Here is a 55,734-nt window from a genome sequence, read left to right on the forward strand (position 1 = left end):
GCCCTCTTCAAGGCGGCCTTCGACACCTACGGCAGCGTCGACGTCGCCTTCAACAACGCCGGCATCTCCCCGCCCGACGACGACTCCATCCTGGAGACCGGCCTGGAGGCCTGGAAGCGCGTCCAGGAGGTCAACCTCACCTCCGTCTACCTGTGCTGCAAGGCCGCCATCCCCTACATGCGCCGCCAGGGCAAGGGCTCCATCATCAACACGGCGTCCTTCGTGGCGAGAATGGGCGCGGCCACGTCCCAGATCTCGTACACCGCCTCCAAGGGCGGCGTGCTCGCCATGTCCCGCGAACTGGGCGTGCAGTTCGCCCGCGAGGGGATCCGGGTCAACGCCCTGTGCCCCGGCCCGGTCAACACCCCGCTCCTCCAGGAGCTGTTCGCCAAGGACCCGGAGCGGGCCGCCCGCCGCCTCGTCCACATCCCGGTCGGCCGGTTCGCGCAGGCCGAGGAGATCGCCGCCGCCGTCGCCTTCCTGGCCAGCGACGACTCCTCCTTCGTCAACGCCACCGACTTCCTGGTGGACGGCGGGATCTCGGGCGCGTACGTCACGCCCCTGTAGGGACGACGGGGTACGGCCCGCGCGGTGGTGTCCGCCCGGGCCGGCACCGTCCTCCGGCCCGGCTCAGAGGAAGGTCTGCCCCTCGCCCCGATAGGTGGGCGCGGTCGCCGTCACCGCGTCCCCCTCGATCAGGTGCAGCACGTCGAACCGCTCGCACAGCTCGCCCGCCTTGGCGTGCCGGAACCACACCTTGTCGCCGAGGAGCAGGTCGTCGGCGGGGGAGCCGAGCAGCGGGGTCTGCACCTCGCCGGGGCCCTCCTGCGGGTCGTACCTGAGTCCCTCGGGGAGGTACGGCACCGGCAGCCGGTCGGGACCGGCCGCGCCGGAGGCCGGGTAGCCGCCGCCGAGCACGGTGACGACACCCACGCCGGGCCGCCGGACCACGGGCTGGGCGAACAGGGCGGCCGGACGGCCGGTGAAGGACGTGTAGTTGTCGAACAGCCGCGGCACGTACAGGCCGGACCCCGCCGCGATCTCCGTGACCGAATCCTCGGCGGCGGTGTGCTGCACACTGCCCGTGCCGCCGCCGTTGACGAACTCCAGGTCCGGCACCACGGCCCGGACCGCCCGCACCACGGCGCCGCGCCGCTCGGCCAGCTCCCGCCGGGCGGTGGCCTGCATCAGCCGGACGGCCCGCGAGCGCAGCGGCCGACCGGCCACGTCGTCCCCGACCCCCGCGATGTGCCCCTCGTACGCCATGATTCCCACCAGCCTGAACCCCGGCCGCCGGGCCACGGCCCGGGCCAGCTCGGCGAGTTGGGCGGGCGAGTGCAGCGGCGACCGCCGCGCCCCGACCCGCACCCGGCCGCCCAGCAGCTTCAGTGAGGTGTCCAACTCCAGGCAGACGCGCACCACTTCGCTGCCCCCGTCGCGGGCCGCGTCGATGAGGTCGAGGTGGGCGATGTCGTCGATCATCACGGTGACGGCGCCGGCGAGCTTGGGATCGGCGGCCAGTTCCGCGAAACCCGACCGGTCGGCGGACGGATAGGCCAGCAGGACGTCGTCGAACCCCGAGCGCGCGAGCCACAGCGACTCGGCGAGGGTGAACGACATGATCCCCTGGAAGCCGTCCCTGGCCAGGACACGCTCCAGCAGGGCGCGGCAGCGGACGGACTTGCTGGCGACCCGGACCGGCTTTCCGGCGGCACGGCGGACCAGGTCGTCCGCGTTGGCGTCGAAGGCGTCCAGATCCACGATCGCGACGGGGGCGTCGAGATGGGCGGTGGCCCGGTCGTAACGGGCCCGATCAGCGGCAGGCGCAGTCATGACGGAAGCCTGCCAGACTGGATTACCGCAGGGTAGGGGGACGTTCCGGGCAGATGCCCCGGGCTCGTGGACTGGTTCTCTTTCTCTTCCGGACAACCCGTAGAGTGACGCGCACGTACGGCGGAACGACCCGGCCGCATCGGCTGAACCGGGATGCCGGTCCAGCCGTACGGGTATGCGTGCCCGGACGGAGTTCCGCACCGGGTGCGGCCGAGGAACACGGCGGCCCGCGTACGAGGAGACGGCCCGGGCACGAGGAAACGGGGGGTGCATGAGCACGGAAGCGCGCCGCGCCCCGATCCCTCCACGCCCGACGACACCGCCCCCGGGCCCCACCGCCGAACCGCCGTCACCGGCCACGCCCGCAGGAGCACCGCCGGCCGGACCGTCGGCACCCAGGGGTGCCGGGCGGACTCCCGCCGCCCGGTCGGCGGCGATCCCGGCCGCGCCGCAGGACGCGGACCTCGACGACGAGCCCTCCGTCTTCGCACCCCGCGCCGCGCGCAACACGACCACGCAGACGCCGCCCGAGCGCGCGCGGGAAGCGTCGGGCGCAGGACCGTCCCGCTTCGCCGCCTTCCAGCCCTCCGCCGTACCCGAGGCCGCCGACCCGGTGAGCCCACCGCCGCCCCCCGCCTCGGCCCGCTTCCCCGACACCCCGCCGAGCGCGGACCGCTTTGCCGATGCCTTGCCGAGCGCGAGCCGTTTCCCCGGCACCCCGCCGAGTGCGGCTCGCCTCCCTGACGCCTCGCCGAGTGCGGGCCGTTTCGCTGATGCCGCGCCGACTGCAGCCCGTTTCCCCGGCACCCCGCCGAGCGCGGGCCGCGAGGTGCGCGCCGAAGGCGCTGACACCGCCGCGCCGCCGCGCCCGGTCCACCGTCCGGGAGTGCCCGCGGAGTCGCTGACGGAGACGACGGCCCGGCTCCGTCCGATCGGGTCGGCGCCCGAGCCGCAGCGCCCGGGTCCCGCGTCCATGCCCGCGCCCGGCCGCCCGGGGGAGTCCGCTCCCGGACCTGCGGATTCCTCGCCTGCGCCCGTTCGCGAGGGCTCCTCGCCGACGCCGTACGCGGGCTCGGAGCCCCGCCGCCCGGGAGCGCCCGCGGAGTCCCTGACGGAGACGACGGCCCGGCTCCGTCCGATCAGGTCGGCGCCCGAGCCGCAGCGCCCGGGTCCCGCGTCCACGGCCGCCGCCGGGCCTCCAGGGGAGTCCGCTCCCGGATATCCGGGTTCCTCGCCCGCGCCCGCCCGCGAGGGTTCCTCGGCGCTGCCCGCCTCCGGCGGCCCGTCCCCTGCGTCCTCGCGTCCGTCGGCTTCCTCACCGCTGCCATCGCCCAGGCCCCCCGCGCGTGATCGCCGGACCGCCTGGAGCCCGAGCGACCCCGCCCACCCCGTGAGCCCTCCGCCGGCCTCCCCGGACCCGACGCTCTCCTGGAGCGCCGGTGCGGCCGCGCGGCCCGTCGTGTCGTTCGGGGAGCCCGAAGGGTACGACGAGCGGATGCGGGCGCGGCCGCTGGGGTTGCGGGTGGCCCCCCGGACCGCCGCGGCCGCCGCCTGCCTGGTCCTGGGACTCGGCCTCATCGGCGGTGCCGTGACCGGATCCTGGCTCACCGGGGACGACGGTGACGGCCCGGCCGGGCACGGGTTCAGCGCGGCCGGCACGCTCTGGCACAGCGTGCCCGTCGACCAGCTGTTCCCGTCCACCCTCCAGGGCACCGGAGCCGGACCCGGCGGTGCCGACCGCACCTGGACGCGGATCGCCGTCGCCCCGGACAGCGGCTGCGCCGACGCCCTCGACCCGCTGCTGCACAAGGTCCTCGCCCCCGTCGGCTGCCAGCGGCTCCTGCGTGCCACCTACACCGACGCCACCCAGAGCTACGTCACCACCGTCGGACTGCTGTTCACCAAGGCCGACTCCGCCGCCACGTCCTCGCTCGCCGCCCGTTTCCGCGACGAGCACCTGGACCGCCGCAGCGACCTGATGCCCCGGCCGTACGCGGCCAAGGGCACCGCCGCGGCCGGCTTCGGCGTCGGACAGCGCGCCACCTGGACCATCGCCGTCCTCACCGACGCCCCCGTCGTCGCCTACGCCGTCTCCGGCTGGGCCGACGGCCGCACCGTCGACTCGCCCCAGCCCGCCGCGGACGCCATCCGCTCCGGCGCCACCACGGCACAGGCCCAGGCCGGCCTCGGCAACGAGGCCCAGGGCCTGACCGACCGCATCGAACGGCGGCTGCGTCAGACCGTCAGCTCGGCCACGGAGAGACCCACATGAGGCGATCGATGCGCGGCACCCGCCGCGTGCGCGCGGTCGGACCGGCGCTGAGCCTCCTGCTCACCGGCTCCCTCGTCCTGGTGCCGGTCGGCGGCGCCCACGCCGACAGCATCCGGGGCCAGCAGTGGGGCCTGTCCGCCCTCCACCTCGACGAGGCCTGGCGCACCACCAAGGGCCAGGGTGTCACCGTCGCCGTCCTCGACACCGGAGTCGAGGCCGACCACCCGGACCTGACCGGAAACGTGCTGCCCGCCAAGGACCTGATCGGCTTCGGCGCCGAGCCGGGCGACCGCACCTGGGCCCGGCACGGCACCGCCATGGCCGGCATCATCGCCGGGCACGGCCACGGACCCGGCGACAGCGACGGCGCCATGGGCGTCGCGCCCGAGGCGAAGATCCTGCCCGTCCGGGTCATCCTCGAGGACGGCGACTCCGCCCGCACCAAGGCCCGTACCACCCGGGGCAACGCCCTCGCCGACGGCATCCGCTGGGCCGCCGACCACGGCGCCGACGTCATCAACCTCTCCCTCGGCGACGACTCCGACTCCGCGCACCCGGAGCCCGGCGAGGACGAGGCCGTCCAGTACGCCCTGAAGAAGGGCGTGGTCGTCGTGGCCTCCGCGGGCAACGGTGGCGACAAGGGCGACCACGTCTCCTACCCGGCCGCCTACCCGGGCGTCATCGCTGTCACCGCCGTGGACAAGTACGGCACCCGTGCCTCCTTCTCCACGCGCCGCTGGTACGCCGCGATCAGCGCACCCGGCGTGGGCGTCGTGATCGCCGACCCCGACCACAAGTACTACGAGGGCTGGGGCACCTCGGCCGCCTCCGCGTTCGTCTCCGGCGCCGCGGCCCTGATCAAGGCGGCATACCCCACGCTGACCCCGGCCCAGATCAAGAAGCTCCTGGAGGACACGGCCAGGGACACCCCGGTGGGCGGCCGCGACGACTCCCGGGGCTTCGGCATGATCGACCCGGCGGCGGCCCTCAAGGCCGCGGCCCGCCTCAAGCCGAAGGCCCTGCGCCCGGCGTCGTACGACGACACGTACTTCGGCCCCGGCCCGGACACCCCCAAGGCCAACGGCACCACCTCCGACTGGGCGGGCCCCCTGGCAGCCAGCACCGGCGGAGTGCTGCTGGTAGCCGGGCTGGTGCTGTGGAGAAGCCGAAGGACGACCCGCTAGGGGCGCGGGGCTTTGTCGATGTGCGGCTCCGCCGCGTGGGCGCGACCAGCCACACACGTCCCGCTCCCGCCCATGTCCCGCACCCCTACGACGCAGCGGCGAACCCACTCACCGCGGCCTTCGCAGCCGCCTCCACCAGCGAAATCCCCTTCGCCTGACTGACGGTGCCCTCGGACAGGACAGCCACCAGGTAGTCGCTCCCGTCCACCGTCACCCGTCCGATGCTGTTCACATCCCACAGCCCGGTCGTACTACGCGCCAGCCACCCGTTCTTCAACGCCCACGAGGAACCGACGGCCGCCGCCGACACCCCCCACTGCTGGTCGGCCTCGACACCCTTCATCAGCCCCTGGACGTACGTCCGCGAAGCCGTACTCAGCACCGAGTCCTCCCCGAACACCTGCTGAAGCAAAGCGAGTTGATCCGCAGCCGTGGTCTGCGTCAGCCCCCACAGCTCACCGTCACCACCCGAGGTCGCCGCAAGGCCGAAGCGCCTGTTCGCCGTGTCCAGCCCCGACGCCCGCCCGATCGCATGCCACAGCGCCGTGGCGGAGGCGTTGTCGCTGTTCTCGATCATCTTCGTGGCGTACGCCTTCTCCGCCGCCGTCAGCCGCCGCCCCGCGTCCTGGGCCTGGAGCAGCAGCGCGGCCAGGATGTCGACCTTGACGATGCTCGCCGTGTCGAAGGCGGCCTCGCCGTACGTCGCGCTCTCGCCGGAGTCCAGTTCGAGCACCGCCGCCGACACCCGCGCGCCCGACGGCACGCTCACCGACGCCATGGCCTTGGACAGCAGCGCCTTGCGGTCCACCGCCGCCGGCTCCGTCGCGGGTTCCACCGATGCCTCCTCGCCCGCCGCGGCCGAGGAGGAGACCGACGGCGACGCCGCCGACGATACGGCTGCGGAGCCGTCGTGCGCCCGCGCCTTCACATAGACCGTGCCGCCCGCCGTGACCCCGACGACGGCGACGACGGCGAGGACGGAGAAGAGAAGCGGGCGGCGCCGGGACCTGCGGGCGCGGCGGCGACGGCCGGCTCTGGAGGACTCCATGCCCGCGATGCTCGGGGCGGGGACTGTGCGCTCCGTCAGGCGGACGTGAGATCTGGGTCAGGGAATGCTGAGAATCCTGTGAGTCCGGTGACGACCCGGTTTCCGGCCCCGCACAAGCCCAGCAGCTTCCCCCCTATAGGGTCGGTGACCGTGGCGAACAAGAACATTCCCGACTCCGGCTTCTCCGACGACGACGGCTCCGCCGACCCCCGGCTGAGCGCCGCGCTCGCCGCCTGGGCCGAGGACCGCTCGGCTGTCGGCCCCGTCCTGGAGGCGCTGAAGGGCGCCCGGCTGCTGGTGCCCGTGGTGGCCGTGCTCGGCGAGGTCGAGGAGGACCGTCAAGGGGGCCGCGAAGCGTCGTACAAGGGCGGTGGTGGGAGACGGGCGGGCGGATTGCGCCGCGAGAAGACGAGCGACATGGCCGTACCCACGCTGAAGGCCAACCACCGCACCGCCCTGCCGGCCTTCACCTCCACCGATTCCCTGGCCCGCTGGGACCCGGCGGCCCGCCCCGTCGCCGTACCCGTGCACCAGGCGCTGGAGGCCGCCGCGCACGAGAAGGCGGACACGGTCGTCCTGGACCTGGCCGGCCCGGTGCCCTTCGAGCTGACCGGCTCCGCGCTGCTCGCCCTCGCCGAGGGCCGTACGAGCGCCGACCCGCTGGCCGACCCGGCCGTCGTCCGGGCCGTCCGCGCCGCCGTGGCCGCCGAGCCCGCCGTGCTGCGTGCCCACCTCGGCCCCGGACAGGCCGACGGCACCCTCGCCCTCGTCCTCGACCCGGCCGTCCCGCCCGCCGAGGCCGCCCGCGCGGTCGCCGAGCGGCTGGCCGCCGACGACACACTGAGGGCCCGCCTGGTGCGCGGCCTCGACCTGGCACTGCTGCCGGCCGGGACCACGCCTCCGGGCGAGCCCTTTTACGTACGGGGATGATCCGGTCGCGGACGGTCTAGCCGTAGATCGGACCGGTGTACTTCTCGCCCGGTCCCTGGCCCGGCTCGTCCGGGACGATCGAGGCCTCGCGGAACGCCAGCTGCAGCGACTTCAGGCCGTCGCGGAGCGGGGCCGCGTGGAAGGAGCTGATCTCGGTCGCGCTCGCGTCCAGCAGACCGGCGAGGGCGGTCACCAGCTTGCGGGCCTCGTCCAGGTCCTTGTACTTGTCGCCCTCCTCGCTCAGCCCGAGCTTCACGGCGGCGGCGCTCATCAGGTTGACGGCGACCGTCACGATCACCTCGACGGCGGGGACCTCGGCGATGTCCCGGGTCATCGCGTCGAAGTCGGTGTTCTCAGGAGGGGTCTCACTCATGCCCCACACGATAGGCGAGGCGGGGCCGGGGCTTGCGGCAGCCCCGTCCGGCCTCAATTCGCCCTGTCTCTGCTTTGCTGCTAACCTTGTGTAACGACCGGCTGGACATGACTGTGCCCAGCCCACAAGTGGAGGCTCCGATCTCCCACCTGACTGTCCTCCGGGACGGCGGGTCACCCGGTCAGGCGGCCACCATCGTTCCGTACGGACGATGGAGTCGCCCGAATTGCGCCCCGCGGTCATCGCGGCGGTGCTCCGGTAGCTATGGGAGCCCCGCCTGTGATCGTCCGGGGCATTTTTTGTGCTTCGGCGCGGTTAGGTCCACAGAACACAGACGTTACGCGGCTGTCCGCCAGACCGCCGTGTGGTGCTACCGAGGAGGATCCATCAGCGCCGAGCCCCGCATCAACGACCGGATTCGCGTTCCCGAGGTGCGACTTGTCGGTCCCAGTGGCGAGCAGGTGGGCATTGTCCCCCTGGCCAAGGCACTGGAGCTTGCGCAGGAGTACGACCTGGACCTGGTCGAGGTCGCGGCGAACGCCCGTCCGCCCGTGTGCAAGCTCATGGACTACGGGAAGTTCAAGTACGAGTCGGCCATGAAGGCCCGTGAGGCGCGCAAGAACCAGGCGCACACGGTCATCAAGGAGATGAAGCTCCGGCCGAAGATCGACCCGCACGACTATGACACCAAGAAGGGTCACGTCGTCCGGTTCCTCAAGCAGGGCGACAAGGTCAAGATCACGATCATGTTCCGTGGTCGCGAGCAGTCCCGGCCCGAGCTGGGCTACAGGCTGCTGCAGCGTCTCGCGGAGGACGTCCAGGACCTCGGTTTCGTCGAGTCGAACCCGAAGCAGGACGGCCGCAACATGATCATGGTCCTCGGTCCGCACAAGAAGAAGACCGAGGCGATGGCCGAGGCGCGTCAGGCGCAGGAGGCCCGCAAGGCCGAGGCGAAGGCGAACCCCGGTCGTTCGCAGAACGCCGCGGACGCTCAGCTTGACGAGGTCCCGGACGTTCAGTCCGAAGAGGCTCCGGCCGAGGCTTCCGCCGAGGCGTGATCCCGAGGGACGCGAGTCCCTGAGGATGTAACCGATACAAGAGCGACGCTCCACCGTGCCCGGTTTCGCGACCGGGCACCGGAGCGCCACCGACGAGGAGAGAACGGCGCTATGCCGAAGAACAAGTCGCACAGCGGTGCCAGCAAGCGCTTCAAGATCACCGGCTCCGGCAAGGTGCTCCGTGAGCGCGCCGGCAAGCGCCACCTGCTCGAGCACAAGTCGTCCCGCGTGACGCGTCGCCTCACCGGCAACGCCGAGATGGCCCCGGGCGACGCCGCGAAGATCAAGAAGCTTCTCGGCAAGTGACGTCGCGGCGCCGCTTGAGCGCCGTACGTCTGGACCGGGACCCAATCGTTTCCGGGTCGTGTGAGTACCCCCACGACCCCGCTACAAGGAGTTAACAAGTGGCACGCGTCAAGCGGGCAGTCAACGCCCACAAGAAGCGCCGGGCGATCCTCGAGGCGGCCTCCGGCTACCGCGGTCAGCGTTCGCGCCTGTACCGCAAGGCCAAGGAGCAGGTCACCCACTCGCTGGTCTACAACTACAACGACCGCAAGAAGCGCAAGGGCGACTTCCGTCAGCTGTGGATCCAGCGCATCAACGCCGCTGCCCGCGCCAACGGCATCACGTACAACCGCTTCATCCAGGGTCTGAAGGCCGCGAACGTCGAGGTCGACCGCAAGATCCTGGCCGAGCTGGCCGTCAACGACGCCGGCGCGTTCGCCGCGCTCGTCGAGGTCGCGCAGAAGGCGCTGCCGGCGGACGTCAACGCGCCCAAGGCTGCGTGACGCCGCGCCGGCCCTAGGCCGATGTGATTCCGCGGACCCGTGGGCTTCTGCCTGCGGGTCCGTTGCCTTGTGTGGTGCGGCTCGGTTCGGCACCGCCGACGTCCGCCGTCGTGGTCGATCTCCGTCGCGACGGACACAAGTGTGCAAAGGTGAAGAGGATGCCCCCCGTCGCTCCCGAACTCATTTCTCCCCGGTCCGCCCGTGTGAGTGCCGCGCGGCGGCTGGCGAAGCGGAACTTTCGGGGTAAGGACCGGCTGTTCCTCGCCGAGGGGCCGCAGGCCGTGCGGGAGGCTGCCGGGCACCGGGCCGGCGGGCACGCGACCCTCGTCGAGCTGTTCGCCACCGTGGAGGCCGCGGAGCGGTACGCCGACATCATCGGGGAGGCCCGCAGTGCCGGCGCCCGGGTCCACCTCGCCTCCGAAGAGGTCATCGCCGACATCTCCACCACCGTCACCCCGCAGGGTCTGGTCGGTGTCTGCCGGTTCCTGGACACCCCCTTCGAGGACGTCCTCGCCGCCCGGCCGAAGCTCGTCGCCGTGCTCGCCCACGTCCGTGACCCGGGCAACGCCGGGACCGTGCTGCGCTGCGCCGACGCCGCCGGCGCCGAGGCCGTCGTCCTCACCGACGCCTCCGTCGACCTGTACAACCCCAAGGCCGTGCGCGCCTCCGTCGGCTCCCTGTTCCATCTCCCGGTCGCCGTCGGCGTGCCCGTGGAGCGGGCCGTGGCGGAGCTGCAGGACGCCGGTGTGCGGATCCTCGCCGCCGACGGGGCCGGTGACCGCGACCTGGACGAGGAACTGGACAAGGGCACGATGGGCGGGCCGACGGCCTGGGTGTTCGGCAACGAGGCCTGGGGGCTCCCGGAGGAGACCCGCGCCCTCGCCGACGCCGTCGTACGCGTCCCCATCCACGGGAAGGCCGAGAGCCTGAACCTCGCCACGGCCGCCGCCGTATGCCTCTACGCCTCGGCTCGTGCACAGCGCGCCTCCGGAGGGTGCCGCTCCGTCACCGAGAGCTAGTAGGGTGACCAGCTCGGGGCCCTGCGCCGTCTGAGAGGTGGGGTACGGGGATGAGTGTCGTCGGCACGAGCACTGCGCCGGACGGGCGGGACGTACACCGCACACCCGCGCCCCGGCACGGCGACTGCGTCGAGACCGGCCTCGGCATCGATCCCGACCAGCTGCCCGACGGCCTCGTGGTCGCCGACGACGAGGGTCGCGTCATCTGCTTCAACGCCGCCGCCGAACGCGTCACGGCGATCCGCGCCGCCGACGCCCTCGGGCAGCACCTGGAGAAGGCCCTGCCCTTAGAGGACCTGGAGGGCGGACGGTGGTGGCAGCTCACCGACCCCTACGGCGGCCTCGCCATCCGGGTACGGCAGCCCGAGCGCAACCTGCTGCTGCCCGGCGGGCGGGAGGTCCTGGTCTCCGCCCGGTACATCCGGGCGGAACCCCTCGGGCCCGTCCGTCGCGTCGTCGTCTCCCTGCGCGACACCGAGGCCCGCCGCCGCACCGAGCGCAGCCACGCCGAGCTGATCGCCACCGTCGCCCACGAGCTGCGCTCGCCCCTGACGTCGGTGAAGGGCTTCACGGCCACGCTCCTCGCCAAGTGGGAACGCTTCACCGACGACCAGAAGCGGCTGATGCTGGAGACCGTCGACGCCGACGCCGACCGCGTCACCCGGCTCATCGCCGAGCTGCTGGACATCTCGCGGATCGACAGCGGGCGCCTGGAGGTGCGCCGCCAGCCCGTCGACATCGGCGCGGCCGTCGGCCGGCACATCCAGGCCTACGTCGCCGCCGGACAGCCCGCCGACCGCTTCCTGCTGCGCATCGAGCAGCCGCTGCCCGCCCTGTGGGCCGACCCCGACAAGGTCGACCAGGTGCTGAGCAACCTGCTGGAAAATGCGGTGCGGCACGGCGAGGGAACCGTCACCATTGACGTCACGCCCTCGGCATCCCCGCGCGAAGGCGAGGAAACCGGCACGTCGGTCACGGTGAGCGACGAGGGGCCCGGCATCCCGGAGGAATCCATGAACCGCGTCTTCACCCGCTTCTGGCGGGGCAGCAAGCGCGGCGGCACGGGCCTCGGGCTGTACATCGTCAAGGGCATCGTCGAGGCCCACGGCGGCACCATCACCGTCGGCCGCGCCTCCAGCGGCGGCGCCGAGTTCCGATTTACGTTGCCCGTGGCGGCCCCGGCGTATCTCGCCTAGCGGCCCACGGGCTCTTCGTATACCTCCGCCCCGTTAGACTCGGCCTTTGGCACCTTTGTGTCCTTCACGCGGCCCTCACGAGTCGGTGACGGGGACCATCCGCCAGCCAATCGGAAGCACGGGAAGAGATGTCGGCACCGAATAAGTCGTACGACCCTGTAGAGGTCGAGGCGTTGAAACCGGAAGAGATCGAGCGCATGCAGGGCGAGGCGCTCGCCGCCTTCGCCGCCGCGAGTTCCCTCGACGCGCTCCACGAGGCCAAGGTCGCCCACACCGGCCCGGCCTCCCCGCTGGCCCTCGCCAACCGCGAGATCGGCGCCCTGCCCCCGCATGCCAAGGCCGAGGCCGGCAAGCGCGTCGGCATGGCCCGCGGCGCCGTGAACAAGGCCCTCGCCGGCCGCCAGACCGAGCTGGAGGCCGAGCGTGACGCCCGCGTGCTCGTCGAGGAGGATGTCGACGTCACGCTGCCCCACGACCGGGTCCCGGCCGGCGCCCGGCACCCGCTGACCACGCTCTCGGAGCGCATCGAGGACGTCTTCGTGGCCATGGGCTACGAGGTCGCCGAGGGCCCCGAGGTCGAGGCCGAGTGGTTCAACTTCGACGCCCTCAACATCGGCCCGGACCACCCGGCCCGCGGCGAGGCCGACACCTTCTTCGTGGAGGGCCGGGGCGGCGGCACCGAGTCCGGTGTCGTCCTGCGCACCCACACCTCGCCCGTCCAGATCCGTTCGCTGCTCAATCGCGAGCTGCCGGTCTACGTGATCTGCCCGGGCCGCGTGTACCGCACCGACGAGCTGGACGCGACCCACACCCCGGTCTTCCACCAGGTCGAGCTGCTCGCCGTGGACGAGGGCCTGACCATGGCCGACCTCAAGGGCACCCTGGACCACATGGTCCAGTCGCTGTTCGGCGAGGGCATGAAGACGCGGCTCCGGCCGAACTTCTTCCCGTTCACCGAGCCGTCCGCCGAGATGGACATGGTGTGCTACGTCTGCCGCGGCGAGTCCGTCGGCAACCCCGACCGGCCCTGCCGCACCTGCTCCAGCGAGGGCTGGATCGAGCTGGGCGGCTGCGGCATGGTCAACCCGAAGGTGCTGGCCGCCTGCGGCGTCGACCCGGGGAAGTACAGCGGCTTCGCCTTCGGGTTCGGCATCGAGCGGATGCTGATGTTCCGCCACAACGTCGAGGACATGCGAGACATGGTCGAGGGTGACGTCCGGTTCACCCGGCCGTTCGGGATGGAGATCTGATGCGGGTCCCGCTTTCTTGGCTGCGGGAGTACGTCGACCTGCCGGCGACCGAAACCGGCCGTGACGTCCAGGCCAAGCTCATTTCGGCGGGCCTCGAGGTCGAGACCGTCGAGCAGCTCGGCGCCGACCTCAAGGGCCCGCTGGCCGTCGGCCAGGTGCTGACCATCGAGGAGCTGGAGGGCTTCAAGAAGCCCATCCGCTTCTGCACCGTCGACGTCGGCCAGGCCAACGGCACCGGTGAGCCCCAGGAGATCGTCTGCGGCGCCCGCAACTTCGCGGTCGGCGACAAGGTCGTCGTGGTCCTTCCGGGTGCCACGCTGCCGGGCGGTTTCTCGATCGCCGCCCGCAAGACCTACGGCAGGACGTCCCACGGCATGATCTGCTCCAGCGACGAGCTGGGCATGGGCGACGACGGCAACCACGGCATCATCGTGCTGCCGCCGGAGACCGAGGTCGGCAAGGACGCCATCGAGCTGCTGGAGCTGGTCGACGAGGTCCTGGACATCGCCGTCACCGCCAACCGCGGCGACTGCCTGTCCATCCGCGGCGTCGCCCGTGAGACCGCCATCGCCTACGGCCTGCCGCTGAGCGACCCGGCCCTGATCGACGTACCGGGCCCGAACGCCTTCGGCTACCCGGTCCAGGTCTCCGACCCGATCGGCTGCGACCGCTTCACGGCCCGCACCGTCACCGGCCTGAGCCCCGAGGCGCGCTCCCCGATCTGGCTCCGGCGCCGGCTGCAGAAGGTCGGCATGCGCCCGATCTCGCTCGCCGTCGACATCACGAACTACGTGATGATGGAGCTGGGCCAGCCGCTGCACGCCTACGACCGCGGGCTGGTCCAGGGCACCATCGGCGTGCGCCGGGCCGGGGAGGGCGAGAAGCTCGTCACCCTGGACGGCGTCGAGCGCAAGCTGCACGCCGAGGACCTCGTCATCACCGACGAGCGCGGCCCGATCGGCCTCGCCGGTGTCATGGGCGGCGCCAACACGGAGATCGCCGACCACGACGACCTGGAGAACTCCACGTCCGACGTGGTCATCGAGGCGGCCCACTTCGACGCCGTCTCGATCGCCCGTACGGCCCGCCGTCACAAGCTGTCGTCGGAGGCGTCGCGCCGCTTCGAGCGGGGCGTCGACCCGCAGGCCGCCGCGGCCGCCGCGCAGCGGACCGTGGACCTGCTCGTGCTGCTCGCGGGCGGTACGGCCGAGGCCGGCGTCACCGAGGTCGTCGCGCCCTCCGCCCCGCACACGATCACCGTCCCGGCGAACCACCCGGACCAGGTCGCGGGCGTGGACTACGGCCGTGAGACCGTCGTCCGCCGGCTCCAGGAGGTCGGCTGCGACGTCTACGGGCAGGACGAGCTGATCGTCACCGTCCCGTCCTGGCGGCCCGACCTGGCCGACTCCAACGACCTGGCCGAAGAGGTCATCCGGCTCGAGGGCTACGAGAACCTGCCCTCCACGCTGCCCAAGCTCCCTTCGGGCCGCGGTCTGACCCACCGGCAGCGGCTGCACCGCCGGGTCGGCCGGGCGCTGGCCGGCGCGGGCTACGTAGAGGCGCCGAACTACCCGTTCATCGGTGAGCAGGTCTTCGACCAGCTCGGCCTGGACTCCGACGACCCGGCCCGCCGTGTCGTGAAGCTGGTCAACCCGCTCAACGACGAGGAGCCCGCGCTCCGTACGACGCTGCTGCCCGGCCTGCTGGGTGCCCTGCGGCGCAACGACGGCCGCGGTTCGCACGACCTGGCGCTCTTCGAGACGGGGCTGGTCTTCCGGCCGCGCGAGGAGCAGCGCGCCGGCCTGCACCTGTCCGTCGACCGGCGTCCCACCGACGAGGAGATCGCCGAGCTGAACGCCGCGCTGCCCGAGCAGCCGCGGCAGGTGGCCGTCGTCCTCGCCGGTTCCCGTGAGCAGGCCGGCTGGTGGGGCGGTGGCCGTCCGGCGGGGTGGGCCGACGCGATCGAGGCGGCGCGCGCTGTCGCGCGGGAAGCCGGTGCGGAGCTGGTGGTGCGCAAGGGGCAGTACGGTCCCTGGCACCCCGGCCGCTGCGCTGAGCTGGTCGTCGTCGCCGACGGGGCGGAGCAGGTCGTGGGCCACGCGGGAGAACTGCACCCGCGTGTCCTCAAGGCCCTGGGCCTGCCCGCGCGCACCTGCGCGATGGAGTTGAACGTGGACGCCCTGGAGGCGGTGGGCGACGGTGCCCCGCAGGCGCCGAGCATCTCCTCCTTCCCGGTCGCCACGCAGGATGTCGCCCTCGTCGTCGACAGGCCGGTCCCGGCCGTGGAGGTCGAGGCGGCGCTGCGTGAGGGTGCGGGTGAGCTGCTGGAGTCCATCCGGCTGTTCGACGTGTACGAGAACGCGGAGCAGCTGGGTGAGGGCAGGAAGTCGCTGGCGTATGCGCTGCGGTTCCGTGCGGGTGATCGCACGTTGACCGTGGATGAGGCTTCTGCCGCTCGGGATGCCGCTGTTGCCCTGGCGGGCGAGCGGACGGGTGCGGTCCTGCGGGGCTGAGCGCCGTAGGAGTTCTGTTGCCGGCCGGCTGCGGGTTCGTCGTGGCCGGTCGCGCCCACGCGGCGGAGCCGCACAGGGAACACAGCCCCGCGCCCCTGGGGAGTTGACCCCGCAGCCAGCTGCATAAATGCGGGTTGGCCTGGGATTTCTCACTCGTTCGGGTGGGAATCGGGAGGGATCTGGCCCTTCCGGGCCATGCCTCTGGACAGAATCGGACCGGCCTTTCGGGGTCGGTCCGTCTGCTCTGTCGGGGCCCACATGGGGGACCAGAGGCATGATCCGCATCAAGGCAAGGGCACCCACCGCGCGGGGAGCCTTGCTGCCCACGGTCTGGGGAGCCGTGGCGATCACGTTCAAGTTCGGCTGCCCGCTCGCCCAACAGGACGGGCTCGGCGCGCGAATCCTCACCAGCGCCGTGTTCTTCGCGGTCGGCACCGGACTGATATTCCACGTCCGCCACGCCCTGCTGCGCGAACTGCGACAGGCCCGCCAGGTCGCCGGCGCCGCCCAGAGCGTCCTGCTGCGGCCCCTGCCGCCCCGCCTCGACGGGCTGAACATGGCGGCCGCCCAGCTGTCCGCCGACCGCGGCGCGGCGATCGGCGGCGACCTGTACGAGGCCGTCGCCACCGAGCACGGTGTCCGCGTGGTCATGGGCGACGTACGCGGTCATGGGCTCGCCGCCCTCGGCACCGTCGCCGCCGTCCTCGGCAGTTTCCGCGAGGCCGCGCACGACGAGGCCGAACTCGCACGCGTACTCCGGCGGTTGGAGCGGGCCCACGCCCGCCACCTGCGCGAGCGCTCCCGCAGCGACCACCCGTCCAGCGGGCAGGACCCGGGCCCGCCGGTCGCCGAGGAGTTCGTCACCGTCCTGCTCCTGGAGATCACCCGGGACGGTGAAGTACGAGCCCTCAACTGCGGTCACCCATGGCCGTACCTGCTCAGGGGCACTCGGGTGGAGCCCTTCACCGGTGGCGACCCACTCCCGCCCCTGGGCACGTTCCCGCTCCCCGCGGAGCTGGTGGCGCAGCCGTGCGGGCAGTTGCTTCCCGGAGACTCTCTGGTGCTGTTCACCGACGGAGCGGAGGACGCCAGGGACTGCCACGGCCGCTTCTTCTCTCTCCCCACAGCACTGCGCGAGGCCGTACGCGGTCACCCGGTGACGCCTCAGACGGTCCTCCGTACGGTCTTCACGGCCCTCCTGCACCACACGTCCGGCAGGCCCACGGACGACGTGGCGTTGCTGGTCCTGCGGAACGACCGAAACAGAGCGAGGTCCCACTCCGTGGGAGCGCGGGGAACCGGGCGAACGGCCCCCACGGACCCGCAGCCGACAACGCGTCGCTAGAGGCCAAGCCACCGCTTTCTGAGGGGGAGCCGGTGGCTTGGCCAGTCTCTTGCGAGGACCTCCAGTCAACCGGCAGACCACGCTCCGCAACAGAGTGCACACGGTGCGGATGCGCGCACTCCGTTCACACCCCGTGTGAAAGCGGACGCACTACGCTGACGGCACCAGGCCACCCGGGGGGCACACCCAATGCAGCCCAACACTCTGCTCGACGCGATCCTGGACGAGGCGGGTATCTCGCACGCCGGTCTCGCCGCCCATGTCAACCAGGCGGGCCGGAGACGGGGGCTCACGCTCCGGTACGAACACACGGCCGTGGCACGGTGGCTGAAGGGGCAGCGACCGCGCGGCCAAGTGCCCGATCTGATCTGCGAGGTGCTCGCCGGACGGCTGCACCGGCCGGTCACCCTGGACGACATCGGCCTCGGGGTCCCCGGCGAGCCGAGCACCCCGCACACCGGCTCGCTCTCCGGCTTCGTGGAGCGCGCCACCGCTCTGTGGCGCTCCGACGAACAGCAGCGCCCGCATGTGCTCGGCGCTCCCGCGGTCACCGGCACCCCCGCCGTCATGCCGGTGTGGGAGTGGGAGAACCCGCCCGAGGACGTGGACGTCTCCCGGGGCGGCCGGCACCGGGTCACCGTGGCCGACATCGAGATGCTGCGCGCCGCCCGCAGCCACTACGAGCAGATGTACCGCAAGGCCGGCGGCATCGCGACCCGCACCCGCATCGTCGGCTTCCTCAATGCCGAGGCGGCCCCGCTGCTGCGCGGCAGCTACACCGACGCCACGGGCCGTCAACTGCACCGTGCCACCGGTGGGTTGGTGGCGATCGCGGGCATCTGCGCGTACGACTCCGACGCGCACGGCCTCGCCCAGCGCTACTTCCACCAGGCGCTGAGGCTGGCAAAAGCCAGCGGGGACCGGGGACTCGGGGCCTATGTCATCGCGCTGCTCGTCAACCAGGCGCTGTTCATGAAGGAGTACCGCCAGGCCGTCGCCTTCGCCGAGGCCGCGCTGCGCGCCGCCGGCAAGCACATCACCCCGGCCCTCGCCTCCGACCTGTACGCGATGCAGGCCAAGGCGTACGCCCACCTCGGCGACAGCGGCAGCGCCCTGTCCTGCATCCGGCGCGCCGAGACGGCCGCCGATCGCATCCGGCGCGGGTACGAGCCCGACGAGACCGGTTACGTTCAGCCCGGCCTGGTCAACGTCCAGGTGGCCGAGGCGCTGCTCAGCCTCGGTGAACTCGCCGCCGCCGGGGAGCACGCGGCGGCCGCGGTCGACAACCCCGCCCACGACCGGGGCCGGGTGCACCGGCTCGCCATGCTCAGCACCATCGAACTGCGCCAGGGAAACGCGGACAAGGCGGTGGCCACCGCGGTGCAGATGGCCGAGCAGGCCCGCGGGATGGAGTCCCAGCGGCTGCGCGACAGACTCCGCGCGGTACGCGAGCACCTGGTGCGCTGCGGCTCGGCCGGAACCGCCGAAGCCGCCGAACTCATCGACGGCGCACTGCGCGTACCGCTGTAGACGCCCTGTAGGTACATAGTCCCTGCTGCGATATTGCCACTTACTCGTCGGAAGGTGGCAGAACCGTGCAGTGGACGAAACAGAACGAACAAACTGTGTATGAAAACCGCTGGTTCAGCGTCAACCTCGCAGATGTCGAGCTGCCGGACGGCCGGCATCTCGACCACTTCCTGATCCGGCTGCGGCCGGTCGCCGTCGCCACGGTGGTCAACGAGGCCAACGAAGTCCTGCTCCTGTGGCGCCACCGGTTCATCACCGACAGCTGGGGCTGGGAACTGGCCGCGGGTGTGGTGGAGGACGGCGAGGACATCGCGAGCGCGGCCGCCAGGGAACTGGAGGAGGAGACCGGCTGGCGGCCGGGACCCCTGCACCACCTGATGAGCGTGGAGCCGTCCAACGGCCTCACCGACGCCCGGCACCACATCTACTGGTCCGAGCGGGCCGAGTACGTCGGACATCCCGTGGACGACTTCGAGTCGGACCGCCGTGAATGGGTCCCGCTCAAAGTCGTCCCCGACCTGATCGCCCGAGGGGAGGTCCCGGCCGCCAACATGGCGGCCGCGTTACTCCTGCTGCACCACCTCAGGCTCGCCGATGCCTAGTGGGCCAGCGCCTGCCAGACCGTCACGACCAGCGCTCCCAGGGCGGTGAGCGCGGCGACCGAGGGCAGTGGCCAGCGTGCGTGTTCCAGCGAGCTCATGCGGGTGTGCAGCTCGTCCACTTCCTTGGCGGTCTCCTTGGCGCGGTGGCTGAGCAGGGCGAGTCCTCCCTCGACTCGGGCGTACGCCACGTCGAGGCGGCGCCGTAACTCTGCGAGTTCTCCATGGACCACGGGATGCTCCGGATCGGCGGTCACGAGTCCACTCCTTTCCGTAGTCGAATCTGGTTGTTCCGCATCCCTTGCATGCGCATGAAGAGTGAACTCGCCTGGTGGGCGCGTGGGGAGCGTGTGCGAAGGGCATATGCGTGCCCGGCGCGCACACGGTGTGTGAAACACGTGTGCCCGGCACCGAGATGGGTGCCGGGCACACAGGTGTCGCGGGGAGTAATCAGCCGTAGGTGTAGAAGCCCGAGCCGGACTTCCGGCCGAGCCGGCCCGCCTCGACCATGCGCTGGAGGAGCGGGGGAGCGGCGTACAGCGGCTCCTTGTATTCGGCGTACATCGAGTTGGCGATGGAGACGACGGTGTCCAGCCCGATCAGGTCGGACAGCTTCAGCGGGCCCATCGGGTGGGCGCAGCCCATCTCCATGCCGTTGTCGATGGCCTCGCGGCTCGCGATGCCCGACTCGAACATGCGGATCGCGGACAGCAGGTAGGGCACCAGCAGCGCGTTGACGACGAAGCCCGAGCGGTCCTGGGCGCGGATGGCGTGCTTGCCGAGCACCTTCTCGGCGAACAGCTGCGCACGGCCGAGCGTGCCCTCGGAGGTGGTGAGCGCCGGGATCAGCTCGACCAGTTGCTGCACCGGGGCCGGGTTGAAGAAGTGGATGCCGACGACGTGGTCGGGGCGCGAGGTGGTGACCGCCAGCTTCACCAGCGGGATGGAGGAGGTGTTGGAGGCCAGGATCGCATCCGGCCGGGTCACCACCTGGTCGAGCACCTGGAAGATCTCCGTCTTCACCTGCTCGTTCTCCACGACGGCCTCGATCACGAGATCGCGGTCGGCGAACTCCCCCAGGTCGGTGGTGAAGCTCAGCCGCGCCAGCGTGGCGTCCCGCTCCTCCTCGCTGATCTTGCCGCGCTCGGCGGCCTTGGTCAGGGAGTTGAACAGCCGGGTACGGCCGATCTCCAGGGCCTCGCCGGTGGTCTCGGCGACCCTCACGTCCAGTCCCGCGCGGGCGCACACCTCGGCGATGCCCGCGCCCATCTGGCCGCAGCCCACGACTCCGACGCGCGCAATGTCTCCCCCTGGGATGCCCGTCACATCGTCCCCTTCGCTGGTTCTCCGGCTCGGCAGGAACTCCGGGTTCGGCGCCTGCTCCGATCGTGCACGTTACCGCCAAGTATCGATGATCGATCGCCCGGGTGGGGGCATCCTGGGGCGCGGAACGATCCGTGACGACACGGATCCGAAGCGTTATGGGGGTGTGCAGATGGGGCGAATGTCACGCCGCGCGTTCGCGCTGGCGGCGCTGTCGACGCTCGCGGCGGCCGGGAGCGCCGCGGCGGACCCGGCCGCCGCGGCGGCGTCGGGCCGGCGGTACCCGGACGGACCGGGGGCGCGCGCGGCCGCCGAGATGCGGGGCATGTGGGTGGCGACCGTGTCCAACCGCGACTGGCCCTCGCGGCGCGGCCTGACCGCCGCCGCGCAGCGCGAGGAGCTGATCCGCCACCTGGACAGGGCGGTGCGCGACCGGCTCAACACGGTGGTCCTCCAGGTGCGGCCCACGGCGGACGCCCTGTGGCCCTCACCGTACGAGCCGTGGTCCGAGTACCTCACCGGCACGCAGGGCGAGAACCCGGGCTGGGACCCGCTGGGTGCCGCCGTGCAGGAGGCCCACGCCCGCGGTCTGAAGCTGCACGCCTGGTTCAACCCGTACCGCGTCGCCAACCACACCGACCCGAGCCGGCTGGCCGCCTCGCACCCGGCCCGCAAGCATCCGGACTGGGTGGTGCCGTACGGCGGGAAGCTCTACTACAACCCGGGCCTGCCCGAGGTCCGGGCCTTCGTGCAGCAGGCCATGCTCGACGCCGTCGCCAGGTACCCGGTCGACGCGGTCCACTTCGACGACTACTTCTACCCGTACCCGGTCGCCGGACAGACCTTCGACGACGACGACGCCTTCGACCGGTACGGCGGCGACTTCTCCACCCGGGCCGCCTGGCGTCGCGACAACACGGACAAGCTGGTCAAGGAGATGGCGGCGGGCGTCAAGCGGATCCGGCCCGGCACCCGCTTCGGGATCAGTCCCTTCGGGGTGTGGCGCAACGCCGCGACCGACTCCCGCGGCTCGGACACACGGGCGGGCGTCCAGACGTACGACGATCTGCACGCGGACACCCGCACGTGGGTGCGCAAGCACTGGATCGACTACATCGTCCCGCAGCTCTACTGGCACATCGGCTTCGCCGCCGCCGACTACGCGACCCTGGTCGCCTGGTGGGCGAAGGTGGCCGAGGGCACCAAGACACACCTGTACCTCGGTGAGGCGTTGTACAAGGCGGGTGCGGCGGGGCAGCCCTCGCCGTGGCAGGACCCGGTCGAGCTGTCCCGGCACCTCACGCTCGCCGCCAGGTATCCGCAGGTACGCGGGCATGTGTTCTTCGCCGCCAAGGAGGTGGCCGCGGATCCGATCGGGGCGATGGCGCGGGTGGTCGCCGACCACTACCGGCAGCCGGCGACGCCACCTCGCTGATGTAGCTGATCTAGTGGTGTTCCTCGTCCCTGTGCTTGACCTGGCAGTCGGGACCGGGGGACATGATCGCCTCGTGCCCGTCCTCGAAGCGGACGCGGTACGGAGGCTTGCCCTCGGAGCCCAGTACTTCCACGACTTCCGAGATGTGGTCGTGCTGGCCGACCACCCTGCCGTGCTGGACAAGCTGGTCGCCCACGGTTGCGCGCATCAGGCCCTCCTCACGGTCACGACCGTTGGGTGACGGCGATGCAGACGAGCACGGCGACAGCGGTCAGCGGAGCGGCCGCAGTAAGGTGCTCGCCCAGCAGCAGCGCCGACCACACCAGTGTGAGCAGCGGCTGGGCCAACTGCAACTGGCTGGCCTTCGGGATCCCGATGGCCGCCATCCCGCGGTACCAGACGACAAGACCGAGGAACTGCGAGACCACCGACACCCACACCAGACCCGCCACACCGTGCCCGGTCAGGTGCATCGGCTCGTACGACAGAGCCAGTGCGGCGGCCGGCACGCTCAGCGGCAGGCACAGCACCAGCGCCCAGCCGACGACCTGCCAGCCGGGCATGACCCGGGCCAGCCGCCCGCCCTCGGTGTATCCGGCCGCGCACACCAGCAGCGCGGCGAACAGGCAGCCGTCTGCCGCGGTGAGCGCGCCGCCGCTCTGGACGACGGTGAAGGCGAGCACGGCAGCCGCTCCCGCCAGGGCCGCCAGCCAGAACCGCCGCGAGAGCCGGTGGCCCATGCGCAGGGCCGAGCAGGCGGCGGTGGTCAGCGGCAGCAGGCCCACCACGACGGCGGCATGGGACGTGGTCGACGTCTGCAGGGCGAGCGTGGTCAGCAGCGGGAAGCCGAGCACCACGCCGGCGGCGACGACCGCGAGGCCCGGCAGGTGCCGGCGCTCGGGCATCGGCACCCGCAGAACCAGCAGACATGCGCCCGCGACGAGCGCCGCGAGCACGCTGCGCAGCGCCACCAGGGACCAGGGACCGAAGCTCTCCAGGCCCCAGGCGGTGGACGGGAAGGTGAGGGAGAAGGCGATCACACCGAGAGCGGCCTGGCCGGTGCCGAGGGACGGGTGCTCGCGCGGGGCGGGGACCGCTATCGCTGTCGCGGTAGTAGCGCTACTCTGTACTCTCATGCATGAGCGTAGCAGCGTCAGTGAACTGGCAGAACAGCTCAGACGGGAACTGGACCGCTACTCACCTGGTGGAAAGCTCCCGTCGAGTCGGGCACTGGTCGATCGGTTCCGGGTGAGCCCGGTGACCGTCTCCCGAGCCCTGGGCCAGCTGGCCGCCGAGGGACTGGTCGTCACCCGACCCGGCGCCGGCGCCTTCCGTGCGCGGCCGCGCCCGGCCGCCGCGCCGGCCGGGGACACCTCCTGGCAGGAGGTCGTACTGAGCGCCGACGGCGCCGACGACCTCGTACCGCGCACGGTGGACGCGTCCGGGGTCACGGTCTCGCTCACCACCCCGCCGCCCGGCGTGCTGGAGTTCAACGGCGGCTATCTGCATCCCTCGCTCCAGCCCGAGCGCGCCATGGCCGCGGCCCTCGCCCGGGCGGGACGGCGGCCCGGCGCCTGGGGGAGGCCACCGCTGGAGGGGCTGCCGGAGCTGCGGGAGTGGTTCGCGCGCGGCATCGGCGGTTCCGTCACCGCGGCCGAGGTGCTGATCGCCGCCGGCGGCCAGGCCGCACTGGCCACGGCCTTGCGGGCCCTGGCCCCGCCCGGTGCAACGGTCCTCGTGGAGTCGCCCACCTACCCCGGCATGCTGGCCCTGGCCCGCGCGGCCGGCCTGCGCCCGGTCCCGGTGCCGCTCGACCCCGACGGCGTGCGCCCCGACCTCCTCGCCGACGCCTTCCGCGCCACCGGCGCCCGGGTCTTCGTCTGCCAGCCCCTGTTCCAGAACCCGACCGGTGCGGTCCTGGCACCCGAGCGCCGCGCCGAGGTGCTGAGCATCGCCCGGTCGGCGGGCGCGTTCGTCGTCGAGGACGACTTCGTACGACGCCTCGTGCACGCCGACGCGGGCCCGCTGCCCCGCCCGCTGGCCGCCGACGACCCCGACGGCGTCGTCGTCCACGTCGGCTCGCTGACCAAGGCGACCTCGCCCAGTTTCCGGGTGAGCGCACTGGCCGCCCGCGGGCCGGTACTGGAACGCCTGCGCGCCATCCAGGTCGTGGACAGCTTCTTCGTCCCCCGGCCGCTCCAGGAGGCCGCCCTGGAACTCGTCGGCTCACCGGCCTGGCCGCGCCATCTGCGGGCGCTGTCGGCCGAGCTGAAGACCCGCCGCGACACCATGACGACAGAACTCGCCCGTCACCTCCCCGAACTCGCCCTGCCCCACATCCCGTCCGGCGGCTACCACCTCTGGCTCCGCCTCCCCGACGGCACCGGGGGCATCTCCCGGGCCTTCGGCTCCGGGGCAGAGGCGTCCCTGACCGCCGCCGCCCTGCGCGCGGGCGTGGCCCTCACCCCCGGCCGCCCCTACTTCAGCGCCGAACCTCCCGCGGGCCACCTGCGTCTGAGCTTCGCGGCGGTGGCGGGGACGGGAGAGATCGCGGAGGGGGTACGGCGGTTGCGGGCCGCGTGTGACGAGGTGTTCTGACGGCCTGGTGGGAAATCCGGTCGACGCCGGTCTGCCGCGCTGTGAGGATCACCGCATGAGCGAGGCACCCGATCTCCCGGACGGCTACGAGTTCTCCGCCGACACGGCACGCGTCGACGTCGACCGTGTGCACGGCTGGCTGTCGACCGACGCGTACTGGGCGATCGGCCGCTCCCGGGAGAAGCACGAGCAGGCGATGGCGTCCTCGATCAACTTCGGGGTGTACGCCACGGCCTCGGGCGAGCAGGTGGCGTACGCGCGCGTGGTGACCGACCGGGCGCTGTTCGCCTGGCTCGCCGACGTCTACGTCGACCCCTCGGTGCGCGGAAAGGGCGTCGGCACGGCCTTCGTCGGCCGCATCCGGGACCACCTGCGGCCCTTCGGACTGCGCCGCATGCTGCTCGCCACGGAGGATGCGCACGGGGTCTACGAGAAGCTGGGCTTCCGCCCGCTGGACCGCCCGGACCAGTGGATGGCACACCCCTTCGAGTAAGCGCTCGCTCACCCCGGGTAGCCGGCGGGCGGCAGCCCTTGACCTGCGCACACCCGGGGCTCACCATCACCGCATGCCACTTCGGGTGACGTTCGTCGCGGCCGCGCGCAGTTCCCCGCTGCTCGCGGAGCGCTTCGAGGACGACCGGCCGCTGGACCAGGCCGGCTGGGACGAGGTGCAGCGCGTCGCCGGTGACCTGCTGCCGTTGGCGGCGGCCGAGCTGCGCTACTGCTCCCCGACCCCGCGCAGCCGTGCCACCGGGGACGCCCTGGGGTACGCCCCGCTGGTCCAGCTCGCCCTGCGCGACTGCGACATGGGCCGCTGGCGCGGGCTGACGCTGGGCGAGGCGATGGCCCGGGAGCCGGACGCCGTGGACGCCTGGCTCGCCGATCCGCGCTCGACCCCGCACGGCGGCGAGTCGCTGCTGGCCTTCATATCCCGGGTCGGCGGCTGGCTCGACACCCGGCCGGCGGACGACGGCGGCCGGATCGTCGCCGTCGCCGAGCCCTCGGTGATCCGGGCCGCCCTGGTGTACGCCCTCAAGGCACCGCCGGCGACCTACTGGAACATCGACGTCCGCCCGCTGTCGACGACCACGGTGACGGGTCGGGCGGGTCGCTGGAACCTCCGCTTCGAGGCCGCGTCGGCTCAGCGCACGCGCGCGTAGGCCGTGGTCAGCACCAGGTCCTTGGCCGGTCCGCCCACCCGCCACACCGTGCCCCAGTGGTCGGCGTCCGTCACGGTGAACTCGCCCCGGTAGAGGTCGGCCGCGCAGGGATGGCCGACGACGTACCGCCCCGAGGTCAGGTCCAGGTCGTGGAAGGGCCGGCCGTCCGCGAACCGCACGTCCGCCGTGCCCGGCGCGGCCCCGGGCAGAAAGCGCAGGGTCCGGGTCGCGGGCCGTGCCACGCCCTGCCAGGTGAACGTTCCCGACTCCTCGTGCAGCAGCCCGCCGCCGTCGAGCGGACTGAAGACAGTGACGCCTTCGAAGCGGCCCTCGTCCCCGCTCGCCAGATCCCGCACGCTCCGCTCCACCCGCCAGCGCCCGGCCAGATGGACCAGCACGTCGGCCACGGGCCAGAACTCGCCCATCGTCACCCCTGTCCGTCCGTCCCATTGACGTGCTCATACCTCTTCCCTATCTTGCCGTTCGAAGTGCTGACCAGTGTCTGATATTTCGAACTATCAAGAGCCGCGGAGTATCCATGTCACGCACCACCCGCACCAGGCTGAGACTCGGCCTCACGGCAAGCGCTTTCCTCCTCGCTGTCGCCGCCGTCCCGGCCCCCGCCCACGCCGCCGACGTCACGGACTACTCGATCACCGTCGACCCCGCCGCCCGGGGCACACAGATCGACAAGTCGATGTACGGCGTCTTCTTCGAGGACATCAACCGTGCGGCCGACGGCGGCCTGTACGCCGAACTCGTGCAGAACCGGTCCTTCGAGTACTCCACCGACGACAACCGGTCGTACACACCTCTGACCGCCTGGACGGTCACCGGTACCGCGCAGGTCGTGAACGACGCGGGCCGCTTGGGTGACCGCAACCGCGACTACCTCTCCCTGGGCGCCGGTTCGGCGGTCACCAACTCCGGCTACAACACCGGCATCGCCGTGCAGGACGGCAAGAAGTACGACTTCTCGGTGTGGGCCCGCGCGGAGGCGGGCACCACGCTCACCGTGTCCCTCCAGGACGCGGGCGGAACCCTCGCGGCCCCACGGCAGATCGCCGTCAAGAAGAGCGGCTGGGCCCAGTACCGGGCCACCGTCACCGCGACCCGCACCAGCACCACCGGCCGCCTCACCGTCGCCTCCTCGGCCGCGGCCGCCCTCGACATGGTGTCCCTCTTCCCGCGCGACACCTACAAGCACGAGCCGAACGGCCTGCGCAAGGACCTCGCCGAGAAGGTCGCCGCCCTGCACCCGGGCTTCGTCCGCTTCCCCGGCGGCTGCCTGGTCAACACGGGCTCCATGCAGGACTACAGCGAGGCCTCCGGCTGGCAGCGCAAGCGCTCCTACCAGTGGAAGGACACCGTCGGCCCGGTCGAGAAGCGGGCGACGAACTCCAACTTCTGGGGCTACAACCAGTCGTACGGCCTCGGCTACTACGAGTACTTCCGCCTCGCCGAGGACATCGGCGCCATGCCCCTGCCCGTCGTCCCCGCCCTGGTGACCGGCTGCGGCCAGAACAAGGCCGTCGCCGACGACGCGCTGCTCGAACGGCACATCCGGGACACCCTCGACCTCATCGAGTTCGCCAACGGCCCGGCGTCCTCGACCTGGGGCAAGGTGCGGGCCGAGATGGGCCACCCGAAGCCCTTCCACCTCACCCACATCGAGGTCGGCAACGAGGAGAACCTCCCGAACGAGTTCTTCGCCCGCTTCCAGCAGTTCCGCGCGGCCGTCCAGGCGAAGTACCCCTCCGTGCAGGTGATCTCCAACTCCGGCCCGGACGACTCCGGCTCGACCTTCGACACGGCCTGGAAGCTCAACCGGGACGCCAAGGTCGACATGGTCGACGAGCACTACTACAACAGCCCGCAGTGGTTCCTGCAGAACAACGACCGCTACGACTCCTACGACCGCAGCGGCCCGAAGGTCTTCCTCGGCGAGTACGCCTCCCAGGGCAACGCCTTCAAGAACGGTCTCGCCGAAGCGGCCTACATGACCGGCCTGGAACGCAACGCGGACGTCGTCAAGCTGGCCTCCTACGCGCCGCTGTTCGCCAACGAGGACTACGTGCAGTGGAGCCCGGACATGGTGTGGTTCAACAACCACGCCTCCTGGGGCTCGGCCAACTACGAGGTCCAGAAGCTGTTCATGAACAACGTGGGCAGCCGGGTGGTGCCCTCCACCGCCACCACGACCCCGGACGTCAGCGGCCCGATCAGCGGCGCCGTCGGCCTGTCCACCTGGAACACCAGCGCCGCCTACGATGACGTGCAGGTCACCGCCGCCGACGGGAGCACGCTGTTCGGCGACGACTTCTCCGGCGACGCGTCGAAGTGGACCCACACCGGAACCGGCAGCTGGAGCGTCCGGGACGGGGCCTACGTCCAGACGGACGACGCGGCCGAGAACACCATGGTCCAGGCGGGCGACCCGTCCTGGCACGACTACGACCTGCACGTGAAGGCCACCAAGAAGTCCGGCAAGGAGGGCTTCCTCGTCGCCTTCGGCGTCAAGGACACCGGGAACTACTACTGGTGGAACCTGGGCGGCTGGAACAACACCCAGAGCGCCGTCGAGCAGGCCGCGGACGGCGGCAAGTCCACGCTGCTCTCGAAGGCGGGCTCGGTCGAGACGGGCCGCGCCTACGACATCGACGTCAAGGTGCGCGGCCGCCAGGTCACCCTCTACCTCGACGGGCAGCAGTGGGGCAGCTTCACCGATGACAGGCCGGCCGAGCCGTTCCGCCAGGTCGTCACCCGGGACGCGAGGACCGGTGAGCTGATCGTCAAGGTCGTCAACGCCCAGGCCTCGGCGGCCCGTACGGCCATCGACCTGGACGGCGCCAGGGTCGCCTCCAAGGCCGAGGTGACCACGCTCGCCGCCGCGCCCGGCGCGGTGAACACCGAGACGTCCACGGCGGTCGCCCCGGAGACGTCCACCTTCACCGGAGTCGCGGGGAGGTTCACGTACACCTTCCCGGCGAACTCCGTCACCTTCCTGAGGATCAAGCAGAAGTAGGCGTCGCGTCCGCCTGCGCGGGCTGCTGTCCGAGCGGCAGCAGCCCGCGCTCGGCGAAGACCTTCTTCGCGGCGAAGGTGGCGTTGAGCGCCTTCGGTATGCCGCAGTAGACGGCGGAGTGCAGCAGTGCCTCCGTGATCTGCTCGGGCGTGAGGCCCACGTTGAGGGCCGCGTTCACATGCACGTCCAGCTGGGCCTCGCAGCCGCCCAGGGCGGTGAGCATGCCCAGCGTGACCAGCTGGCGGTCGCGCGGGGCGAGCCCGGGACGGTCGTAGATCTCCCCGAAGGCCCAGGAGACGATCTGGTGCCCCAGCTCCGGGCTGATGTCCGCGAGCGAGTCGACGACCCGCTGCCCGGCCTCGCCGTCCACCCTCTTCAGGACGTCCAGACCGTGGGTGAACCGCTCGTCACGGGTGGTGCTCTCGCTCATGTCAGCTCGTCCGTCCCCGGCTGCGTCTCGTCCAGCAGCCGTTCATAGTGATCGATCTTGTCGTCCAGTGCGACCGCGTTGTGCGTCAGCGCCCGGATGCGGTCGGCGAGTTCGGCGCGGTGCTCGCGGAGCATCGCCAGCCGGTCGGCGACCGTCGCGTCCCCCTGTGCCCGCAGCCGTGCGAAGTGCTGCATGTCGGCGATCGGCATGCCGGTCTCGCGCAGCCGCAGCAGGAACTCCAGCCAGGCGAGGTCGGCCGCCTGGTAGCGGCGCTGGTTGCCGGTGGTCCGGCCGACCCGCTCGATCAGGCCTGCCTTCTCGTAGTAGCGCAGGGTGTCGTGCGAGAGGCCGGTGCGCTCGGCCACCTGGGCGATGGTCAAGAACGGCTCCCGGCCCTGCGGGAGGGGCTGTCCGCTGGTCATGACAAGAACGGTAGAACCTGGAGTGCACTCCAGGTCAAGCACGGTTCGGTTCACCTTGAAAACACCTTCCGGAAAGTCTGAGTTTTCCTGGTCGTCATGAAATTCATGCGGTGTTTCCCGTATTCGGAAGAAGTCGCCTCACTTTTTGGTGAGCGCACAACCAACAGGAAACGTGTCCCGTCTAAGACGGCGAATGCATGAGGCACATATTCCGTGGGGGACCGAAGAAAATGCGTTGCAACGCGCGGCGACACCCGGACAGGAACAGGGTGTGAAAGAGATATCCCGACCGAGGCGGGCCGCCGCCCTGCTCGCGGCGGCCGTGACGATCACGGCGTTCTGCGCCGCTGACGTCATCGCCCGGAGCTACCCCTTCGGCCCCCGTACCCGAAGCGTCAACGACCTGGGCAACCAGTACGTGCCCTTCCATGCGCACCTGTGGGACCTGTTGCACGGCAGGGCCGACGGCGGTCTCCTGGTCAACTGGCAGTCGGGCTACGGCTCCAGCTTCCTGCCCGACCTCGGCACCTATCTCGGCAGCCCGTTCGCCCTGCTCGTGGGCGTCTTCCCGCGGGACGAGACGGACCTCGCGGTGTATGCGATCACCGTCCTGAAGACCGCCTCGGCCGCGGCCGCCATGGCCTTCCTGCTGCTCGCCCTGCGGCCCGGCCGCTGGTGGGCGGCCGGCCTGCTCGGTGCCTCGTACGCCCTGTGCGGCTGGAGCGTCGCCGACGCCTCCTACAACCCGATGTGGCTCGACGGCCTCATCGCGCTGCCCCTGCTCTGCCTGGTCGGCGAATGGGCCCTCGACGGACGCCGCCGCCACCTCGGCGTCCTCATCGTGGCCCTGGCCTGGATCGCGAACTTCTACACCGCCTACATGGCCACGCTCGGCGCCGGCCTGGTCCTGCTGCTCCGCCTGCTGCTGGCGGACCTGCCCCGCCGGCGGGCGCTCGCGGCGGCGGGCCGTGCCGCCCTCACCGTCGCCCTCGGCGTGGGCCTCGCCGCCCCGCTGGTGACGGTCGTCTACTTCGGAACCAAGCACGCCTACCCGGGCCGCGTCCGCCAGTTCGCCCCGGTGGGAAGCGAGGACCTGTTCGCCCGGCTGCTGCCGACGACGTACGGCTTCGGCTCCCCGGCCGTCTACGTGGGGATCACGGCCCTGCTGCTCGCCCTCGCCCTGCCGTTCCACCGGGCGGTCCCCGCCCGGGTGCGCACGGGCTGGACACTCCTCGTGCTCGCGATGACCCTGTCGATGCAGTGGGCGCCGACCCATCTGGTCTGGCACGCCTTCGCCACCCCGCAGGGCAGCCCCTACCGCCAGGCCTTCGTGCTGTGCGGACTGCTGGTGATCGCCGCCTGGCACACCCTGTCCTACGGGTGGCCCGGCCGGCGCGCGCTCGCGTCGGCGACCGGGCTGCTCGCCCTGATCACCCTCGTGGCGAGCCGCAGCGACCTGGTACGCCCCTTCGCCTGGCCGGTGCTGGTGCTCGCCACCGCCGGCACGCTCGGCGGACTCGCCCTGCTGGGCCGCGCCGACGCCGGGCAGCGCTCCCGGACGGCCGCCCTGGCCGTCGTACTCCTGCTCGGCGCGCAGCTCGGTGAGACCGCCGCCACCTCCGCCGTGGCCACCCGGCTCCGCCTCGGGCACATGGACGACTACGCGCCCTGGGGCCGGCGGCAGCAGTGGCAGGCGGACGCGATCGCGGACGCCGACGGCTGGCCCCGGTACCGCACCGACCCCGGACGCGAGCAGACCGTCGGCAACGACCCGATGCTGGTCGGCGGCCAGGGTGCCCAGTACTACAGCAGCCTGACCTCCGACGTCCTCAGCCGCACGCTCACCGCGCTCGGCGACGGCTGGACCTCGCGCGGCCGGAGCGTGCAGAGCCTGGACGACGCCGTCACCGACGTCATCTTCTCGGTCGGCGCCCGGGTGCACTCGCCGCCGGACCCGCACCAGAAGCACGTGCCGCCGGGCGGCGGCCCGCCGACCGTGTCCCGGCGGGACGTGCCGCCCCTGGTGACGGTACGGACCGAGCCCGACCGGGCCTCCTTCGGGCCGTCGCCGTACCGCAACCAGGAGCTGCTGCTCGGCAGCCGCGTCTACACCCTGCCCGGCGTCGCCGTCCACGACGACGCCGGAAAGCCGGCCCCGGGACGCCGGGTCGGGTCGGGGAACGCCAAGGTCAAGCCGACGATCACGGCTCGTTGCCCGGCCGGCAGTCAGGTGTACCTGTGGGCCCCGGACTACTCGGGCACCGCACGTCTGGACGGCACCGGCAGCAGCACCGGCACCGACGCCCGCTTCCGCTTCGCGTTCCCGCGCAACCGCGCCGCCATGGCGCCCCTCGGCACCGCCCCGGCGTCCGGTCGGCTGCGCATCGGACTGTCCCCGGACCGCCCCGGCCGCATCCCCGGTGGCGCCGTCGGTTGCCTGGACACCGCACGCCTGCGCGCGGCGGCCGCCCACCTCAAGGCCACCGGCGCCACCGAGGTGACCGTCTCCGACGGCACCCTCCGGGCCGAACTGCCGGCGGGCAGCAAGGGCATCGCCGTCGTCGCCGCGCCCCGGATCGCCGGCTGGCGGTGCGCCACGGGCGACGGACCGGACCGGCCCGCGGGGGAGTACCACGGCCTGATCGCCGTCCCCCTCGACGGCACCTCGACCTCGCTGAACTGCACCTTCCACCCGCCCGGCCTGCGCCTGGGCGCGGCCGTCGGGGGCGCCTCGCTCCTCACGCTCGCCCTGCTCGCCACCCTCACCGCCGTCCGCCGCCGACGCGCCCCGGCACCGTCCACGACCACACCGGCACGCGAGCGCGTGACCACCGCTCTCTGACCGCGCCCCTGGGGGACCGCCATGCTGATATCGATCGTCGCTCCCTGCTACAACGAGGAAGACGTCCTCGAACGGTTCCACGAGGAGGTCCGGAAGATCGCCGACGAGCTGCTGCCGCTCGGCCACGACATGGAGTTCGTGTACGTCGACGACGGCAGCCGCGACCGCACCCTCGCCGTCCTCAAGCGCCTCGCCGAGTGCGACTCCCGGGTGCGGTACGTCTCCTTCAGCCGCAACTTCGGCAAGGAGGCGGCCCTGCTCGCGGGCCTGAGGCACGCCTCGGGCGACTCGGTGGTCGTCATGGACGCGGACCTCCAGCACCCGCCCGAGCTGATCAAGCGGATGGTGGAACTGCGCGACCAGGGCTACGACCAGGTCATCGCCAGGCGCAGCCGCACCGGCGACCGCCTCGCCCGCACCCTCACCGCCCGCCTGTACTACCGGCTCATCAACCGTATGGTCGACGTCGAACTCGTCGACGGCGTGGGCGACTTCCGCCTGCTGTCGCGCCGCGTGGTGGACGCGATCCTGGGCCTCACCGAGTACAATCGCTTCTCCAAGGGCCTGTTCGCCTGGGTCGGCTTCCCGAGCACCACCTTCGAGTACGAGAACGCGCTGCGCGAGGCCGGCCGCAGCTCCTGGTCCTTCCGCAGCCTGCTCAACTACGGCCTCGACGGCCTGCTCTCCTTCAACAACCGGCCGCTGCGCGCGGCCCTCTGGCTCGGCATGGGTCTGCTGCTGTGCGCCGGCATGTACACCGCCTGGATCGTGGGCGCCGCGCTCGCCAACGGGGTCCAGACCCCTGGGTATGTGACCATCATCACCGCCGTCACGGCCCTGGCCGGCGTGCAGATGGTCATGCTGGGAGTCATCGGGGAGTACACCGGCCGCATCTACTACGAGGTGAAGGGGCGCCCGCACTTCCTGGTGAAGGCGACCAACGTGGAACGGACGAAAGACCTTATCCCTTGATCTCGAGACAGATTTTCACGTTCGCTGTGGTCGGTGTCGTCAACACGGCCACGTACTACGGTCTTTACCTGCTGTTCCTCACCCGGCTGCCGTATCTGGCCGCGCATATTCTGGCATTCCTGCTCAGTATGATCGGATCCTTTTTCCTGAACGCGCGTTTCACCTACCGGACGCGGCCGACCTGGCGGAAATTCCTGCTGTTCCCGCTGACCAACGTCACCAATTTCCTGATCACCACCGGGGGTGTCTACGTGATCGTCGACGTCCTTCACGCCGGCAGCCGCTTCGCTCCGCTCCTGGCGTCGGCGGCGGCGATTCCCGTGACCTTCGTCGTGTCCCGCTGGGTCATGCTGCCCAAGCATCCCGCCGAGCACGGTGCCCGGTGGGTGGGAACCCGGTAGGGTTCCCACCCACCGGCGACCGCCTCGCCATGGCCGAGGCGATGTGCCGTCCGCGGGTCACGCTCGCGACACACGACGGGGCGGCTCCGCTGTGCGGAGCCGATGCCTCAGCCGCGGGCCCGGCGGGCCAGGATGCCGACTGCGGCGCGGCCCATGCTGCGGCCCTGAACATCGAGGGTGACGTCCTCGAAGCCGGCTCTGACCAGCTCGTCGTGGAGCTGTTCCGGAGTGGTGTTCATGGTGTGGCGGTGATGCACGATCACCAGCCGGCCGCCGGGGCGGAGCACGCGCTGCAACTCCGCGTAGGCCGCCGGGCGGTCCCACAAGGTCACGTTGTTGACGGACAGGACGGCCGTGACCGACTCGTCGGGCAGACCGGTGTCGTCGGCGGTCCCCTCCCGGAGCGTTGCGTGGCCGACCGCGAGGTGCAGGGCACAGCGCTGCCGGGCCATGGCCCGCATCGTGGCCGACGGATCCACACCGATCGCACGGCCACCCGGCGCGACTGCCTCGGCGGCCAGTGCGAGTCCGATGCCGGGCCCCGGGCCCACCTCCAGCACCTGGTCGCCCGGTTTCAGGTCGGCGTGTTCGACCGCCCATGCCTCCTGTTCCGCGTTTCCGCGCTGCATGATGGCGCCTCCGATGAGGCCCGGAATTCCACTGGGGCGTCCGAAGACCGGCCCGAGCAGCGTCAAGAGGAGCGAGTTCATCCGGCGGCATCCCAATCTCTGTGAGTGACGTCCCGGGTGCCCGGGTGCCCGGGGCCGTCCGGGGTGGGCGCAGGGCCCTGTGCCGAGCCAAGCCTGGGAGCGGTGGCTAGAGGCGTAGTGGAGAGCGCTGGGTGATCGGCCCTCGTCGCCCGGGACTTCCGGCCCGCGCCACGCGTCCAGCGGTGCTCGACTGCCAGTCGAGCACCGCCGCCGACCGTGACGGCACATCGAACGGAAGGGGCGTCATGAGCGGGTTCACCCTCACCGAATTCCAGCAGGTCGTGGAGCTCTGCTTCGAAGGGGCGGACGTCACCGCTCTGGACGAGACCGTGCTCGGCACGGAGTTCGGCGACCTGGGATACGACTCCCTGGTCGTCTACGAGATCGCGATGCGCATACAGGACGAGTACCGGGTCGCCATCCCGGACGAGGCATTCGACGACCTGCGCACGCCCGGCGCGTTCATCGCCTACGTGGACGCCAGGATCCCGGCGGACCGATGACCCACACGCCTTGCGAGGAGCTGCTCCAGTGAGCCGAACAGTCGCCATCACCGGTATCGGCGTCATGGCCCCCAGCGGTGTCGGCCGGAAGGCGTTCTGGGATCTGCTGGTCTCCGGACGTACCGCCACCCGCACCATCTCCAGCTTCGACGCCTCCCGCTTCCGCTCCCGGATGGCGGCAGAAGTGGACTTCTCCGTCGAGCGGCAGAGCCTCACACCGCGTGAGCTGCGGCGTCTCGACCGCGCCGCGCAACTCGCCGTACTCAGCACCCGTGAGTGCCTGGAGGACAGCGGCCTCGACCTCGACGCCTTCGACCCCGAGCGCATCGGCGTCAGCGTAGGCACCGCCGTCGGCGGCACCACCAGCCTGGAGCGTGAGTACCTGGTGCTCAGCGACAGCGGCCGCCTGTGGGAGGTCGACGGGACGTATCTGTCGCCGCATCTCTATGACGCCTTCGTGCCCAGCTCCTTCGCGGCCGAGGTCGCCGCGATGGTGGGCGCGGAGGGGCCGACCGCCGTCATCTCCACGGGCTGTACGTCCGGTATCGACTCGGTGGGCCACGCGCGGGACCTGATCGTCGAGGGCGCCGCGGACGTGATGATCGCCGGCGCGGCCGACGCCCCCGTCTCGCCGGTCGCCGTGGCGTGCTTCGACGCGATCAAGGCCACCTCGCCGCGGAACGACGACCCGGAGCACGCCTCCCGTCCCTTCGACCGCACGCGGGACGGATTCGTCATCGCCGAGGGCGCGGCCATGCTCGTCCTGGAGGAACTCGAGCACGCGCGCGCACGGGACGCCCATGTCTACGCGGTCATCGACGGGCACGCCTCCCGGTGCAACGCCTTCCACATGACCGGCCTGAAGCCCGACGGCCGGGAGATGGCGGACGCGATCACCGCGGCGCTGGACGAGGCGCGGCTCGTGCCCGAAGCCGTCGACTACGTCAACGCCCATGGTTCCGGCACGAGACAGAACGACCGGCACGAGACGGCGGCCTTCAAGCTGGCACTCGGCGAGCACGCGTACCGGACACCGGTCAGCTCGATCAAGTCGATGGTCGGGCATTCGCTCGGTGCGATCGGCACCATCGAGATCGCCGCCTGTGCCCTCGCCATGGAGTACGGTGCCGTGCCGCCCACGGCCAACCTGCACGAGGTGGATCCCGAGTGCGACCTCGACTACGTGCCGCTCGAAGCGCGTGAGCGCGAACTCGGAACCGTCTTGACGGTCGGCAGCGGCTTCGGCGGATTCCAGAGCGCCATGGTCCTCTCCCGGGAGCCGCGTGGTGGGCGAGGAGCGGCGGCATGACCCCTCCTCCCACGGCTGCTTCACCTGCGGTCGCGGACCGGACGGTGGGCGCAGGAGCCGCTCCGGTCGTCACCGGCATCGGTGTGATCGCCCCCAACGGCCTCGGCACACCGCAGTGGTGGGACGCGACGCTGCGCGGCGAGTCCGGCATCCGCATGGTCCCGGGGTACGACTCCGCCCGCTACCCCTCGCCGCTCGCCGGTGTGGTCGACGGGTTCGACGCGGCCGCGCTGCTGCCGGGGCGTCTGCTCCCGCAGACGGACCGGGTCACCCGCCTGGCGCTCGTCGCCGCCGACTGGGCCTTGCGGGACTCGGGCGCCGACGTGTCGGCACTGCCCGACTACGCGGCCGGTGTGGCGACCTCCAATGCGACCGGGGGCTTCGAGTTCACCCACCGCGAGGTACGCAAGCTGTGGACCAAGGGGCCACAACACGTCAGCGTCTACGAGTCGTTCGCCTGGTTCTACGCCGTCAACACCGGACAGATCTCCATCCGGCACGGTTTGCGCGGCCCGGGCAATGTGATCGTTGCGGACCAGGCGGGCGGCCTCGACACCTTCGGGCAGGCCCGGCGCATGCTGGGCAAGGGCGCCGCACTGGTGGTGTCCGGCGGGGTCGAATCCGCCCTGGACCCCTGGGGGTTGCTCTCCCACCACTCGGGCGGACGGCTCTCGGGCGTACGCGATCCGCTGCGCGCGTACCTTCCGTTCGACGAGGCGGCGGCCGGGCACGTACCGGGGGAGGGCGGCGCGCTCCTCGTCGTGGAGAGCGCGGCCGCGGCCGCGGAACGCGGAGCCCGCCAGGTGTACGGGCAGCTCGCCGGGCACGCGTCCACCTTCGATCCGCGCCCCGGCACGGGGCGGCCCCCTGGGCTGGCCCGCGCGGCGCGGCTGGCGATCGCCCAGGCGGGTCTGCGGCCGGACGACATCGACGTGGTGTTCGCCGACGCCGCGGCGCAGCCGGCGCTCGACGACATCGAAGCCGCCGCCCTCGAGGCGCTCTTCGGGCCCTACGGCGTACCCGTCACCGCCCCCAAGACACTCACCGGGCGGCTGACCGGCGGAGGCCCACCCGTGGACGTCGCCGCCGCGCTGCTCAGCATGCGTGACGGCCTGATCCCCCCGACCGCGCACGTCGACCGGCCCGTCCCGCGGCACCGGCTCGACCTCGTGCGCGGTGAACCCCGCGCGGTCCGGGTCCGTGCGGCGCTCGTGCTGGCCCGGGGCCACGGGGGCTTCAACTCGGCTCTGGTCGTCACCGGAGCCGACCGGCGACAAGAAGAGGGAGGCACGTCATGAACGATCAGGTCCTCGAAGAGGGCGTCAGCAAAGAACTGCTCTTCACCGACTTCCGCGCGATTCTCGTCGAATGCGCCGGGGACGAGGAGGACACCCAGCTCACCGAAGCGGTGCTCGACGTGCCCTTCACGGACCTCGGGTACGACTCGCTCGCGGTCCTGGAGACGGCGGCGGCGGTCGGGCAGCGCTATGACGTCGTGCTGCGCGACGAGGACGTGGCCGAGGCAGTGACGCCACGGGCCTTCCTGCTGCTGGTCAACCACGCCCTGTCGACCGCCGCTTGAGGAGCCCCGCCATGAACACAACCCCAGCGTCCCCGGTCAGGGGACCCGCACTGGTGACCGGCGCAACCCGGGGCATCGGCCGCTCCGTCGCACGGGAACTCGCCCGCAGGGGACACCCGGTGTTCCTCTGCGCCCGCGACGAGACTGCCGTCGACGAAGAGGTCGAACGGCTCGCCGATCTCGGACTCACGGCCGCGGGCGCCGTCTGCGACGTGACCGACCCGGCCCGGGTCCGCGGCTGGGTCGAGGCCGCCGTCGAGCGCTTCGGCCCCGTGGAGGTGCTCGTCAACAACGCGGGCCGCAGCGGCGGTGGGCCGACCGCACAACTCCCCGACGAACTCTGGTACGACGTGATCGACACCAATCTCAACAGCGTCTTCCTGGTCACCCGCGAGGTACTGACCACGGGCGGCATGACCGGCCGCAGCAGCGGACGCATCATCAGTATCGCCTCGACCGGAGGCAAGCAGGGCGTCGTGCTCGGCGCCCCGTACTCCGCCTCCAAGCACGGCGTGGTCGGATTCACCAAGGCCCTCGGTCTGGAGCTGGCCAAGACCGGCATCACCGTGAACGCCGTCTGCCCCGGCTATGTCGAGACGGAGATGGCGGGCGAGGTGCGTCGGGGCTACGCCGCCCTGTGGGGGACCGACGAGCAGACCGTCCTCGAGCGGTTCGAGGCCAAGATCCCGATCGGCCGGTACACGGAGCCCCAGGAAGTGGCCGCGTTCGTCGGCTTCCTCGTGAGCGACGAGGCCGCCGCCATCACCGCGCAGGCGCTCAACGTCTGCGGCGGTCTCGGAAACTACTGACTCGGGAAGGGGTCGGCCATGCCGATCGATTCGACCACCCGGCACAGCGCGGAGCACACAGCGCGGTACGCCGGCCCGGCCAGCCGCGGCTACGGGCTGATCGCCGACGTGACCCGCTGGCCGGTCCTCTTCCCGCCGTGTCTGGCGGGTGAAGTCCTGGAGAGCGACCGGGACTCGGAGCGGATCCGGCTCTGGGCCGTCGTCGGCTCCGGGGTCCGCACCTGGACCTCGCTGCGCAAGCTGGACGACGAGCGGTTGCGCATCGACTTCCGGCAGGAGACGCCGGGACCCCCGCTGGAGTGGATGAGCGGCCACTGGAGCTTCGAGGAGAGCGCCGGTGCCACGCGCCTCGTCCTCGGACACGAGTGGGTGCTCACGGCCGACGCCCAGGACACCGGGGGGACGGTCGCCGAGGCACTGGACTGCAACAGCGAGGCGGAGGTCGCGGCGGTGGTCCGCTGGGCGGGGCACCCCGAGGGCCTGGAAGAACTGTTCTTCACCGTCCGGGACGAATGCGTCGTACGGGCGCCGCTGCGCCAGGTCTACGACTTCCTGTACCGGGCGGACCTGTGGCCCTCGCGCGTACCGCACGTCGTCTCCCTCGACCTCCAGGAGGACAGCGAGGTCACGGTCGGCGGCGCTCGTGTGCAGACCCTCGACATGCGTACCGGGAGCGACGACGGGTCCGTGCACGGTACCCGGTCGGTCCGGCTCTGCTTCCCGGACGAACGTATCGTCTACAAGCAGACGACGGTTCCGCGCGGACTGCTGGGCCACAGTGGCGCCTGGCTGCTGTCGGAGACCGACGGCGACACCCACGTCACCGCCGTGCACCAGGCCGCTCTCGATCCCGCCGCGCTGGAGGAGGTCTTCGGACCGGGCGTCACCCTCTCCGCCGCGCGGGACCGGGCCGCGGCGCTGCTGGCCGGCAACAGCCGGCGCACGCTGGACCGGTGCGGTGCCCACCTGGCGGCGGAGGCGGCCCGGTGACCGGGGCCCGCGGGTCGACCTCCACCGCGCACGGACCCGCCGTCCTGGAGGAGATCGCGGACGGGGTCCACGCCTACCTTCAGGAGACGGACGGCTGGTGTGTCAACAACGCCGGCGTACTGCTCGACGAGGGCCGTGGACCGGTGGTCGTGGACACCGCCGCCACCGAGGCGCGCGCCCGCCGGCTGAGCGACGCCGTCCGCGGACTCGGCGCCGCCGCACCCCGCCTGCTCGTCAATACGCACTTCCACGGGGACCACACGTTCGGCAACGCGCTGGTCGGCGGTCCGGGCACGGTGGTCGTGGCGCACGAACGGGCCCGGCAGGAGATGGCGGCCGCCGGGCTCGGCCTCACCGGACTGTGGCCGGGCGTCGACTGGGGCGCGGTGGAGCTGCGGCTGCCCGACGTGACGTACGACGGTCACATGGACCTGCACCTCGCCCGGCGGACGGTGCAGCTGTTCCATCCCGGGCCGGCCCACACCACCGGCGACACGCTCGTGTGGCTCCCCGAGGACCGTGTGCTGTTCGCGGGGGACGTCGTGATGTCGGGGTGCACGCCGTTCCTCCTGATGGGATCCCTGCACGGATCCCTGAGCACCCTCGCGTTCCTGCGCCGGCTCGCACCGCGTGTGGTGGTCGGTGGGCACGGTCCCCTGAGCGGCCCGGACGTGCTCGACGAGACGGAACGGTATCTGCGCTGGCTGCTCGCGACGGCCGAGGGGGCGAAGTCCGCCGGACTCGCTCCGCTGGAGGCGGCGCGCCAGCTCGGCGCCCACCCCTACCAGGACTGGACGGATCCCGAGCGGCTCGTGGGCAACCTGCACCGCGCCTACGCGGAGTTGAACGGCGGCCCGTACGGCGAACCCCTCGACGTGGTGGGGATCTTCGGCGAGATGGTGGAGTTCAACGGCGGCCGGCTGCCCACGTGTTACGCGTGATCGGCGCACTGCTCCCGGCATGGGCGTGCTCGGCGGAGACCTCCGCCGACGCGCCCCTCGCCTGCCTTCACCCGGCGGAGCGACAGCTGCTGGCCGCGGCCGCGGTGGAGCGGCGCCGTCGCGAGTTCGCCACCGGACGCGCCTGCGCCCGCCGGGCGCTCGCGGACCTCGGGACACCACTGCGCGGTCCGCTGCTGCGCGGGCCGGACGGGGCGCCGCGCTGGCCCCGGGGCATCCGGGGCAGCATCACGCACTGCCCCGGCTATCGCGCCGCGGCCGTCGCCTTCGCCGCCGACGCGGACGCCTTGGGCGTCGACGCCGAGCGGCTGCGGCCGCTGTCGCGCAGGGCGACAGCCGCACTGACCACACCCGAGGAACGCCGCCTGCTCCCGGAACCGCGTACCTCACAGGATGCGGACATCCCGTGGGAGACGGTGCTGTTCAGCGCGAAGGAGGCCGCGTACAAGGCATGGTCGGCGCACGGCCACCCCCTCACCCTGCGGGAGGCGCAGGTGCGCATCACCCCCACCACGGCGGACGGCGGGCGGCTGGACGTCCGGCATGCCCGGCTCGCGATGCCGGGACTGCGCGGGGCGTACGCGCTGGCGTCGGGGCTGGTCGTGACCGTGGCGTTCCGCGCGGTCCGCACCGGCACGGAGCCCTGATCCGCCGCCGGGCTCACGTGTCGACGGCCGCCATGGCCCGGTCGAACGCGTCGGCGTCCGCAGGCCCACCGGTCTCGCGGACCGGCGCGAGGAGGGGCAGCACACGGGACGCGCCGGACCGGACGGCGGGGTGCCGGCGAGCCGGGGCACCGAGCGAGCGGTCGGGAGCCGCGTCGATGAGCAGCAGCCCCGGATCGCTGCCCCAGGTGTCGAGCAGCGACTCGAGCGCGGGCCAGTACCGCACGGGCAGGGCGAGCTGGTCGGCCCAGAACGCGGCGTCCACCGCCTCCCGGTCCCGCAGCGGTCGTGCCGTGCGGCCGGACACCAGGGCGGCGCGGGCGGGAGCCGGACGCAGGGCCGCCACCTCCAGGGCGAAGCGCCGGGCGGTGGCCTCCATCGCGGGGCTGTGGAAGGCGTGTTCCGAGCGCAGCCGCAGCACGGTGCGGCCGGCGGTCGTCAGCCGGTCGCGTACCCGTTCCAGGGCGTCGAACGGTCCGGCGAGCACCGTCTGCCGCGGGCCGTTGACCGCCGCGACCACGACCGGGCCCAGCTCGACGGGCAGCTCGTCCGGCGCGGCGGCCACCGCGAGCATCCCGCCCCGGCCGTCGTCCCCCAGGACTCGGGTCCGAGCCGCGGCGAGTCGGCCCAGATCGGAGTGCCGGAACACCCCGGCGAGGCACGCGGCGGCGAGTTCACCGACGCTGTGCCCGAGCAGCAGCCGCGGTGGACCGGTGGTGGCCGCGACCGCCCTGCCGAGCGCGTAGCCCACACCGAGCAGCAGCGGCTGGGCGACCTGCGCCTCGTCGAGGCCCGCATGGGGCGCGGGGCGCAGCCACTGTGCGGCCAGCCGGTCGCCCGCCGCGCCGAGCGAGCCGAAGAACTCGTCCATCGTCGTGGTGAATTCCTGGTGCACGCCGTACAGACCCGCAGCCATGCGCTCGCGCTGACCGCCCTGGCCGGGGAGCAGCAGCACGGTCATCCGCCGTTCCACGCGGGCCTCCCTTCCGTCGGGTTGTTCCTGAGGACGGTGCGGGCGGCTGCTCGATCCGGAGTGGACGCAGGCTCAAGCGGATCTCATTGCGGCGTCCGGACACTGGCGCCCCGACGACGAGCCGGAGGGATCATGGAGCAACTGTTCGACGACGACTTCCGTGACGGACTGGGCGGCGCCTGGGAGGTGCCGCCGCTTCAGGAGACGGTCGTGCGACGGGAGGCCGGCTGCCTGACGATCGAGCCGGCCGGCACCGATCCGGTGACGGGCGAGCCCGCCTTCGCGCCCCCGGCCGACGGGAGCGGGGCCGGGCCGGGACCGGACGGACACCTCAAGTGGGTCGCCCTGGTGCGCGGTTCCCGGGACGGGGAGCGGGGATTCGAGGTGCCCGACGGCGGGAGTGTCGAGTGCACGGCGACGCTGTCGGCGCGCAGTCTGGGCGGCGCACAGCAGCCCTTCGGGGACGCGGTGCCCGATCCCGACGAGGACGTACGACTGGCCACCGCGGCGCTGATCACCATGGACCCGGCCACACACGTCGTCTGCGACTTCCTGCTCACCAACACCCGCATTCACGCCCTGTACGAGCGGGTGCCGTCCCCGGGGTCGCGCTATGCCGCGTTCGCCTACGCCGTGCCCGTCGTCGCCCGCCGTCCCGGGCAGTGGCACCGGCTCTCCGTCCGGTTCGAGGCGGGCGGTACGCGCGTGGTGTGGGCGGTCGAGGGCGCGGAGGTCCTCCGGGTCGACCGTCCCGGGCACCGCCTCGCGGACCGGCGGCACATGCTCCTCGACCACGGCGGGGAGGAAGGGGAGCCGGTGCGGCTGGGCCGGATGGTTCCCGCGCTCGGCCTGCTCACCCTGCTGGACGGGGCCGGCCCCGACGGCCGGGGTCTGGTCCGGCCGTCGTCCGGGCGCGCACCCGGCTTCGCACCGCGGAGCAGGGAGCCGCGGCCACAGGAGTTCGTGGGCGACACGGACCTGTTGAAGCGGTCGTCGTGGCGTTGCGGCGCGGTGCTCGGGGTGCGTCGGGTGACGGTGCGAGCCGCGGTTGACAGCGCGGTGCGGTGATCCTAGATTCGTCATTGAGTTTGCTTTCAAAGCAAATGAAAAATCCTCTGTGCCGACACTCCGACGGAGACTCTCATGAGTGAAGAGCAGGCAGACAGCGGTCTGAGCTGGAACGAGCGCGTCATCCAGGAGTTCCGGGCGAACAACGGCCGGGTGGGCGGAATGTTCGAGGGGGCGCCCATCGTGGTGCTGACCACGATGGGCCGCAGGACCGGCCGACCACATGTGAACCCCACGATCTACTACAAGGACGGCGACCGTTACCTCGTCTTCGCCTCCAACGCCGGACGTGAGAAGCACCCGGACTGGTATCACAACCTGCTGGAGAGCCCCCAGGTCACGATGGAGATCGGCACGCCGGAGGGCGCTGTCAGGCCGTTCGCCACCCGGGCCCAGGTCCTGGAGGGGGAGGAGCGCGACCGGTACTGGGAGCTGCAGTGCTCGATCGACGCGACGTTCCGCGACTACGAGGCGAAAGCCGGCCGCACCATTCCGGTGGTCGCGCTGCACCCGCTGAACCTCGGCGTGATCACGGACCGCAGCCGGATGATCGGCGCTCAACTGACCAAACACCACGCGGACTTGCGGGCGGAACTCGCCCGCGTCCGGGCGGCGATCGACGAGACCCTCACCACGGACGGCACGACCGCGCTGCCCGCCGCCGACCTCGCCGAGCAGCTGCGCCGGCGCTGCCTGACGTACTGCTACGGGCTGCAGATGCACCACATCCGGGAGGACGGCTCCTTCTCCGCCTTCGAGGACCGGTTTCCCCACCTCGTCCCGGCCATCGGCCGGCTGCGGGCCGAGCACAAGGTGGTGGAGGACGCGCTGGCCGGGTTCGAGGAGCTGCTGAACAAGGGCGGCTTCGACAAGCCGGACGAGGTGGAGCGGCTGCGTGCGGAACTGGACCGGGTCGTGAGCGGCCTGGAGGACCACTTCCGCTACGAGGAAGAGACGCTGCTGCCCGCACTGGAGGGCTGACCCATGGCCGAGATGCGCTACCGGGTGCTGGGCAGGACAGGGTTACGGGTCTCCGAACTCGCCCTGGGCACCATGACCTTCGGGGACGACTGGGACCTTCCCGAGGACCGGCCGGCCAAGTTGCTGGAGCAGTTCGCCGAGGCCGGCGGCAACGTGATCGACACCTCCAACGAGTACGGGCGCGGTACCGCCGAATCCACCCTCGGTGAACTCCTGCGCGACCAGCGCGACGCCTTCGTACTCACCACGAAGTACACCCTGCAGGTCCGCCCGGGAGACGTGAACGCCGCGGGCAACCACCGCAAGAACCTCGTGGTCTCGCTGGAGGACAGCCTGCGCCGCCTGAGGACCGACCACATCGACATGCTGTGGGTGCACGCCCGGGACACCCTCACCCCGGTGGCGGAGGTCATGCGGGCCCTGGACGACCAGGTGCGGGCCGGCAAAGTGCTCTACACCGGGGTCTCCAACTGGCCGGCATGGGAGATAGCCCAGGCCAACACCCTGGCGGAGGAGCGCGGTTGGACTCCCTTCGCGGCCATGCAGATCCACTACAACCTGCTGGACCGGGCGGCCGAGAACGAGTTCCTGCCGATGGCGCACGCCTTCGACCTGCCCGCGTTCGTCTGGGGTCCCCTCGCCGACGGGCGGCTGACCGGCAAGTACCTCAGGGGCGAACAGGGCCGCCTGGACAAGGTCGCCTGGGGCAGGGCCCGCGGCGACGGCGACGACGTGGTGCGCGAAGTGGTACGGATCGCCGAGGAGCTGGGGCGTCCACCCGCCCAGGTCGCCCTCGCCTGGCTGCGCTCCCGGCCGGGCACGGTGATCCCGGTGATCGGTGCCACCACCGAGGAGCAGCTGCGGCAGAACCTCGGGAGCGTCGACCTCGAACTGGGACGCGCCCACCTCGCGGACCTGGACAAGGCGACCGCGGTGCCCGCCGGATACCCGCACCTGTTCCTCCGCTTCCCCGCCATGACCCGCATGATCTACGGAGAGCACTGGCAGCGCGTCGACGACCGTCGTACGACCACGCGGCGCGCCGTCACCGACGACCTGTTCCGGACGGCGGAGTGAGCGGCCGCCCCCGACACGACGCGACGCCCGGCCGGGACCTTCCCGGCCGGGCGTCGCGTCGGTGATCAGCTCACTCGGAGGTGGTGATGCTGAAGGACCGCACCTTCAGCGTGACCCCCTGTCCCCACAACCGGTTCTTGAGCAGGCTCTTGTCGTCGTGGAACCTCTGCGGCGCCGGAGCGCCCCCGGCCGGGTCGTAGTAGAAGTTCGCGCTGTCCTCCAGGCGCACCAGGCCGGCCTTGTCGCGGTCGCCGACGCCGCCGCCCCCGTCCAGCAGGTTGCCGGTCGCCAGACCGCACTGCACCGAAGAGGCCTTGACCACCTCCTCCGGGCCGCCGTGCTCGATGCGCAGGTACTTGGAGTCGAACGCCTTGGTGCCGATCCGGTCGGTGGACAGCACCGTCTTGCCGTTGACCAGCCAGCTGACCCGCTTGCCGCCCTCGTCGTAGCGGATCCGCAGCTTCACGGGCTTGTTCGCGGTGCGCTTGGCGACCGGGACCGAGTAGTGGAACGCGGCGTAGGCGCCGCTCTCCACCGGGAGCCGCTCGTAGACGGCGTGCACCTCGTGGTTGGTCACCGAGAAGTTGGCCACGGTGTGGGTGGCGTGGTCGACGGTGATGACGGTGGCGCTGGCCAGCCGGGGGTCGGACTGCGGGTCGCTCACCGCCCTGCCGAACGGCTGCTGGTCCACGCCCTCCGTCTTGACGGTGACGTCCGCCGAGCAGTTCCAGGCCCCGGTCTGAGGGATCGGGAACCCGTTCGCCGAGGACACGCGCGGCTGTGCCACCCACTTGAGATGGTCGCCGGTACCGCCGCCGAACCCGGAACCGTTCTGGTCGGTGGTGGCGGCGAACGCGGGGCGGCCCGTGCGCGGGTTGCGGCCCGTCGGCACCACGGTGATGCCGTCGGCGCCGGACGTGATGATCCCGTCGCCCTGCGCCAGTTGGCCGTCCGGGGTGTTGGACGAGCCGAGCAGCCAGGTCTGCCGGGCGTCGAAACCCTTGCTGAAGTCGTCCTGGAAGAGGATCTTCTCCGAGCTCGACGCGCTGGTCCGCTCGGCGGCGCCGGCACCACCGGTGAGGGTGAGGGCCGAGCACGCGGTGGCGGTGGCCACCAGGGCCACGGCCACCCGTCGTGACCGGACCAAGGGGCGGCGGGTGCTACCAGCCTCTGCGGGCATGAGATCTCCTCAGATCAGTCCGTCGGATGCGCAGACCGGTACGTCCCGCGCGCCAGCACCGTGACAACCACCTCTCGATTACCGCTCGAACCACCGGACCCGGCGCACGACGAAGGTTCCAGTGGGGTTCGAGCCGTGCTGCCCACGATGTGCGCGCAAAAACGCGAGCCCCCTTTGTCTTCGCACGCGCACGGAAAGGACGGCAGACACATGGACGGCACGGATCCGTTTCTGGACGTCTCCGAGGAAGTGGCCACCGCCCTCGCTGAGGAGCGGCCGGTGGTCGCTCTGGAGTCCTCCCTCATCACCGCCAGCCCCTCGCTCGAACTTCCGCTGGCCATCGAGAAGTCCGTACGGGACGCGGGCGCCGTACCGGCGACGATCGGCGTCGCCGGGGGGCGTCTGCTGGTGGGCATGGACTCCGAACAGATCGAGCGGATTCGCAGCGCCGCACACGTGCAGAAGGTGAGCGCACGGGAGCTGGGCGCAGCGCTGGCAGGCGGCGGTCTCGGTGCCACCACCGTCGCGGGCACGATCGTCGCCGCCGAGCGGGCAGGCATAGAGGTGTTCGCCACCGCGGGAATCGGCGGGGTGCACCGGGGAGCCCAGCAGACCTTCGACATCTCGCCCGATCTGCTCCAGTTCACACGCACGCGCATGACCGTCGTGTCGGCCGGAGCCAAGAGCATCCTGGACGCCCGGCTGACCGCCGAGTACCTGGAGACCGCCGGGGTTCCGGTCTTCGGCTACGGCACGGACCGGCTGCCGCGGTTCTACGTCAGGGGCGGTGACATCCCGGTGGCACGCATCGACGACCTGCACGCGGCCGCCCGGGCGATCCGCGCCCACTGGCTGCTGAACGGCCGCAGCGCGGTCCTGCTGACCGTTCCGGTGGACGAGGCGGAGGCGGTCGACGCAACCCTGGTCGAGGAGGCCATCGCGGGCGCCCTGGCCGAGGCCGAGCGGACCGGGATCACCGGCAACAAGGTCAGTCCCTTCCTGATGCGTGCGGTGTCCAGGGCCACCGCCGGCCGCACCGCCGCCGCCGGCCGTTCGATCCTCCTGAGCACCGCGCGCGTCGCGGGTGAAGTGGCCGTCGCTCTCGCCGCCGAGCGCGCCGGGGCCGTGCGGGCGCAGCGGTGACCGCGGCACCGCAGAGCACCGGGACCCCCGTGGCCGGGCTCGTCCTGGACCTCGACGGCACTCTGGCCGACACTCCACGGGCCATCACCACGATCATGCTGAAGATCCTGGCCGACCGGGGCGTACCGACGGACGAGGTGGTGCTCCGCCCCCTGGTCGGCCGGCCCTTGGAGCGGAACTTCGCCCAGCTGCTGGGATGCGCGCCGGACGCCCCCGAAGTCGCCGCGGCCCTGGCCGCCTACCGTGAACTCTTCCGGGCCCACCTGGAGGGCATCGACCCCGCCGCGCTCGCCTACCCCGGAGTCGTCGAGGGGCTGCGCGATGCGCGGGCCCGAGGACTGCGGCTGGGCCTCGCCACGTCCAAGCCCCGGCGCGCGGCGGAGCGGATGCTGGGCCTGATGGGAGTCGCCGACCTGTTCCAGGTCGTGGCGGGTGACGACAGTGTGCGGCACAGCAAGCCCGACCCCGAGATGGCCCGCCTGGTCGCCGACGGGCTCGGACTCCCGCCCGGCCGCTGCGTGGTGGTGGGGGACGGCGTCGCGGACATGGCGATGGGCCGCGCCGCCGGCATGCGGGCCGTCGGGGTCTCCTACGGGGCCGCCACCCCCGCCGAACTGAAGGCAGCGGGAGCCGAAGAGGTCGTGGACTCCTTCGCCGCCGTCCTCGCGCTGGTGACCGGGCCCGCCGCGGGCCGCTCGACAAACCTCAGCCCGGCAGACGGCAGCCCGGCAAAGGACAGCTCGACAGACGACAAGGAGTCATCATGACCCAGCCGACCACCGACCGTGCCACCGTCCTGTGGCAGGACGACTTCAGCGACGGGGTGCGGACCGGCGGACCGCAGGCGCCGTGGCGCTTCGTCCAGGCCAGCGCCGAACTCATCGCCGACGACGCGGTGATCAGCACGGACGCCGAGGGTCTGCGCCTGGTCGCACGGGGCCGCAATCCGCGTACCGGCGAACCCGCCTTCACCCGTACGGTCGCGCGGGAGACCGGTGAGCCCGGGTCCATCCCCGGCTTCGCCGACCATGCGAAGTGGATCGCCTACGTCAACCGTCAGTCCGCGGCGGGGTTCCAGGGGTTCGACACCGAGCCCGGGCGCGTCCTCTCCGTCGAGGCGGTGATCTCGGGCCGTACCTACGGCACCGCCGACCACCCCTTCGGCGACGCGGTCGCCGACCCGGACGACGACCTCCGGCTCGCCGGGGCGATGCTCAACACCATCGATCCGGAGACCTCCGTGGCCTTCGACTTCGTCCTCACCAACAAGCACGTGTACGCCTTCTACGGCCGGACGAACTTCGCCCGGCGGCACCTCGGCGACTACGGCTCCTTCGCGAACACGGTGCCGCTGGCCCGGCGTTCGCCCGGCGACCGGCACCGGGTGAGGATCGCCCATGACCGGTCGGCCGGAACCGTGCGCTGGATCCTGGACGGCGAGACCGTGCTGACGGTCGACCGTATCGGCCACCCACTGGGGCGTGACACGCTCACCCTTGACGAAGGCGGTGCGCTGGCCGTCGTGGAGCCGCGTCAACTGAGTTTCGGAATGGGCCTGTTGAGCCTGCTCGACGGCTCCTGGCCCACGGGCCGCGGACTGGTCCGGCTCTCCCGGGCCACCACGTACTACCGGCCCGATGCGGGGGTGCCGGCCGAGCAGAGCTTCGTGGACGAGGACAGCGCCGAGAGCAGCAGGCTCTTCGGCCAGGGAGCCGAACTCCGCATCAGCGACTACGTGGTGACGAGCGAACCCGCCTCCTGAGTGCGCGCATGCCGTGAGGGGCCGCCGAAGCCCGGCGGCCCCTCACGGCATGCGCACTCAGGACAGGTCGCCCACCGGTACCGCGAGGCGGGCCGCACCGAACCGCCGGGCGGCCGGCTCCCATTTGAGGACGGCGTGACCCGCCGCGGTGTTGGCGTCCCGCCAGAACCGCTGCAGGTCGCCGCCGAGGGACTGGGCCCCGGTGCCACCGGTGCGCTGGAGCCGGTTGACCGCGTCGAGCAGGAGGTCCACCGCGACGACGTGGTCGCGCTGGGCGCGGGCCCCGGCGAGCTCCGTGCCCAGCGCGCCCAGGTCGGCGTCGCGTGCGGCCCGGGTCAGGAGCAGTTCGGCCGCGTCCGCCTGGGCGGAGCAGCGGGCCAGGTCCAGCTCGGCCGACACCGCGGGCGGCTGGGCGGCGTTCGACGCCGCCCGCTTGTGCGCCGTGGTCCGCGTCCATGTGTCGAGGGCGCCGCGGACAGCGCCGAGCACCGGCGCCGCGAAGCTCAGGCCGCTGACGTTCTTGTGCGGGACGGCCAGCGGGGCGGGGCCGTCCCCCGGTTGCTGTCCGGAGGCCAACTCCCTTATCAGGAAGGTGTGTTCGGTGGGAACGAAGACCTCGTCGAGGACCAGCGTGTCACTGCCCGTGCCGCGCATGCCGACCGTGTCCCAGGTCCGCTCGATGCCGTAGGCGGCACGCGGCACCAGGAGGAAACGCGTCTGTGACCGCCCGGAGTCGAGGGGGACCTGTGCGGCGAGGAGGGCGAAGTCGGAGTAGTGCACGGCGCTCACATAGGGCCAGCGGCCGCCGAGCAGCCAGCCGCCCGACGCCGTACGCGCCGTGCCGCCGGGTACCAGGGCGCCGACCACGAGGGTGTCCGGCCCCTGCGCCCAGACGGTACGCCGTCCCTCCTCCGGCAGGAACGCCGCCATGCGGGAGAGCGAGGCGAGGATCGCGGCACACCAGCCCGCCGAGGGGTCGCCGCGCGAGACGTCGGCCACGGCTGTCAGGTAGTCCTCGAAACCGCCCTCGTGCCCGCCCCACCGGGAGGGCACGAAGTGGCGGGCGAAGCCGGCTTCGCGCAGGGCCTCGACCACCTCGGGGTGAAGCTGCTTCTCCCGTTCCGCGTACGGTGCGTGCCGGGCGGCCAGGGCGGACGCCCGCTGCGGGCGTGGTCCGTTCGGCTGCCGGGCGGGTGCCTGGTACGTCGTCATCGTCTCCGGCACGAGTCCTCCCCAGGGGCGGGCCGCCGCGCTGTGTGCGACGGCCGGGAGGGCAGCGTCGGCCGACGAGGTCGAAGCTGCCTCGACAGTGGCTGGACCGGTGCGCGGTGACGCCGCCGGCCGTCTCCACCGGCTCGGAGACGGCCGGACGTCACCCGGCAGAAGGGGAGGCCTGGCCCGGGTGGCTCAGTTGGTCGCCCGCCGGGAGGCCAGCGACCCGGACGCGTCGTCGGTGTCCTTCTGCTCGCCGTCCTCGCCGTCCTCACCACCCTTGCCGACCTCGCCGCCGTCCTCGGCGGCGCTCGGCTGTTGCTTCGGCTGGGCGCCGCCCGCGGCGGCGAACATCAGGCGTCCCGGCGGGAGGATGAGCGCGGCGGGGGACGCGAGCAGGTACAGGATCACGACGGTCACCAGGCCGGCCACCGCCGAGTCCACGGCTCCGTGGTGGTCGTCCAGGGATCCGAAGAAGACCGTGCCCACGACGGCGATGCCGACGGCCACACCGATCTGGATGGCGGTGTTGACCAGTGCTGCGGCGGAGCCGGCCAGCCGGCCCGGGGTCTTCGCCAGTACGGTGGCGATGAGGACGCCGGAGGTCATGGAGACCCCGAGGCCCGCGATGAGCATGCCCGGCACCAACTGCCAGGAGTTCAGGTCCTCGCCGGAAGCGCGGACGGCGAGCAGGTTGATGCCCATGCCGATGGCCGCGAGCAGTGAGCCGACGACGGCGACCGGCCGGCCGTACTGGCGGATCTTCGGGGCGAAGGGGCTGAAGAGGCCGACACCCACGGCGAACGGGATCATGGTCAGCGCGGTGTGCAGGGGGCTGAAGCCGAGTCCGCTCTGCAGGTGCACGGTGATCACCAGGGTGTAGCCGGTCCCAGCGAAGAACAGCACGGCGACGGACAGACCGCCCATCGGCGCGCGTTCCCGCAGCAGCCCGGGATCGATGAGCGGTGCGTGACCGCGCCGCACGACGGTCTTCTCGTACTGTCCGAAGAGCCACAGCAGGAGCGGGCACGCGGCCATCAATACGAAGGTCCACCAGGGCCAGCCCATGGTGCGGCCCTCGACCAGCGGGTAGAGCAGGGCGAGTACGGCGAGCGTCGCGATGGCCAGGCCGCGCACATCGGTGGTGGCGGCGCGCTCGGCCCGGGATTCGCGGGCCAGGACGAACGTGCCGATCAGGGCGGCGAGACCGATGGGGACGTTGACGAAGAAGATCGGCCGCCAGTCGAGCCCGAACAGGTCGGCGTTGAGGATCAGTCCGCCGATGAGGGGACCGGCGACGCCGCCGATGGAGAAGTTGAGGCCGAAGAGGGTGGCGGCCTTGTGCTGCTCCTCCGGGGGGAACTCGACCCGGAGCATCGCGAGCACCTGCGGCACCATCAGGGCGGCCGAGGCGCCCTGGGCGATCCGCGCGCCGACCAGCATCTCCGGGTTGACCGCGAGGCCGGTGAGGGCGGAGGTCACGACGAACGCGGCCAGGCCCGCCTGGAAGACCCGTAACCGCCCGAACCGGTCGCCGAGGCGGGCCGCCGTGATCATTCCGGAGGCGAAGGCCAGCACGTAGCCCGCCACCGCCCATTCGAGCTGGGTGCTCGACGCCCCGAGATCCCCGCGCAGCGAGGGGAGCGCGACGTTGATCACGGTCGTGTCGACCAGATCCATGAAGGCTGCGGACAAGGTGACGACGAAGGCCGCCCAGCGCCGGGGGTTGTACGTGGTCGTGTCCGATGAGGGTGGTTGGGAAAACGACATCGGCTGTCCCTTCCTGATCAGGCCCGGAGCGCGGGTGTCCGGTATCGTGGAGAACAGAGAGAAGATTTGCTTTGAAAGCAAAGGTATTGGGGGTGACGGCTGATGTCAACGCAGCACGGGGCGCGACGAGTTCAGCGGAACCGGCCCGACGCCGACGTGGGCGCGGCCGATGACGAGGGAATGAGCCGGGACGACGCGGTGCGGGCGATGCTCGTGCTGATGCCGCGGGTGGCGCAGCGGCTGAAGCGGACGACCGTCCCCGAGAAACTGCGGACGCTGAACCTCGCCCCCCGGCACCTCTCCCTGCTCTCGCACCTCGTCTTCGACGGACCCGCCCCGGTGAACGAGCTCGCCGCCCGCCTGGAGGTCGCGCCGACGACGGTGAGCCTGATGGTCGCGGACCTGAGCCGCCAGGGGGTCGTCGAGCGCAAGCCGGACCCGGCCGACCGCCGCCGCACGATCGTCTCCCTCTCCGACGACCCGGAGACCCGCGAGGCCATCAACGGCTGGCTCGCCAGGGGTGCCAGCTCGTGGGAGGCGGCGCTCGACCCGCTGACGCCGCAGGAGCGCGCCATGTTCGTGCGGACCATGACGGCGTACGAGAGCGGAGCCTCGGCCGACCAGAAGGAGTAACCGCGGCGCCGGGCTCGACGAGCGGTTCTGGAGTGTGATTCGAGCGGGCGTTGGTCTGCTGCTCCCGATCGGCGGGCGCACGACCCGCCTCGCACTCCGGGAGGACGCGCATGCCCGACTCCGTGCTGGTCACCGGGGCCACCGGAACGGTGGGACGTCATCTCACCGAGCTGCTGTGCGGCCGGGCCGTGCCCGTGCGCGCGATGGTCCGTGACACCGGGCGAGCCGCCGCGGTGCTGCCCGCCGCGGCCCGGACCGTGCCGGGGGACCTGACCGATCCCGCGGCCGTGGCCGAAGCCCTCGACGGCGTCCGCACCGCCTTCGTCGTGCTCGCCGAAGATGCGGGCGAGGCCTTCGCGCAGGCCGCCGAGAAGGCCACGGCGCTGCGGCATCTGGTGGTCGTCTCCGCGGACGCACCCGACGACTCCGCGCACCGGGGGCCGCTGTTCGCCCGGCACGCGGACGGCGAGGCGCGGTTGCTCGCCACCGGCGTGCCGGTCACCGTACTGCGGCCCGCCCCGTTCGCGACGCAGGCGCTCGCCTGGGTGGCAGACCTGGCGGCCGGGGACACGGTGGGCGTGGTCCATCCCGACCTGGCCGTACCGGTGATCGACCCGCGGGACGTCGCCGAGGCGGCCGCCGTCGTGCTGCGGGGCCCCACGCCCGTGCGCCGGCGTGTCCTCGCCCTCTCCGGGCCGGACCTGCTCGACGTTCCGGCGCGGGTGGACATCGTCGGTGCCGTCCTCGGCCGGCGGCTGAGCGTGGCGCGCCTGGAGCCGGACGAGTGGGTGGGCCGCGTCGCCGGGCGCGTGCCGGCGGCCTACGCCCGGGGCCTGCTGGACGTGGAGCGCTATCTGTACGAGCGCCGGCTGCCGGTCGTGCCGACCGTGCGGCAGATCACCGGGCGGCCGCCCCGGCCCTTCCGCACCTGGGTCGAGGACCATGCCGCAGCATTCGGCGCCCCCGTCCGGGGGCGGTCATCGAAGGAGGCATCATGAACACCGCAGCGCACCCCGCAACTCCCTCATCCGTACGGCAGACCGCCCAGTCGGGGCTCTACGCGGAGGTCCAGCTCTTCTACGCGCGCCAGGTCCACCACCTCGATGCCGTGCGGGCCGAGGAGTTCGCCGCCACCTTCGCCGAGGAGGCCGTGTTCGCACACTCACCGGACGCACCCGCGGTCAGCGGACGCGTGAACATCGCCCGGGAGGTGCGCGACTACAACGAGCGGCGCTTCGCGACGGATCCGGTGCAGCGCCGGCACTGGTTCACCATGCTCGACGTACGGGAACAGGCCGACGGTTCCGTGCACACCGAGTACTACGCGCTCGTGGGCACGACCCGGCCCGGCGAACCGCGTCCCGTGATCGCGCCCAGCTGCATCGTGCGGGACGTGCTCGTCCGTGAGGACGGCGAACTGCGGACGCTGCGACGCAAGGTGACCCAGGATCAGGAACTCCTCGGCTGAAGTCCCGGCGTTCCGACGGCACATCCCGAAACCGCCGGGGGCCGGGGCGACATCGCCCCGGCCCCCAGTGCTCGTGCAGGCGTCACGACTCCAGCCGCACGTCTTCCACGGAACCCGTGTCCCGTACCGCCGCGATCACGGCGTTCTGCGCCTGATCGCGCCACGCGGCGAGGCGCGTGTAGTCGTACGTGCCGAACGCCTCGTCGGCCTGTGTCAGCAACTTCTCCTTGAGCGCGTCGTCGACCGGCGGGTTGCCGAGCCCGGCCCAGCTGCGCTCCAGACCGTCGCCCAGGTGCGCCATCAGGTGCCGCAGACCGCCCGCACCGCCCCCCAGGTGGAAGGCGCGGAACGGGCCGGTCGTGGCCCAGCGGGAGCCGATGGACGCCGTGACGATGTCGTCCAGCTCGCCCACCGTGACGACGCCTTCGCGTACGAGATGGATGCTCTCGCGCAACAGCGCCGACTGGAGGCGGTTGGCGACGAACCCGGGCACCGCACGCCGCAGCAGCACCGGCGTCTTGCCCAGGCCCCGGTACAGGTCCAGAGCCGCCCGCACCTGGGCCGGGTCGGCGTCCTCGGCGGCCACGACCTCGACCAGCGGCACGATGTGCGGGGGATTGAAGGGGTGACCCACCATCACCCTGCCCGGTGTGTCCAGGCGAGCGCCGAGGTCGGCCGGCAGCAGGGTGGAGGTGGAGGAGAGCAGCAGGGCACCGGGAGCGGCCTCGTCGACGCTCCGGAACACCTCCTGCTTGAGCGCCAGGTTCTCCAGCACGTTCTCCTGGACGACCTGCGCCCCCGCAGCGGCCTCCGCCACGGTGCCGTGGAAGGACAGCCGCGCACGGAGCTTGTCGGGGGGTACGGGACCGCCGGGCATCGAGCGCGCGTACAGCGGCAGGGACCGGTGGACGTGGTCCTCGGCGTCCGCCCGGGTGCTGCTGACGCGCACGTCGAATCCGGCGGCGGCGAACAGCGCGGTCCACCCGAGGGCGATCGTGCCGGTGCCCAGCACGGCGACGGTGTGGGGCGCGTCGGGGCCGGTCATGCCGCACTCCACTGGGCGTGACGACCCGCACCCAGGATCTCCTGGTGCAACTGCTGTATCCGGGGGGACGGCTCGACACCCAGCTCCCGCACGAGGGTGCCGCGCAACTGCTGGAAGGTTTCGAGTGCCCGCCAGGTGTGCCCCGAGCGCTGAAGGGCGGTCATCAGCAGTGCGCAGAGGTTCTCGCTGAGCGGGTTGCGCGCGGCGAGGATCAGCAGTTCGCCGAGGATCTCCCCGTGGCGCCCCAGCCGGAGATCGGCCTCGAAGCGCAGCTCCTGGGCACGGGTGCGGGCTTCGTCCATGGCGAGCATCTCGATCTCCAGGATGCGGCCCGCCGGTACGTCCGCTA

At 72.0% G+C, this 55,734-nt stretch carries 56 protein-coding genes (2 of these 56 running past the window's edge); 39 read left to right on the forward strand and 17 right to left on the reverse strand.

Going from position 1 to position 55,734, the window contains the following annotated elements; all coding sequences use genetic code 11:
- On the forward strand, nt 1-567 hold the 3' portion of the coding sequence (locus ABZ471_RS18400) for a 3-oxoacyl-ACP reductase (protein ID WP_359067714.1). 216 nt of this gene lie to the left of the window's left edge; 567 of the gene's 783 nt are visible here — the last part of the coding sequence; its start codon lies beyond the left edge, outside the window; it ends in the stop codon at nt 565-567.
- Between the two features lie 63 nt (nt 568-630).
- Here ABZ471_RS18400 and ABZ471_RS18405 read toward each other — a convergent pair whose 3' ends face one another.
- Entirely contained in the window at nt 631-1,833 is a 1,203-nt protein-coding gene (locus ABZ471_RS18405) for an amino acid deaminase/aldolase (RefSeq protein ID WP_359067717.1), read from the reverse strand.
- 271 nt (nt 1,834-2,104) lie between these two features.
- On the opposite strand from ABZ471_RS18405, the gene ABZ471_RS18410 reads away from it, so the two are divergent.
- Nucleotides 2,105-4,105, forward strand: a complete 2,001-nt coding sequence (locus ABZ471_RS18410; protein WP_359067719.1) for a hypothetical protein — start codon at nt 2,105-2,107, stop codon at nt 4,103-4,105.
- Nucleotides 4,102-5,289, forward strand: coding sequence for a type VII secretion-associated serine protease mycosin (gene mycP, locus ABZ471_RS18415; protein ID WP_359067721.1), 1,188 nt, complete (start codon nt 4,102-4,104; stop codon nt 5,287-5,289). The genes ABZ471_RS18410 and mycP overlap by 4 nt, the downstream gene beginning before the upstream one ends.
- A gap of 85 nt (nt 5,290-5,374) precedes the next feature.
- Here the strand turns inward: mycP and ABZ471_RS18420 are convergent, their stop codons facing one another.
- The gene (locus ABZ471_RS18420) at nt 5,375-6,337 is read right to left on the reverse strand and encodes a serine hydrolase (protein ID WP_359067723.1); all 963 of its coding nucleotides are present in this window, start codon (nt 6,335-6,337) and stop codon (nt 5,375-5,377) included.
- 150 nt (nt 6,338-6,487) lie between these two features.
- Between ABZ471_RS18420 and ABZ471_RS18425 the strand changes: the two genes are divergently transcribed.
- Nucleotides 6,488-7,267, forward strand: a complete 780-nt coding sequence (locus ABZ471_RS18425) for an SseB family protein (protein ID WP_359067725.1) — start codon at nt 6,488-6,490, stop codon at nt 7,265-7,267.
- 16 nt (nt 7,268-7,283) lie between these two features.
- On the opposite strand, the gene ABZ471_RS18430 is transcribed toward ABZ471_RS18425, so the two are convergent.
- Nucleotides 7,284-7,640: a DUF1844 domain-containing protein gene (locus ABZ471_RS18430; protein WP_097255676.1), complete on the reverse strand. Its 357-nt coding sequence runs from the start codon at nt 7,638-7,640 to the stop codon at nt 7,284-7,286.
- Nucleotides 7,641-8,002: 362 nt separating this feature from the next.
- Between ABZ471_RS18430 and infC the strand changes: the two genes are divergently transcribed.
- The 10 genes from infC to ABZ471_RS18480 all read left to right on the forward strand — a co-directional run bounded on the left by infC (nt 8,003) and on the right by ABZ471_RS18480 (nt 18,941).
- Complete coding sequence (gene infC, locus ABZ471_RS18435; protein WP_359067728.1) at nt 8,003-8,698, forward strand: translation initiation factor IF-3; 696 nt, start codon at nt 8,003-8,005, stop codon at nt 8,696-8,698.
- 111 nt (nt 8,699-8,809) lie between these two features.
- A complete protein-coding gene (rpmI, locus tag ABZ471_RS18440; RefSeq protein ID WP_003977225.1) occupies nt 8,810-9,004 on the forward strand; it encodes a 50S ribosomal protein L35 in 195 nt (64 codons plus the stop codon).
- Between the two features lie 98 nt (nt 9,005-9,102).
- On the forward strand, nt 9,103-9,486 hold the full coding sequence (gene rplT, locus ABZ471_RS18445; protein ID WP_018549117.1) for a 50S ribosomal protein L20: 384 nt from the start codon (nt 9,103-9,105) through the stop codon (nt 9,484-9,486).
- 158 nt (nt 9,487-9,644) lie between these two features.
- Nucleotides 9,645-10,505, forward strand: a complete 861-nt coding sequence (locus ABZ471_RS18450; protein ID WP_359067731.1) for an RNA methyltransferase — start codon at nt 9,645-9,647, stop codon at nt 10,503-10,505.
- A 50-nt stretch (nt 10,506-10,555) separates the two neighbouring features.
- Complete coding sequence (locus tag ABZ471_RS18455; protein WP_359067733.1) at nt 10,556-11,701, forward strand: ATP-binding protein; 1,146 nt, start codon at nt 10,556-10,558, stop codon at nt 11,699-11,701.
- 128 nt (nt 11,702-11,829) lie between these two features.
- Nucleotides 11,830-12,951 carry a phenylalanine--tRNA ligase subunit alpha gene (gene pheS / locus ABZ471_RS18460; protein ID WP_359067736.1) on the forward strand — a complete coding sequence of 374 codons (1,122 nt, stop codon included), beginning with the start codon at nt 11,830-11,832 and terminating at the stop codon, nt 12,949-12,951.
- Nucleotides 12,951-15,464: a phenylalanine--tRNA ligase subunit beta gene (gene pheT, locus ABZ471_RS18465; RefSeq protein WP_359067738.1), complete on the forward strand. Its 2,514-nt coding sequence runs from the start codon at nt 12,951-12,953 to the stop codon at nt 15,462-15,464. The genes pheS and pheT overlap by 1 nt, the downstream gene beginning before the upstream one ends.
- Nucleotides 15,465-15,738: 274 nt before the next feature.
- Complete coding sequence (locus ABZ471_RS18470; protein WP_359067740.1) at nt 15,739-16,809, forward strand: PP2C family protein-serine/threonine phosphatase; 1,071 nt, start codon at nt 15,739-15,741, stop codon at nt 16,807-16,809.
- 189 nt (nt 16,810-16,998) lie between these two features.
- Nucleotides 16,999-18,339 (forward strand): transcriptional regulator, encoded by a 1,341-nt coding sequence (locus ABZ471_RS18475; protein WP_359067742.1) that lies wholly within the window; start codon nt 16,999-17,001, stop codon nt 18,337-18,339.
- A 65-nt stretch (nt 18,340-18,404) separates the two neighbouring features.
- On the forward strand, nt 18,405-18,941 hold the full coding sequence (locus ABZ471_RS18480; RefSeq protein WP_359067744.1) for an NUDIX hydrolase: 537 nt from the start codon (nt 18,405-18,407) through the stop codon (nt 18,939-18,941).
- Here the strand turns inward: ABZ471_RS18480 and ABZ471_RS18485 are convergent.
- Both ABZ471_RS18485 and ABZ471_RS18490 read right to left on the reverse strand, forming a co-directional pair.
- Entirely contained in the window at nt 18,938-19,195 is a 258-nt protein-coding gene (locus tag ABZ471_RS18485; protein ID WP_359067746.1) for a hypothetical protein, read from the reverse strand. The two genes, ABZ471_RS18480 and ABZ471_RS18485, sit on opposite strands and share 4 nt — an antisense overlap.
- Nucleotides 19,196-19,388: 193 nt before the next feature.
- Complete coding sequence (locus ABZ471_RS18490) at nt 19,389-20,264, reverse strand: 3-hydroxybutyryl-CoA dehydrogenase (RefSeq protein WP_359067748.1); 876 nt, start codon at nt 20,262-20,264, stop codon at nt 19,389-19,391.
- Nucleotides 20,265-20,433: 169 nt separating this feature from the next.
- Between ABZ471_RS18490 and ABZ471_RS18495 the strand changes: the two genes are divergently transcribed.
- The gene (locus tag ABZ471_RS18495; protein ID WP_359067750.1) at nt 20,434-21,696 is read left to right on the forward strand and encodes a family 10 glycosylhydrolase; all 1,263 of its coding nucleotides are present in this window, start codon (nt 20,434-20,436) and stop codon (nt 21,694-21,696) included.
- Between the two features lie 10 nt (nt 21,697-21,706).
- On the opposite strand, the gene ABZ471_RS18500 is transcribed toward ABZ471_RS18495, so the two are convergent.
- On the reverse strand, nt 21,707-21,904 hold the full coding sequence (locus tag ABZ471_RS18500) for a DUF1918 domain-containing protein (protein WP_359067752.1): 198 nt from the start codon (nt 21,902-21,904) through the stop codon (nt 21,707-21,709).
- 16 nt (nt 21,905-21,920) lie between these two features.
- Nucleotides 21,921-22,832 carry a DMT family transporter gene (locus tag ABZ471_RS18505; RefSeq protein WP_359067754.1) on the reverse strand — a complete coding sequence of 304 codons (912 nt, stop codon included), beginning with the start codon at nt 22,830-22,832 and terminating at the stop codon, nt 21,921-21,923.
- Here ABZ471_RS18505 and ABZ471_RS18510 point away from each other — a divergent pair.
- From ABZ471_RS18510 to ABZ471_RS18520, 3 genes are all read left to right on the forward strand, one after another.
- Nucleotides 22,831-24,294 (forward strand): PLP-dependent aminotransferase family protein, encoded by a 1,464-nt coding sequence (locus tag ABZ471_RS18510; protein WP_359067756.1) that lies wholly within the window; start codon nt 22,831-22,833, stop codon nt 24,292-24,294. The two genes, ABZ471_RS18505 and ABZ471_RS18510, sit on opposite strands and share 2 nt — an antisense overlap.
- A gap of 55 nt (nt 24,295-24,349) precedes the next feature.
- The gene (locus ABZ471_RS18515) at nt 24,350-24,787 is read left to right on the forward strand and encodes a GNAT family N-acetyltransferase (RefSeq protein ID WP_359067758.1); all 438 of its coding nucleotides are present in this window, start codon (nt 24,350-24,352) and stop codon (nt 24,785-24,787) included.
- Nucleotides 24,788-24,860: 73 nt separating this feature from the next.
- Nucleotides 24,861-25,454 (forward strand): histidine phosphatase family protein, encoded by a 594-nt coding sequence (locus ABZ471_RS18520; protein ID WP_359067760.1) that lies wholly within the window; start codon nt 24,861-24,863, stop codon nt 25,452-25,454.
- On the opposite strand, the gene ABZ471_RS18525 is transcribed toward ABZ471_RS18520, so the two are convergent.
- A complete protein-coding gene (locus ABZ471_RS18525; protein WP_359067762.1) occupies nt 25,436-25,879 on the reverse strand; it encodes a DUF6314 family protein in 444 nt (147 codons plus the stop codon). The two genes, ABZ471_RS18520 and ABZ471_RS18525, sit on opposite strands and share 19 nt — an antisense overlap.
- Before the next feature lie 113 nt (nt 25,880-25,992).
- Between ABZ471_RS18525 and ABZ471_RS18530 the strand changes: the two genes are divergently transcribed.
- Nucleotides 25,993-28,479 (forward strand): alpha-L-arabinofuranosidase C-terminal domain-containing protein, encoded by a 2,487-nt coding sequence (locus ABZ471_RS18530; RefSeq protein ID WP_359067764.1) that lies wholly within the window; start codon nt 25,993-25,995, stop codon nt 28,477-28,479.
- Here ABZ471_RS18530 and ABZ471_RS18535 read toward each other — a convergent pair.
- Both ABZ471_RS18535 and ABZ471_RS18540 read right to left on the reverse strand, forming a co-directional pair.
- Entirely contained in the window at nt 28,466-28,909 is a 444-nt protein-coding gene (locus ABZ471_RS18535; protein WP_359067766.1) for a carboxymuconolactone decarboxylase family protein, read from the reverse strand. The two genes, ABZ471_RS18530 and ABZ471_RS18535, sit on opposite strands and share 14 nt — an antisense overlap.
- Nucleotides 28,906-29,331, reverse strand: a complete 426-nt coding sequence (locus ABZ471_RS18540; protein ID WP_359067769.1) for a MerR family transcriptional regulator — start codon at nt 29,329-29,331, stop codon at nt 28,906-28,908. Before ABZ471_RS18540 ends, ABZ471_RS18535 begins: the two co-directional genes overlap by 4 nt.
- Nucleotides 29,332-29,602: 271 nt before the next feature.
- On the opposite strand from ABZ471_RS18540, the gene ABZ471_RS18545 reads away from it, so the two are divergent.
- Genes ABZ471_RS18545 through ABZ471_RS18555 form a run of 3 tightly spaced genes read left to right on the forward strand, consistent with a single transcriptional unit; the run spans nt 29,603 to nt 33,546 of the window.
- A complete protein-coding gene (locus ABZ471_RS18545; RefSeq protein ID WP_359067771.1) occupies nt 29,603-32,173 on the forward strand; it encodes a YfhO family protein in 2,571 nt (856 codons plus the stop codon).
- A 21-nt stretch (nt 32,174-32,194) separates the two neighbouring features.
- The gene (locus ABZ471_RS18550; protein ID WP_359067773.1) at nt 32,195-33,145 is read left to right on the forward strand and encodes a glycosyltransferase family 2 protein; all 951 of its coding nucleotides are present in this window, start codon (nt 32,195-32,197) and stop codon (nt 33,143-33,145) included.
- On the forward strand, nt 33,142-33,546 hold the full coding sequence (locus ABZ471_RS18555) for a GtrA family protein (RefSeq protein WP_359067775.1): 405 nt from the start codon (nt 33,142-33,144) through the stop codon (nt 33,544-33,546). The genes ABZ471_RS18550 and ABZ471_RS18555 overlap by 4 nt, the downstream gene beginning before the upstream one ends.
- Nucleotides 33,547-33,653: 107 nt before the next feature.
- Here the strand turns inward: ABZ471_RS18555 and ABZ471_RS18560 are convergent, their stop codons facing one another.
- Nucleotides 33,654-34,256 carry a methyltransferase domain-containing protein gene (locus ABZ471_RS18560; protein WP_359067777.1) on the reverse strand — a complete coding sequence of 201 codons (603 nt, stop codon included), beginning with the start codon at nt 34,254-34,256 and terminating at the stop codon, nt 33,654-33,656.
- Between the two features lie 245 nt (nt 34,257-34,501).
- On the opposite strand from ABZ471_RS18560, the gene ABZ471_RS18565 reads away from it, so the two are divergent.
- Genes ABZ471_RS18565 through ABZ471_RS18600 form a run of 8 tightly spaced genes read left to right on the forward strand, consistent with a single transcriptional unit; the run spans nt 34,502 to nt 41,055 of the window.
- Complete coding sequence (locus ABZ471_RS18565; RefSeq protein WP_359067780.1) at nt 34,502-34,759, forward strand: phosphopantetheine-binding protein; 258 nt, start codon at nt 34,502-34,504, stop codon at nt 34,757-34,759.
- 28 nt (nt 34,760-34,787) lie between these two features.
- Entirely contained in the window at nt 34,788-36,068 is a 1,281-nt protein-coding gene (locus ABZ471_RS18570; protein WP_359067782.1) for a beta-ketoacyl-[acyl-carrier-protein] synthase family protein, read from the forward strand.
- Nucleotides 36,065-37,366, forward strand: coding sequence for a ketosynthase chain-length factor (locus tag ABZ471_RS18575; RefSeq protein ID WP_359067784.1), 1,302 nt, complete (start codon nt 36,065-36,067; stop codon nt 37,364-37,366). Before ABZ471_RS18570 ends, ABZ471_RS18575 begins: the two co-directional genes overlap by 4 nt.
- Entirely contained in the window at nt 37,363-37,650 is a 288-nt protein-coding gene (locus ABZ471_RS18580) for an acyl carrier protein (protein WP_359067786.1), read from the forward strand. The genes ABZ471_RS18575 and ABZ471_RS18580 overlap by 4 nt, the downstream gene beginning before the upstream one ends.
- Nucleotides 37,651-37,661: 11 nt before the next feature.
- Nucleotides 37,662-38,459, forward strand: coding sequence for a 3-oxoacyl-ACP reductase FabG (gene fabG / locus ABZ471_RS18585; RefSeq protein WP_359067788.1), 798 nt, complete (start codon nt 37,662-37,664; stop codon nt 38,457-38,459).
- 18 nt (nt 38,460-38,477) lie between these two features.
- Nucleotides 38,478-39,449 carry an SRPBCC family protein gene (locus ABZ471_RS18590; RefSeq protein WP_359067790.1) on the forward strand — a complete coding sequence of 324 codons (972 nt, stop codon included), beginning with the start codon at nt 38,478-38,480 and terminating at the stop codon, nt 39,447-39,449.
- On the forward strand, nt 39,446-40,390 hold the full coding sequence (locus ABZ471_RS18595) for an MBL fold metallo-hydrolase (protein ID WP_359067792.1): 945 nt from the start codon (nt 39,446-39,448) through the stop codon (nt 40,388-40,390). The genes ABZ471_RS18590 and ABZ471_RS18595 overlap by 4 nt, the downstream gene beginning before the upstream one ends.
- Nucleotides 40,387-41,055, forward strand: a complete 669-nt coding sequence (locus ABZ471_RS18600; protein WP_359067795.1) for a 4'-phosphopantetheinyl transferase superfamily protein — start codon at nt 40,387-40,389, stop codon at nt 41,053-41,055. Before ABZ471_RS18595 ends, ABZ471_RS18600 begins: the two co-directional genes overlap by 4 nt.
- A gap of 13 nt (nt 41,056-41,068) precedes the next feature.
- Here the strand turns inward: ABZ471_RS18600 and ABZ471_RS18605 are convergent, their stop codons facing one another.
- Nucleotides 41,069-42,046 (reverse strand): acyltransferase domain-containing protein, encoded by a 978-nt coding sequence (locus ABZ471_RS18605; RefSeq protein WP_359067797.1) that lies wholly within the window; start codon nt 42,044-42,046, stop codon nt 41,069-41,071.
- A gap of 132 nt (nt 42,047-42,178) precedes the next feature.
- Here ABZ471_RS18605 and ABZ471_RS18610 point away from each other — a divergent pair, with 132 nt between their 5' ends.
- The 3 genes from ABZ471_RS18610 (at nt 42,179) to ABZ471_RS18620 (ending at nt 45,172) form a co-directional block, all read left to right on the forward strand.
- Nucleotides 42,179-43,114 carry a DUF6081 family protein gene (locus ABZ471_RS18610; protein WP_359067799.1) on the forward strand — a complete coding sequence of 312 codons (936 nt, stop codon included), beginning with the start codon at nt 42,179-42,181 and terminating at the stop codon, nt 43,112-43,114.
- 75 nt (nt 43,115-43,189) lie between these two features.
- A complete protein-coding gene (locus tag ABZ471_RS18615; RefSeq protein ID WP_359067801.1) occupies nt 43,190-44,095 on the forward strand; it encodes a nitroreductase/quinone reductase family protein in 906 nt (301 codons plus the stop codon).
- 12 nt (nt 44,096-44,107) lie between these two features.
- On the forward strand, nt 44,108-45,172 hold the full coding sequence (locus ABZ471_RS18620; protein WP_359067831.1) for an aldo/keto reductase: 1,065 nt from the start codon (nt 44,108-44,110) through the stop codon (nt 45,170-45,172).
- Between the two features lie 70 nt (nt 45,173-45,242).
- Here the strand turns inward: ABZ471_RS18620 and ABZ471_RS18625 are convergent, their stop codons facing one another.
- Nucleotides 45,243-46,352, reverse strand: coding sequence for a DUF6081 family protein (locus ABZ471_RS18625; RefSeq protein ID WP_359067803.1), 1,110 nt, complete (start codon nt 46,350-46,352; stop codon nt 45,243-45,245).
- A gap of 210 nt (nt 46,353-46,562) precedes the next feature.
- Here ABZ471_RS18625 and ABZ471_RS18630 point away from each other — a divergent pair, with 210 nt between their 5' ends.
- From ABZ471_RS18630 to ABZ471_RS18640, 3 genes are read left to right on the forward strand one after another with little or no spacing between them, the layout of a single operon-like run.
- Nucleotides 46,563-47,495, forward strand: a complete 933-nt coding sequence (locus ABZ471_RS18630; RefSeq protein WP_359067805.1) for a pseudouridine-5'-phosphate glycosidase — start codon at nt 46,563-46,565, stop codon at nt 47,493-47,495.
- The gene (locus ABZ471_RS18635) at nt 47,492-48,262 is read left to right on the forward strand and encodes an HAD family hydrolase (protein ID WP_359067807.1); all 771 of its coding nucleotides are present in this window, start codon (nt 47,492-47,494) and stop codon (nt 48,260-48,262) included. The genes ABZ471_RS18630 and ABZ471_RS18635 overlap by 4 nt, the downstream gene beginning before the upstream one ends.
- A complete protein-coding gene (locus ABZ471_RS18640; RefSeq protein WP_359067809.1) occupies nt 48,259-49,257 on the forward strand; it encodes a DUF6081 family protein in 999 nt (332 codons plus the stop codon). Before ABZ471_RS18635 ends, ABZ471_RS18640 begins: the two co-directional genes overlap by 4 nt.
- 57 nt (nt 49,258-49,314) lie before the next feature.
- Here ABZ471_RS18640 and ABZ471_RS18645 read toward each other — a convergent pair whose 3' ends face one another.
- Together ABZ471_RS18645 and ABZ471_RS18650 are read right to left on the reverse strand one after the other, a co-directional pair.
- Nucleotides 49,315-50,481, reverse strand: a complete 1,167-nt coding sequence (locus ABZ471_RS18645; protein WP_359067811.1) for an acyl-CoA dehydrogenase family protein — start codon at nt 50,479-50,481, stop codon at nt 49,315-49,317.
- Nucleotides 50,482-50,664: 183 nt separating this feature from the next.
- Complete coding sequence (locus ABZ471_RS18650) at nt 50,665-52,239, reverse strand: MFS transporter (RefSeq protein ID WP_359067813.1); 1,575 nt, start codon at nt 52,237-52,239, stop codon at nt 50,665-50,667.
- A gap of 180 nt (nt 52,240-52,419) precedes the next feature.
- On the opposite strand from ABZ471_RS18650, the gene ABZ471_RS18655 reads away from it, so the two are divergent.
- The 3 genes from ABZ471_RS18655 to ABZ471_RS18665 all read left to right on the forward strand — a co-directional run bounded on the left by ABZ471_RS18655 (nt 52,420) and on the right by ABZ471_RS18665 (nt 54,340).
- Complete coding sequence (locus tag ABZ471_RS18655) at nt 52,420-52,872, forward strand: MarR family winged helix-turn-helix transcriptional regulator (protein ID WP_359067833.1); 453 nt, start codon at nt 52,420-52,422, stop codon at nt 52,870-52,872.
- Between the two features lie 110 nt (nt 52,873-52,982).
- Nucleotides 52,983-53,870, forward strand: coding sequence for an NAD(P)H-binding protein (locus ABZ471_RS18660; protein WP_359067815.1), 888 nt, complete (start codon nt 52,983-52,985; stop codon nt 53,868-53,870).
- Entirely contained in the window at nt 53,867-54,340 is a 474-nt protein-coding gene (locus ABZ471_RS18665) for a nuclear transport factor 2 family protein (protein ID WP_359067817.1), read from the forward strand. Before ABZ471_RS18660 ends, ABZ471_RS18665 begins: the two co-directional genes overlap by 4 nt.
- An 82-nt stretch (nt 54,341-54,422) precedes the next feature.
- On the opposite strand, the gene ABZ471_RS18670 is transcribed toward ABZ471_RS18665, so the two are convergent.
- A complete protein-coding gene (locus ABZ471_RS18670; protein ID WP_359067819.1) occupies nt 54,423-55,385 on the reverse strand; it encodes a 3-hydroxyacyl-CoA dehydrogenase NAD-binding domain-containing protein in 963 nt (320 codons plus the stop codon).
- A protein-coding gene (locus tag ABZ471_RS18675) for an AfsR/SARP family transcriptional regulator (RefSeq protein ID WP_359067835.1) crosses the window boundary here: on the reverse strand, nt 55,382-55,734 show its 3' portion. Its footprint extends 172 nt past the window's final position; 353 of the gene's 525 nt are visible here — the last part of the coding sequence; its start codon lies off the right edge, out of view — the gene reads right to left on this strand; the stop codon is at nt 55,382-55,384. Before ABZ471_RS18675 ends, ABZ471_RS18670 begins: the two co-directional genes overlap by 4 nt.

The sequence above is a fragment of the Streptomyces sp. NPDC005728 genome, from assembly GCF_040630895.1.
Lineage (GTDB): Bacteria > Actinomycetota > Actinomycetes > Streptomycetales > Streptomycetaceae > Streptomyces.

Coding starts and splice junctions, on each gene's coding strand:
- ABZ471_RS18405 (WP_359067717.1), bottom strand. CDS start 1,833: ATGACTGCGCCTGCCGCTGATCGGGCCCGTTACGACCGGGCCACCGCC.
- ABZ471_RS18410 (WP_359067719.1), top strand. CDS start 2,105: ATGAGCACGGAAGCGCGCCGCGCCCCGATCCCTCCACGCCCGACGACA.
- mycP (WP_359067721.1), top strand. CDS start 4,102: ATGAGGCGATCGATGCGCGGCACCCGCCGCGTGCGCGCGGTCGGACCG.
- ABZ471_RS18420 (WP_359067723.1), bottom strand. CDS start 6,337: ATGGAGTCCTCCAGAGCCGGCCGTCGCCGCCGCGCCCGCAGGTCCCGG.
- ABZ471_RS18430 (WP_097255676.1), bottom strand. CDS start 7,640: ATGAGTGAGACCCCTCCTGAGAACACCGACTTCGACGCGATGACCCGG.
- rpmI (WP_003977225.1), top strand. CDS start 8,810: ATGCCGAAGAACAAGTCGCACAGCGGTGCCAGCAAGCGCTTCAAGATC.
- ABZ471_RS18450 (WP_359067731.1), top strand. CDS start 9,645: ATGCCCCCCGTCGCTCCCGAACTCATTTCTCCCCGGTCCGCCCGTGTG.
- ABZ471_RS18455 (WP_359067733.1), top strand. CDS start 10,556: ATGAGTGTCGTCGGCACGAGCACTGCGCCGGACGGGCGGGACGTACAC.
- pheS (WP_359067736.1), top strand. CDS start 11,830: ATGTCGGCACCGAATAAGTCGTACGACCCTGTAGAGGTCGAGGCGTTG.
- pheT (WP_359067738.1), top strand. CDS start 12,951: ATGCGGGTCCCGCTTTCTTGGCTGCGGGAGTACGTCGACCTGCCGGCG.
- ABZ471_RS18470 (WP_359067740.1), top strand. CDS start 15,739: ATGATCCGCATCAAGGCAAGGGCACCCACCGCGCGGGGAGCCTTGCTG.
- ABZ471_RS18475 (WP_359067742.1), top strand. CDS start 16,999: ATGCAGCCCAACACTCTGCTCGACGCGATCCTGGACGAGGCGGGTATC.
- ABZ471_RS18495 (WP_359067750.1), top strand. CDS start 20,434: ATGGGGCGAATGTCACGCCGCGCGTTCGCGCTGGCGGCGCTGTCGACG.
- ABZ471_RS18500 (WP_359067752.1), bottom strand. CDS start 21,904: ATGCGCGCAACCGTGGGCGACCAGCTTGTCCAGCACGGCAGGGTGGTC.
- ABZ471_RS18510 (WP_359067756.1), top strand. CDS start 22,831: ATGCATGAGCGTAGCAGCGTCAGTGAACTGGCAGAACAGCTCAGACGG.
- ABZ471_RS18505 (WP_359067754.1), bottom strand. CDS start 22,832: ATGAGAGTACAGAGTAGCGCTACTACCGCGACAGCGATAGCGGTCCCC.
- ABZ471_RS18515 (WP_359067758.1), top strand. CDS start 24,350: ATGAGCGAGGCACCCGATCTCCCGGACGGCTACGAGTTCTCCGCCGAC.
- ABZ471_RS18520 (WP_359067760.1), top strand. CDS start 24,861: ATGCCACTTCGGGTGACGTTCGTCGCGGCCGCGCGCAGTTCCCCGCTG.
- ABZ471_RS18525 (WP_359067762.1), bottom strand. CDS start 25,879: ATGGGCGAGTTCTGGCCCGTGGCCGACGTGCTGGTCCATCTGGCCGGG.
- ABZ471_RS18530 (WP_359067764.1), top strand. CDS start 25,993: ATGTCACGCACCACCCGCACCAGGCTGAGACTCGGCCTCACGGCAAGC.
- ABZ471_RS18535 (WP_359067766.1), bottom strand. CDS start 28,909: ATGAGCGAGAGCACCACCCGTGACGAGCGGTTCACCCACGGTCTGGAC.
- ABZ471_RS18540 (WP_359067769.1), bottom strand. CDS start 29,331: ATGACCAGCGGACAGCCCCTCCCGCAGGGCCGGGAGCCGTTCTTGACC.
- ABZ471_RS18550 (WP_359067773.1), top strand. CDS start 32,195: ATGCTGATATCGATCGTCGCTCCCTGCTACAACGAGGAAGACGTCCTC.
- ABZ471_RS18560 (WP_359067777.1), bottom strand. CDS start 34,256: ATGAACTCGCTCCTCTTGACGCTGCTCGGGCCGGTCTTCGGACGCCCC.
- ABZ471_RS18565 (WP_359067780.1), top strand. CDS start 34,502: ATGAGCGGGTTCACCCTCACCGAATTCCAGCAGGTCGTGGAGCTCTGC.
- ABZ471_RS18575 (WP_359067784.1), top strand. CDS start 36,065: ATGACCCCTCCTCCCACGGCTGCTTCACCTGCGGTCGCGGACCGGACG.
- ABZ471_RS18580 (WP_359067786.1), top strand. CDS start 37,363: ATGAACGATCAGGTCCTCGAAGAGGGCGTCAGCAAAGAACTGCTCTTC.
- fabG (WP_359067788.1), top strand. CDS start 37,662: ATGAACACAACCCCAGCGTCCCCGGTCAGGGGACCCGCACTGGTGACC.
- ABZ471_RS18590 (WP_359067790.1), top strand. CDS start 38,478: ATGCCGATCGATTCGACCACCCGGCACAGCGCGGAGCACACAGCGCGG.
- ABZ471_RS18610 (WP_359067799.1), top strand. CDS start 42,179: ATGGAGCAACTGTTCGACGACGACTTCCGTGACGGACTGGGCGGCGCC.
- ABZ471_RS18615 (WP_359067801.1), top strand. CDS start 43,190: ATGAGTGAAGAGCAGGCAGACAGCGGTCTGAGCTGGAACGAGCGCGTC.
- ABZ471_RS18620 (WP_359067831.1), top strand. CDS start 44,108: ATGCGCTACCGGGTGCTGGGCAGGACAGGGTTACGGGTCTCCGAACTC.
- ABZ471_RS18625 (WP_359067803.1), bottom strand. CDS start 46,352: ATGCCCGCAGAGGCTGGTAGCACCCGCCGCCCCTTGGTCCGGTCACGA.
- ABZ471_RS18630 (WP_359067805.1), top strand. CDS start 46,563: ATGGACGGCACGGATCCGTTTCTGGACGTCTCCGAGGAAGTGGCCACC.
- ABZ471_RS18640 (WP_359067809.1), top strand. CDS start 48,259: ATGACCCAGCCGACCACCGACCGTGCCACCGTCCTGTGGCAGGACGAC.
- ABZ471_RS18650 (WP_359067813.1), bottom strand. CDS start 52,239: ATGTCGTTTTCCCAACCACCCTCATCGGACACGACCACGTACAACCCC.
- ABZ471_RS18655 (WP_359067833.1), top strand. CDS start 52,420: ATGAGCCGGGACGACGCGGTGCGGGCGATGCTCGTGCTGATGCCGCGG.
- ABZ471_RS18660 (WP_359067815.1), top strand. CDS start 52,983: ATGCCCGACTCCGTGCTGGTCACCGGGGCCACCGGAACGGTGGGACGT.
- ABZ471_RS18665 (WP_359067817.1), top strand. CDS start 53,867: ATGAACACCGCAGCGCACCCCGCAACTCCCTCATCCGTACGGCAGACC.
- ABZ471_RS18670 (WP_359067819.1), bottom strand. CDS start 55,385: ATGACCGGCCCCGACGCGCCCCACACCGTCGCCGTGCTGGGCACCGGC.